A 53179-nucleotide genomic window follows, 5' to 3' on the forward strand; every position below is an offset into this window, starting at 1 on the left:
GGTCTGGATCCCCGACGAAAGCTATTACCAGACACTGGCACGGCTCTATTCCCGCGAGTTGGAGAGCCGGTCGCTGACCCTGTCGAAGTTCGATTTCCAGGGCAAGCCGCACATCTTCTACGACGACCATCTGCAACTCTTGCGCCGCTCCGATTGTTTTGTCGCGCGCAAGATCTGGCCGCATGCGGAGCTGCTCTATCGCGCCTTCCTGACCGACCGCGCCGGCGCCATGAGCCGGACCGAACCCAACCCCGGCAAGATCGACCGCATCTTTGCCAAGGCGGTCGACAGGCGGACGCGCGGGCGGCCGGGGCTCTACATGCATTCGCGTTTTCCCAACGAAAACTGGGAAAACGGAGTCACCGCCGGGCCCTACTCGGTGTTTCAGGGCTTTGCCGAGCTGTTCGACGATTTCGAGCCCTGGCTGGCGCGGGCCACCGGCTCGCGGGTGCATGGCCACCTCTTTGCGCCGGAAAAGGCCGAGTTTGCCGAAGGGGAAGAGGTGATCCATGGCGGGTTGTCGGCCAGCGCCGAAATCCGCGATGCCAACCCCTGGGCCTTTTTGACCAACCTGATCTGGAACACCCGCGGCGAACGGCAATGCTTTCAATTCGGGCCGCATGACACTCAGGACGACGTGATCTGGAACATCGCCAAAGATCCGAATGCGCAGATTTCCGTCGTCTCCGGCACCTGGGCGGTGCCGCTGTTCAACTCCAACCTCGATTTCGCCACCATCCGCCGTGCCGCCGCCAAGCTGCAAAAGATCGAGTCGGATTCGCTCGATGCCTATCGCTCGCCCTATGCCAAGGCACATATCCGCATCTGGACCATGGCCGAATTCATCGAGGCGCCGATGGAGCCACTGCAAAGCATCATCGACGAAATCGGCGCGCGCAATCCCCGCCGGCTGGCAGAGGTGCCCAAGATGCGGGATCTGACCGGCTTTGGCCAGTTCCTGCAAAACCTCAAGAACCAGGGGATGCACCCCTATCTGATGGGTGATTTTCCGGTCGAAGGCCGGCAGCTGGGCCAGCGCCCGCGCACCCGCAAACCCTATCTGGTGAGATAACAGCGCATGGCCCAGAACTTTGACGCCTTCGTGGTCTTTGCCGAGATGCGCACCGGCTCCAACCTACTTGAAGCCAATTTGAATCTGTTTGACGGCATTTCCTGCCTCGGCGAGGCCTTCAACCCGCATTTCATCGGCTATCCCAACAAGACCGAGCTGCTCGACATCAGCCGCGAAGCGCGCGACAGCGATCCGGCGGCGCTGCTCGACCGGGTGCGCGGCGCGGAGGGGCTGGCCGGCTTCCGCTATTTCCACGACCATGACCCGCGCATTCTTGCGCCGCTGCTCGACGATCCACGCATCGCCAAGATCGTGCTGACGCGCAATCCGATCGACAGCTACGTCAGCTGGAAGATCGCGCAGAAAACCGACCAGTGGAAGCTGACCAATGTCAGCCGCCGCAAGGACGCCAAGGCCACCTTTGACAAGGCCGATTTCGAGGCCCATCTCGAGGCCTTGCAGAGCTTTCAGATCCGGCTGCTGAACGGGTTGCAGACACGCGGACAGACCGCCTTCTATGTGGCTTACGAGGATGTGCAGGATCTGGGCGTGATGAACGGGCTGGCGCGCTGGCTGGGCTGCGACACCCCGCTCGAGAGCTTCGACCACAACCTCAAACGCCAGAACCCGGCGCCGATTTCCGACAAGGTCGAGAACTTTGCCGAAATGGAGCAGGCGCTGGCGCGGCTGGACCGCTTCGATCTTTCGCGGACCCCGAATTTCGAGCCGCGCCGGGGGGCTGCGGTGCCGGGATATGTGGCGGCCGGGACGGCACCGCTGCTCTACATGCCGATCAAGGGCGGGCCCGAGGAAGCGGTCTGCGACTGGCTGGCGGGGCTCGGCGGCGATCTCAGGCGCGATTTCAACCAGAAGAGTCTGCGGCAATGGCTGCGCCGCAATTCCGGCCACCGCCGTTTTACCGTGCTGCGCCATCCGCTGGCGCGGGCGCACCACGTCTTTTGCCAGCGCATCCTTTCCAAGGGGCCGCAGAGCTTTGGCCGCATCCGCCGGGTGCTGACCAACCGCCACGATCTGCCGATCCCCGAGGATTGGCCCGATCCCGCCTATGACGCCGCCACCCACCGCGCCGCCTTTGGCGGTTTTCTCGAGTTCATCCGCGCCAACCTGGCCGGGCAGACCAACCTGCGGATCGATCCGCATTGGGCCAGCCAGAGCGGCATTCTGCAAGGCATGGGCGATCTGTGCCTGCCCGACATGGTGCTGCGCGAAGGCGAGATCGCCGAGGGGCTTGCGCGGCTGGCCGCGCAAGTCGGTCTCGAGGCGCCTGCGCCCCGGGCGGCCGCACCGGACGGACCGATCGCGCTTGACGAGATCTATGACGCGGATCTCGAGGCGCTGGCGCGGGCAGCTTATCCGCGCGACTATCTGATGCTGGGTTTCGGGAACTGGCGGTAGACGGCGGGCGCGGCGCCCGGCGTGCCGGATGCTCTTGTCGCGGCCCTGGCCAAATGCCCCGGCCGCAGGGCGAGGCGGCCGCTCAGGCGGCCTTCATCGCCTCTTCCTCGGTGAGGATGGTATAAAGCGTCACCACGCTCTGATTGGCGCGCAGCTTGGTGCAGACCGCCGGATCGCGCAGCAGCCGCGAGACCCGTGCCAGCGCCTTGAGATGCTCGACGCCGGCATCCTCGGGGGCAAACAGGCCAAAGACGATATCCACCGGCTGACGGTCGACCGAGGAGAAATCGATCGGCTTTTCCAGCAGCAGGAAGACCCCCACGCAGGTATCGAGCCCGGCAATCCGCGCATGCGGCAGAGCCACCCCGTGGCCGACACCCGTCGGCCCCAGGGATTCCCGTTCGAGCAGCGACTCGAAAGCGGTGCCGGAGTTGATACCATAAGCGGCATGGGCCAGGTCGGCGACATCATGCATCAAACGCTTCTTGCTCGTGCATCCGGTATTGACCCGGATTGCCTCGGGTTTCAGCAAATCTGAAAGTTCCATAATCTCGCCTGTAATCCCATTCCTGACCAGACCGCAGGCTCAAGCCTGTTCTTGCGGTTCAATCCAGCCGATATTGCCATCATCTCGCCGATACACGACGTTCAGACCCTTCTTCTCGCTCCGAAACACCAGAACAGGTGCGCCTGCAAGTTCCATCTGCATCACGGCTTCGCCAACCGTAAGTGCGGGAATGTCCGCTTTCATTTCGGCGACGATCATCGGCTGGAGGCTGTCCGGCTCCGAATCTTCGTCCACCCCGTCGCTGGCGAGGATATACGATGACGCGCCGAATGTTTCAACGGGCTCGGACCGGTCCTTGTGGTGGTCCTTCAGACGGCGCTTGTAGCGGCGCAGCTGCTTCTCCATCTTGTCGCAGCAGCTTTCAAAAGCGGCATAGATTTCAGTGGCATGCGCCTTGGCCTGGGCGGTGAGGCCGGTGGAAAGATGCACCGTGGCCTCGCAGACGTATTCATGCGCGGCCTTGGAAAACACGACGTTCGCATCGGTCGGCCGTTCGGCATATTTCTGCACGACACCGCCCAACCCATCCTGCACATGGGTTTGCAGCGCGGCGCCGATATCGATCTGTTTGCCGGTGATTTGATAGCGCATCTTGCGTCCTTCTTATTGTTCCGGTGACGCGTCACGCCACGGCTGCCGGGGGCAGCCGAACGCTTCCACTCACCATCTCGGGGGTCTGACGAGCCGAGGTGCTTGTACAGGTAGACCCATCCCGAAAACAGGAACGCGACTCTTTTCCAAGGCAAGCCACTCAAGCGTCATGACCCCATTTGAGGACAGAGCACAGCCGTCTGTCAATGACTTGTCACGACAATAGCGCCGGAATCGGTAAACATGAGGTTAACCGCCACCCGGCCGCGCGGGGGCGTCGTTCAGGAGATCCGGAACTGATCGCCAAGGTAGACGCGGCGGACGTTTTCGTTCTCGACCACCTCCTCGGGGGTGCCCGACATCAGCACCGTTCCGTCATGCAGGATATAGGCGCGGTCGACGATCTCCAGCGTTTCGCGCACGTTGTGATCGGTAATCAGCACGCCGATGCCGCGGTTCGACAGGTCCGAAACCAGCCCCCGGATATCCCCGACCGAAATCGGATCGACCCCGGCAAAGGGTTCGTCGAGCAGGAGATATTTCGGCTCGGCCGCCAGACAGCGGGCAATCTCGACCCGCCGCCGTTCGCCGCCCGACAGCGCCAGCGCCGGGGCGCGGCGCAGGTGTTCGATGTGAAACTCCGACAGCAGCTCCTCGAGCCTTTCGCGCCGCCGCCGGCCATCGCGCACCGCGATGTCGAGAATCGCGCGGATGTTGTCCTCGACGCTCATGCCGCGAAAGATCGACATTTCCTGCGGAAGATAGCCGATACCCAGCTTGGCCCGACGGTACATCGGCATGGTGGTCACCATCTGCCCGTCGATCGTGACCGTGCCGCCTTCGGGAAACACCAGCCCCGCCACCGAATAGAAGGTCGTCGTCTTGCCGGAGCCGTTCGGCCCGAGCAGCGCCACCACTTCGCCGCGGTGCAGCTCCATGCTGACATCGCGGATCACCACCTTCTTGCGGTAGCTTTTGCGCAGGTGGTCGATGCGCAGCCCGGCAGAGCCTTGGGTCAAGGACAATTCTGGCGGCGTCATCTTATTCGCTGTCGTCCGACGTCTGGAGCACGGTCTTGACCCGGCCGGTCATCTGCGCCGTGCCTTCGTTGAGGTCGGCGACCATCTTGTCGGCGGTCAGGGCAGACCCGCCCTGGGTCAGCAGCACGTCGCCGGTCATCACGATGATGCCTGCCTCGACATCGTAGTCGGCGCTGTCGCCCTCGGCCGCCTCTGCGCCGGACACCAGCGTCACGCCGCCCCGCGCCTCGAGCCGGGCAATCTCGGACCGATCCTTGGCATAGACGACCAAGACCCGGGGCGCCGATAGCCGCATCTCGCCCTGGCCGACGATGACATCTCCGGTGAACAGCGCGGTGCCGTCGTTCTGGTTGACGCTCAGGTTCTCGGCGGTCACCTCGACGGGCGCATCCGGGTCGGGCTGAAGCGTACCAAAGCCCACTTGGGCCCCCTGCGCCAGAACGGAAACCGGCAGCAGCGAGAGCAGAACAACCGCAATCAAACGAATGGGAGTCATGGGGTGTTACCTTCCTCGGGGGCCTGACTTGCGGGCTGATATACCAGCTTCACACCATTTGTGAAAAACAATTGCACCTCGCCCTCGCCGCCGGTCTCGCGAATGCGCAGGGCGCCGGCGCTCAGATCGCCGATCGGGCTGGTCCCGGTCAGCCCCTGCGGCGCATCGGCGGTGATCGAGCGCAGCGCCGATTGCAATTCGGCGGTCCGCATCACGTAGCCGGTCGAGCTGTCGATCACCACGTCGCCGCGCAGCGCCATGAAATCGGCAGGCTCGTTCACCGCGGCACTGTCGGCGACGATATTGATCCGCGACCCATCGGTCAGCCGGAACGCAGCGCTCAGCCGGTCGGCGAGCACCCCGGCAGGGTCGTCGGGCATCGGCTTGGCGCTTTCGGCGGTGATCGACACCGCGTGTCCTTCGCGGGTGCTGCCGGTGTAATAGGGGGCTGTCACGGTGTCGCGTTCGGGGATTTCCGAGGCATCGTCAAAAAACGTCAGATCGGGTTCGTCATTGGCGCTGCGCGACAACAGGAAGACCGTGGACAGCAGGCCAAGCGCGGTCAGCGGCAAGAGCACCTTGAGGCCCGCCACCACTCTGGAATGGAATGTCTCAGTCACGGCCATGGTTCGGCCTTTCGTTCACACCTGACGTCTATCTAGGCGCGATGCTCTGCGGTGCAACGCGTCTCAATGGGCAAAGATATCCTGATCGGGCCAGCCGGCGAGATCCAGCCGGGCGCGGGCGGGCAGGAAATCGAAGCAGGCCTGTGCCATTTCACTGCGGCCCTCACGGGCGAGCCTCTGGTCGAGCACCTCGCGCAGCCGGTGCAGGTACAGCACATCCGACGCGGCATAGTCGATCTGCGCCTTGGTCAGCTCGGCCGCGCCCCAATCGCTCGATTGCTGCTGTTTCGAGATATCGACGCCCAGCAGCTCTTGCAGCAGATGCTTCAGACCGTGCCGCTCGGTGTAGGTGCGGATCAGCTTGCTGGCGATCTTGGTGCAATAGACCGGTGCGGCGAGCGTGCCGAAGGCATTGTCGAGCGCGGCGATGTCGAAGCGGCCGAAATGAAAGAGCTTGAGAACCGCCGGATCAGCCAGCAAGCGGCAGAGATTGGGGGCCTCGGTCTGGCCCCTTGTGATCTGAACCAGATGCGCCGTGCCGTCGCCAGATGACAACTGAACGACGCAAAGCCGGTCGCGGTGCGGATGCAGGCCCATGGTTTCGCAATCCACGGCGACGACAGGGCCCAGATCGAGATCCTCGGGCAGGTCGCGCTGGTAAAGGTGATGTGCCATGCCATCGGCTCCACACTTGGAATTTCCCCATGGCAATAGTGGTTTGACCTGCCCGTTGCAACGCCGGCAAACGACCGGCATCGAATCACCCCGTGGGATAGGTACGGATACCCGCATCAATCCGGCCAAATCCGGGAGATTGGCCACTCCCTTAAGAAGAGTGACGCAGGGTCCAGTCAAAAAATCTTTCGGGTAATTTGCGGCAATTTTGATGCGATGCAGCGTCAAATTGTGTGAGATGCTTCACCTTTGATGGGCGGGCCTGACCTGCGCCCGTCCGCCGCGGCCGGGCCAGAAGGACCGCAAAGCCCGAAAAACGCACCGGGCATCGAGTAAAAACAAGGGTTTCCTGCACTTTCCACTGTTCCCAGACCGGAATGAACCGAAAGGCAGGCCGGAGATTGTCAACGGCGCTACTACAATCGTACCCCAAATACCCGCCAGGGGTGTATTTTTACCGCGAAGACACCACAACCCTGGCACCATGTTGGCACAGATCCGGCGGCACCGAACCGGTCGCCAACCGAAGTTTATCCTGGGATACCAGGTAGACAAACACACACTCCCCCATAAGTTGAACGGTATTTGAGGCAACTTGACGACAGAAACCTGACCGGCCATTTTCGATGAAGTCGAGCGAAAATCAGCCGAGAAAATCGGTGAGTTTTTTTTCAAACGGCACTTGGGGGTTGGTGCTTTCACCTGGGAGTGAAGTGTACGGTTAATGGGTCTGCGCGTGGCAGGTGAAATCATCTCGGTTTCCCGGCTGCATTGAATTTCGACATGGGACCGCGTGTGTTCGCTCTGCTTTGGCAGTGCGGATGATCTGTGTCCGCAGAAACCCGCTACAGTGCAAATCGCTTTCGTCATTGACCGCCTCAGGAGGGCATGACGTTGACAATGCACGTGCGTCCGGTGGAATCCGCTCAGGGATCCTCCTCCGACAGCCTATTTGTTAGTAAGTTCAATCCGCACGGCCGTGGCATCTATCGCCAATGGACCAAACGCATTCTGGATATCGCGGTGGTGCTGCTCGCCCTGCCCTCGGTGCTTTTGCTGCTCGCACCTTTGTGCCTGCTGATCGCGACGGACGGGCATTCGCCGTTCTATCGTCAGAAGCGGATCGGCCGGAATGGCAAAATCTTCTACATGTGGAAGCTGCGGTCGATGGTGCATGATGCCGAAGGTCGGCTTCAGGCCCATCTCAAAGCCAACCCGGCGGCCCGGCGGGAATGGGATCACAGCCAGAAGCTGCGCCAGGATCCCCGGATCACCTGGATCGGCGCCTTCATCCGCAAAAGCTCGATCGACGAACTGCCGCAGCTCTTCAATGTGCTCCGGGGCGACATGTCGCTGGTCGGGCCGCGCCCGATGATGGTGGATCAGCGCGCGCTTTATCCCGGCACCGCCTATTACGCCATGCGTCCCGGCATCACCGGTATCTGGCAAACCTCGGTCCGCAACGAGAGCAGCTTTTCCGAGCGCGCGATCTTTGACGCCCGCTATTTCCGCGAACTGTCTTTCGTCACCGATCTGGCGCTGATCGCCCGCACCTTTCGCGTGGTGCTGCGCGGCACCGGCTACTGACCGCTCCGAAACCGCAACAAGGCCCGTGTCCCGGCGGCGCGGGCCTTGTTGCGTGGCTCGACCTCCCGGCATGGCAATGCTAGGCCTTGGGGCAATCCCAACCGTGAGAGCAAGGAGCCCCCATGACCCTGAATGTCTATCTCAGCGGTGAAATCCACACCGACTGGCGCGAACAGATCACCCGTGGCGCCCAGGGCCTCGACATCGTGTTTTCCAGCCCGGTCACCGATCACGACGCCAGCGACGATTGCGGGGTGGCGATCCTCGGCGCCGAAGACAACAAGTACTGGCACGATCACAAGGGTGCCATGGTCAACGCCATCCGCACCCGCAAGGGCATCGAAGAGGCCGACGTGGTGGTGGTGCGCTTTGGCGAAAAGTACCGCCAGTGGAACGCCGCCTTTGACGCCGGCTTTGCCGCCGCGCTGGGCAAGTCGCTGATCGTGCTGCAACAGCCCGATCATGACCACGCGCTCAAGGAGGTGGATGCCGCCGCCCTGGCCGTGGCGCGCGAGCCGTCGCAGGTGGTCGATATCCTGCGCTATGTGCTGACCGGCAAGCTGCCCGGCTGACACACTGGGGAACAGGCGCTTTCATTTCCCATGAAAGCGCTTGCGCCGCCGGCGTATCCCGGCACCATCCTGCGACAGGGCTGACAGGCCCGTGATGACAAGAGCCAAGGGACACGCAAACATGCTTCAGGAATTCAAGGCGTTCATAGCCAAGGGCAATGTGATGGACATGGCCGTCGGCATCATCGTCGGCGCCGCGTTCACCGCCATCGTCAGTTCGCTGGTGGGCGATCTGATCAATCCGATCATCGGACTGTTCACCGGCGGCATCGATTTCACCGATCACTACGTCGTTCTGGCCGGCGAGGTTCCTGCCGACGCCAGCCTCGAAGCCGCGCGCGAGGCCGGCGCCTCGATCTTTGCTTATGGCAGCTTTGTCATGGCGGTGGTCAATTTCCTGATCATTGCCTTTGTGGTCTTCATGCTGGTCAAGATGGTCAACCGCATCAAGGAAAGCGCCGCCCGCGAGGAAACCGCCACCCCGGTCGAGGCCGAACCCGCCGGCCCTAGCGAGCTTGACGTGCTGCTGGAGATCCGCGACGCGCTCAAACGCTGAACCGGCGACAAGCTTGCGCAGGAAACCGCGCGCCCCCGGGGCGGCGCGGTTTTTTGTTGTCCTGACGGCCGGCTGCGGCAGGATGCGGATCAGTGCAAGGAGGAGACAATGGGCACCCCCGACCGCCGCTGCGGCATCTGGTTCGACAAGCTCACCACCTGGCAGCCGGAACTTCGGGCGCTGCGGGCGATCCTGCTGGAATGCCCGCTGGACGAGGCTTTCAAATGGCGCGGCCCGGTCTATTGCGCCCATGGCGGCAATGTCGCCATCCTCTGGGGCTTCAAGGCGCATTGCGCGCTGGGCTTTTTCAAGGGCGTCCTGCTGGAGGATCCGCAGGGGCTTCTGGTGGCGCCGGGGCCAAACTCCCGCGCGGCGCGGATGATCCCGTTTGCCGATCCGGCCGAGGTGCAGGCCCGGGCGGCGGACATCCGCGACTATGTCGGGCGGGCGATCGCCATCGAAAAAACGGGGCGCAAGGTGGCCTTTGCCAAGGACGATCTGGAGATGCCCGAGGAGTTGGCCGCCGCGCTCGAGGCAGATGCCGATCTGCGCGCCGCTTTCGAGGCGCTAACGCCGGGGCGCAAGCGCGGCTATGTGCTGCACATCTCCGGTGCGAAACAGGCCCGCACGCGGGCCAGCCGCGTCGAGAAATGGACACCGCGCATTCTGCAAGGCAAGGGCTTGCACGACCATTGAAAGGCGATGGCTCGGCCTGCCCGGCTCACCACCGGTTCAGAGCATCCTCATCCTCGTCCTTGGCGGCCACCCATTCGGCCCCGTCGGCCGCGATTTCCTTTTTCCAGAACGGCGCCCGGCTCTTGAGGTAATCCATCAGGAACTCCGCCGCCTCGAAGGCCGCCTTGCGGTGGCGCGCGGCGGTCGCGACCATCATGATCATCTCGTCCCGATCCAGCCGCCCGTGCCGGTGAATCACCAGCGCATCGCCCAGATCCCAGCGTGCCATGGCCTGCGCGGCGATCTTCTCGAGCGCGCTCTGGGTCATGCCCGGGTAATGTTCGATCTCCATTGCCACCATGCCGCCCCGCGCCGCGTCGCGCACGATGCCGGTAAAGGTGACGACAGCGCCCATGTCCTTCTGGGCGCCGGCAAAGCGCGCGGCTTCGGTGCCAAGATCAAAGGGCTCCTGCTGCACGCGCACCTGCATCGCCTCAGCCCCCGGTCATCGGCGGAAAGAAGGCCACCTCGCGCACGCCGGCGAGCCCGGCATCGAAATCCGCAAGCTCCTGATCCACGGCCACCCGCAGCGCCGACAGATCGGCAAAGGCCGCCTCGTAGCGCGGCTCCCGCGCCTTCAGTTCGTCCACCAGTTCGGCCACCGTCGTGGCCCCGGTCTCGATCCGCTCTTTCGGAACGCCGATCCGCTCGCGGACCCAGGCGAAATAAAGCACATCCATCAGCCGTCCTCCTTCAGATGCGGCAGCGCCTTGCGAAAGTAATCCCAGCCGGTGATCAGCGTCAGCGTCGCCGCCACCCAGAGCAGCACAAGCCCCACATACCCCGACCAGAACATGCCGCGATACATTTGCGTCAGTCCCAGCTCGTCGCTTTCGCGGCCTTCGAGGATATCACCGACCATCTCAGGATCCATGCCATAAGACCACATGCCGAAATAATGCTCGAAAATGCCCTGCGAAAACAGCACCGCAATGGCCACCATTTGCAGCGTCGTCTTCCATTTGGCCAGCTTGGTCACCTTCAGCGTGCCCGCCACATCACCGAGAAACTCGCGCAGCCCCGAGACGAATACCTCGCGGAACAGGATCACCGTCGCCGGCAGCACCAGCCAGGGCGAATAAGACGAATAGGCGGCAATCACCATCAGCGCGATCACCACCATCGCTTTGTCGGCGATCGGATCGAGCATGGTGCCGATCTTGGTTTCCTGCTTCCAGGCGCGGGCCAGATAGCCGTCGAACCAGTCGGTCACTGCCGCCAGCAGAAAGATCATCAGCGCCGCGATATCGGCATAGGGCCGCGCCCAATAGAGAAACATCAGCGGCACGGCAGGGGCCGCGGCAAGCCGCAGCACTGTGAGGATATTTGGCAAGGTCCAACGCATGTCTCGCTTCTAGCCCCCATGGCCGGGACAGGGAAGAGAGCATGCGATATTTCAATCCCGCCACGCCCCCCTATATTGGTCGCATGAAACTTGCCCTGCCCCTGATCGCCGCCGCGCTGCTGTCGACCTGCGACAGTGGCGAAACCCTTGCCGCCTATGGCGCCGCCGATGTCACCTGGCAGCTGGAAAGCATCGATGGCGCGCCCTTCACGGCCGATGCCACGCTGAGCTTTCCCGCCGAGGGCCGCATTCAGGGCCGCGGCCCCTGCAACAGCTTTTCCGGCCGCCAGACCAAACCCTATCCCTGGTTTGGCACCGGCCCCTTGCGCACCACCCGCCGCGCCTGCCCGGAGCTGTCCGAGGAACAGGCCTTTCTCGCCGCATTGCGCGCCATGACTCTGGCCGAGGTGCAGGGCGATACGCTGATCCTGTCGGACGACGCCGGCCGCGAGATGATCTTTTCCGCCGCGCCGGAATGACAAAGCCCGTCACCGGCTTTTCCGCCGCCTCAGAGCGCCTAGGTTAGCGCCATGACACAGACATTGATCGCGGCGGCCCTGTCCGCCTTTGCCAGCCTCTCAGCGACGCTGAGCGGTGCGCAAGACACCGAAACCCACTGGAAACTCCAGTCCATCGATGGCCAGGTCTTCGAGGCCCGCGCCACGCTCACCTTTCCAACCCCGGCGCAGATCGCCGGCAGCACCCCCTGCAACCGCTTCTTCGGCGTCCAGACCGAGCCCCTGCCCGGCTTTGGCGCCGCGCGCATGGGTGTCACCCAAAGGATGTGCCCGCAATTCCGCGAAGAGGCCGCCTTTCTCGCCGCGCTGCGTGAGATGACGATTTCAGAATTTGACGGCAATCGCCTGGTGCTGCGCAACGAAGACGGCCGCGAAATGGTCTTTGTCGCGGTCAACTGACCCCCTGGCCCGGCCATGCCGGAGAACTGCTGCCGGAGGCGTGCGCAGGCGCCTCCGGCGCCGCTGGCATCATCGCTAGCCGACTCGCTCGACAAACCGCCCACGCGCCTCCGGCAGCGGCCGGTGGCCCAGCGCCGGCGCCAGTTTCTCGGTCAGGAAATACCCGGTCACCCGCAGCGCGGCGGCGATTTCGGCGCTGTCTGCCGCGCCGCGCCCCAACATTACCTCCGGCAGCGGCAGGAGCCGGTCGGCCCAATCGCCCGCCCCGGCCTGCGACACCGCGCGTCCGGATTTCGGCGAGACATAAGCCAGCCCTTCACCGGCACCGGTCACCGCGCAGACCGAGAGATCGAGCCCGTAGCCCAGCTCTTCCAGCAGCGCCATCTCCCAGCGCAGATAGGCCAGCGGCCAGAGCTCGTCCTGCCCGAGCAGGTCGAGCAACTGCTCCGACCGCAGATAGAGCGCGGCATGCGGTTCGCGCTCCGGCAGGCAGAAGGCCAGCAGCGCACAGACCGCGTTCAGCCCGGACAGCGCCAGCCGGCTGCCCATGGCCTGCACCGCGCGCGAGCGTTGCAGCTCGACCGAATAGGCGCCCAGATGCTCCTCGAGCCGCGCCCGCCAGTGCAGATCGAGCTGCGCGCCGGGTTGCAGCACCGGGCCGAGCTTGCGGCTGGTGGCGCCGCGCACCACCCCGGCATGACGGCCGTGGCCCGGGGTAAAGACCTCGACGATGGCCGAGGTCTCGCCATGGTGCCTGATGCTCAGCAATATTCCGGTGTCGCGCCATTCCATGGCCGCCACGCTGGCCTCAAAGCCCACCGCTGTCCAGCAGGTGCCGCCCGGCGCGGTCTTCGACCTCGATCACCCAGAGATCGGGGTCCATCGCCCGCTGTTTCGCCAGCGCCGCATCCACCTCGGCCTCCGGGCCGGCCTGCATCTCCTGCCAGCGGGTCTCGTCAGCCATGAGATCATGCATCCGGTGAAACAGGCGGGCCTGGCCGTCCAGCGTATTGAGTTTCACCATCACCATGCCCGAGGTGTCGTCGCCATGCGCCACCACGAAGGCCGGGATATCCGCCTGCCGCAGCCGCGCGATATAGGCCGCGACCCAGAAATCCGCCGTCAGCCGCATGCCCCACCGTTCCTGAATGTTGTTGTCATTTGAAAATCTCGATCCCGGCGCTATCTCATGACTACAGTCAAAGTTTCTCTGCCACGAGAGACTGGACAGCTCTGTCGCGGCCGGTCGCAGGCCCGGCGGCAGGGTTGCGGGCCCGGTGACATCCCCTTACCTCGCCCGATCTCGTGGCAGGCCGGCGCGCTGCTTCCCCCGGCACGCCGGCGCTGTCGGGGCCCCGGGTCGACCCGCCGGGGCTCCGATACCGTCTCAGCTGTTGCCGTCGCGGAAATCCAGCCCCATCTCGGAATAGCGCGCCGCCTCTTCCAGCCATTTTTCGCGCACCTTCACTTGCAGGAAGAGATGCACGCGCCGGCCGAGAAACTCTTCGAGCTCTTCGCGCGCCGCCTTGGAGATTGCCTTGATCGACTCGCCCTTGTTGCCCAGAACGATGCCCTTGTGGCCGTCGCGCGCGACATAGACCACCTGGTCGATCCGCGCGGTGCCGTCCTTGCGCTCTTCCCAGTTCTCGGTTTCGACGGTGAGTTGGTAGGGCAGTTCCTGATGCAGCCGCAGGGTCAGCTTTTCGCGCGTCATTTCGGCGGCGATCATCCGCAGCGGCAGATCGGCGATCTGGTCTTCGGGATAAAGCCAGGGGCCTTCCGGCAATTGCGTGGCCAGCCATTTTTTCAGATCGTCGCAGCCATAACCCTTTTCGGCCGAGATCATGAAGGTTTCTTCAAAGCCGTAGCGGGCGTTCAGATCCTCGGTCAGCGCCAGCAGCACGTCCGATTTGACCCGGTCGATCTTGTTGATCGCCAGTGCCACGCGACGGCCCTGCCCGATCTCTTCAAGCCCCTCGAGAATGCGCTCCACCCCCTCGGTCACCCCCCGGTGCGCCTCGACCAGAAGCACCACGATATCGGCATCCGCCGCCCCGCCCCAGGCCGCCGCCACCATCGCCCGGTCGAGCCGGCGGCGCGGTTTGAACAGGCCCGGCGTATCGACAAAGACGATCTGGCTGTCGCCCTCCAGCGCCACGCCGCGAATGCGGGCGCGGGTGGTCTGGACCTTGTGGGTCACGATCGACACTTTCGCGCCCACCATGCGGTTGGTGAGGGTCGATTTGCCCGCGTTGGGCTCTCCGATCAGGGCGACAAATCCGGCGCGTGTGGTCATGGGGTCAGGTTTCCTGTCAACAATCCACAGCGAGTAACGCAGATCCGGCGCTAAAACCAGAGGCGAAACCGCCCCGGAGCGCGCCACGAATTGTTTCCCGTGCGACGCCAATAGAGCGGGCGTTTTTGTCGAAATTCTCAACAATCTGGCATTTTCGCCAAAATTGGTCCGAATTTGCGCCCGAATCGCTGCCTAAATTCACGATATGATCACTCACACCGAAACAATCCCGAAACAGTCGCAGGCGCAGGTCACACTCACCGCCCGCCTGCGCTTGCCTGCCGGGGCCGACAAACGCTCCGACATTACCGAAACCCGTTTGCGCCAGGATATCGAAAGGCTCCACAGCCGCCGCCCGCCCGACATCGGGCCGAGCGCCGGCGCGCCCGTCACTGTCGTCACCCTCGAAAGCAGCGGCAAGGGCAAGGCGCGGCACTATGTTCTTTCGGTCTCGGCCGATACCGCACGGATCGCCGAAGTGGAACTGGCGCGCCTGACGCAAGCCCTCGTGGCGCGCCACCCGGTGACCGAGATTGCCTGGCTGGACGCCAAGGCCGTGCTCGACCGGCAGACCTTTCTCGATGCCCTCGCCCGGCCGCCCGCGCGTCCGCGCCCGACGCTTCGGACCGTCACCGACCGCCAGTCGCGCACGACAGGCGTCCCGCGTCTGCGGGCCTCCGACGCGCAGCGCCAGCAGGAGACGCTGGTCCGTCGCGTGCTGTGCGAGCCGATCCCGCAGGAAGAATCCCGCCTGCTGCGCCGTGAGCTTGGCCTGCTGGAACCGAAACGCAGGGTGGCAACGGCCGCGCTGGCCTTCAGCGTCACGCTGGCGGTGAATACCACCGGCGCCGTCGCCGACGTCATGGCGCTGTTCTGATTTGCAAGGCCTGCGTTCGCGCCGCAGGCCTCCGGTCATCCGCCGTTCAACCTGTCCAGCAGCACCTTGGCCGCCGCATGTTCGGCCTGCCGCTTCGATCCGGCTTTGGCCTGGGCGGTCTGGCCGCTCTCCAACCTGACCTCGATGATGAACACTGGCGAATGGTCCGGTCCGCTGCGGCTGATCTGCTCATAGACCGGCGGGTTCTGGCCGCGGGCCTGGGCCCATTCCTGAAGGCTGGTCTTGGCGTCGCGGGCATCGTCCTCGACCGTATCGATCCGCTTGCCCCAGAGCCGCAGCACCATGGCCTTGGCCGCCTCGAAACCGGCATCCAGATAGACCGCGGCAATCACCGCCTCCATCGCATCGCCCAACAGCGCCATCTTGCGCCGACCGCCCGAGAGCATCTCGGACCGGCCCAGCTTCATCGCCGCGCCGAGATCGATCTGCCGTGCGACATCGGCGCAGGTCTCCTTGCGCACCAGCGCGTTGAAACGGGGCGCCAGCTGCCCTTCGGTGGCGCGGCTGTCGGCGGCCAGAAGCGCCTCGGCCATCACCAGCCCGAGCACCCGGTCGCCGAGAAACTCCAGCCGCTGGTTGTCGCTGCGCGTCGGCGTCGACATCGACGAATGCGTCACCGCATGCACCAGATGCCGCGGCTCGGCAAACTCATGCCCAAGCCGCGCCTGAAGCGCCTTCAACTCTGCCGAGAGCTTCACTCGATCGCCTTGAAGAAACGATCACCCCGCCAGGTCCAGAAGAACAGCATCGAACTGCCGGCAGAGGAGAACATCACCCGGTCGGCGCGGCCGACAAGGTTTTCGAAGGGCACGAAGCCGACGCCGCCGACCTGCTGCGGAAACCGCGAATCGGTGGAATTGTCGCGATTGTCGCCCATCATGAAGTAATGCCCTTCGGGCACGGTGAACACCGGCGTGTTGTCGGAAGACTGCCGGCCGATATCGAGGATCGAATGGGCGGTGCCTTCGGGCAGGGTCTCGACGAATTTCGCCTTTTCGCACATCGCCCCGTCGCCCACCGGCGCGTTCGAGCAGCGCGGGCTCAGCCGTTGCGGTCCCTGCGGGCCGGCGACCTCTTCGAAAACGCCATCCGCTTCCAGCTCGACCGGCGTGCCGTCGATATGCAGCCGCCCGGCCCGGACCTGGATCTTCTCGCCCGGCAGGCCCACCACCCGCTTGATGAAGTCGCGCCCGGTCACCGGATGCCGGAAGACAACGACATCGCCGCGCTCTGGCTCGGAGCCGAACAGCCGGCTGTTGTCGCCATCGGCCCAGCCGCAGAAATCGGTGGCATCGAGATCGATGCCGAAGCGGGGCACGATGATCGACGGGCAGGAGGCATAGGAATAGCCATAGGCCATCTTGTTGACGAAGAGGAAATCGCCGATCAGCAACGTGTCCTTCATCGACCCGGAGGGGATCCAGAACGGCTGAAAGAACACCGTGCGGAACACGCCCGCGATGAGCAATGCATAGACAACGGTCTTGATCGTCTCGACGATCGCATTGCCTTTCTTTTCCTCGGCCATGGACATGGGGCTCCCCGCGTTATCTGTCGCAGGCTACATGCGGCCCCATGTCGGAGGTGTCAAGCGATGGGGGCTTTACGGCGGGGCGTCCGGCCTGCCAAGCTGCCGCCAAATCGCAAGGAACCGACATGACGGACAAGCCCAACATCCTGATCTTCATGGTCGATCAACTTAACGGCACTTTGTTTCCCGACGGCCCGGCCGATTGGCTGCATACGCCGAACCTGCGCAAGCTGGCGTTGCGGTCGACCTGTTTTGCCAATGCCTATACCGCCTCGCCGCTCTGCGCGCCGGGGCGGGCGGGGTTCATGTCGGGCCAGCTGCCTTCGGGCACCGGGGTCTATGACAATGCCGCCGAGTTCGCGTCGTCGATCCCGACCTATGCCCATCACCTGCGCCGGGCCGGATATCACACCTGCCTGTCGGGCAAGATGCATTTCGTCGGCCCCGATCAGCTTCACGGCTTCGAAGAGCGGCTGACCACCGATATCTACCCGGCCGATTTCGGCTGGACCCCGGATTACCGCAAGCCCGGCGAACGCATCGACTGGTGGTATCACAACATGGGCAGCGTCACCGGCGCCGGCGTGGCCGAGATCTCGAACCAGATGGAATACGACGACGAGGTGGCCTATCACGCCACCCGCAAGGTGTATGACTTCGCGCGGGGCCATGACGACCGGCCCTGGTGCATGACGGTCAGCTTCACCCATCCGCATGACCCTTATGTGGCACGGCGCAAATACTGGGATCTCTACGAAGACTGCGCGCATCTGCTGCCGCAGGTGCCGGCGCTGGATTACGACGACCACGACCCGCATTCGCAGCGCATCTTCGACGCCAACGACTGGCGCAGCTTCGACATCGGCCAGGACGACATCCGCCGGGCGCGGCGCGCCTATTTTGCCAATATCTCCTATCTCGATGACAAGATCGGCGAGGTGATGGAGGCGCTGGAAGCGACGCGGCAGGAGGCGATCATCCTCTTTCTCTCGGATCACGGCGACATGCTGGGCGAGCGCGGATTGTGGTTCAAGATGTCCTTCCTCGAAGGCTCGGCCCGGGTGCCACTGATGATCGCCGCGCCGCAGATGGCGCCGGGGCTCGTCGAGGCGCCGGTCAGCACAATCGATCTCTGCCCGACACTCTGCGATCTGGCCGGGGTCAGCATGGAGGAGGTCCTGCCCTGGACCACCGGCGAAACCCTGGTGCCGCTGGGCAATGGCGCGACCCGGCTGAGCCCGGTGGCGATGGAATATGCCGCCGAAGCCTCCTATTCGCCGCTGGTCGCCCTGCGGGCGGGACCCTGGAAATACACCAATTGCGCGCTCGATCCCGAACAGCTCTTCAACCTCGAGGATGATCCGCAGGAGCTGACCAACCTGGCCGAACGCTCCGACCATGCCGAGGTGCTCGAACGGTTCCGCGTCGAGGCCGCCACCCGCTGGGATCTCGAGCAGTTCGACGCCCGGGTCCGCGAAAGCCAGGCCCGGCGTCATGTGGTCTATGAAGCGCTGCGCAACGGCGCCTATTACCCCTGGGACCACCAGCCGCTGCAAAGGGCCTCGGAGCGCTATATGCGCAACCACATGGATCTCAATGTCGTCGAGGAAAACCAGCGCTTCCCGCGCGGCGAATAGGCCCGACAGCCCGCCCCGGACCTGATCCGGGGCCTCCCCTGTCGCGGACCACGAGGTCCCGGATCAGGTCCGGGACGGGACCGGGCCCAGCGGCCGCGCCTCGATCAGCACCGTGGCCTGGGCCCAGGGGTGATCGTCGGTCAGGGTGACATGCAGGATCGCCTCATGCCCCGGCGGCGTCAGCACGTCGAGCCGGCGCTTTGCCCAGCCGGTGACATGCATCACCGGCTGGCCGGTCCGCAGGTTGGTCACCGACATGTCCTTCCAGGCGATGCCCATGCGCAGACCGGTGCCCAGCGCCTTGGAGCAAGCCTCCTTGGCGGCCCAGCGCTTGGCATAGGTCGCGGCCTCATGCGGACGGCGGGCGGCGCGGGCCTGTTCGCGCTCGGTATAGACCCGGTTGCGGAAGCGGTCGCCGAAGCGGGCGAGGATGGCCTCGATCCGCTCGATGTTGCACAGGTCGGTGCCGATGCCGAGGATCATGCGGTGCCGCGGGCGTCGTCCATCCGACGGCGCATTTCGGCAATCGCCGCCTCGAGCCCGGTAAAGATCGCCTCGCCGATCAGGAAATGGCCGATGTTGAGTTCGACCACCTGCGGCAGAGCGGCGACCGGGGCCACGGTGTCATAGGTCAGCCCGTGGCCGGCATGCACCTCGAGGCCGAGGCCCGCCGCGTGTTCGGCCATGTCGCGGATCGCCGTCATCTCGCGGTCGCGGTCCTCGAACCGGCCTTCGGCATGGGCATCGCAATAGGCGCCGGTGTGCAACTCTATCACCTGGGCGCCAATGCGGTGCGCCGCCTCGATCTGGCGACGGTCGGCGGCGATGAAGATCGACACCCGGCACCCCGCCTCCCGCAGCGGTGCGATGAAATGCGCCAGCCGGTTCTCCTCGCGCGCGACTTCCAGCCCGCCTTCGGTGGTACGCTCCTCGCGCTTTTCCGGCACGATGCAGACCGCATGCGGCCGGTGGCGCAGGGCGATCTTCTGCATCTCGTCGGTGGCCGCCATCTCGAAGTTCAGCGGCACCGTCAGCGCCGCCATCAGCCCGTCGATATCGGCGTCGGAGATGTGCCGGCGGTCTTCGCGCAGATGCGCGGTGATGCCGTCGGCACCGGCGGCCTCGGCCAGTGCCGCGGCGCGCAACGGATCGGGAACCGCGCCGCCCCGCGCATTGCGCACGGTGGCCACGTGGTCGATGTTCACGCCGAGCCTGAGTTTTTGCATGTGGTGCCCCCGGTTACCTTCGGGCACAGGCTAACGCCCCGCGCGGGCGGTGAAAACCGCTAATCAATCAGCCTTTTCACGGGCCTCCTCGGCGGCGGCCGCCTTCTTGGCGGCGGCCTTGGCGCGGATCGCCTCAAGGCGTTTCTTGAGCGCGCCCTTGCGGCGGGCCTGATAGGCGCGGATCAGCGGCTCGGCCACCAGATAGGCCGCGGTGGCGGCAACGATGCCGGGGATGATGCCGCCGATCATGTAGGGGTAAAAGACGTCGTCCCAGAACACTTCGAGCCCGTGCCAGTCGGGTGGCTGACCCTTGACCCAGGCCCAGAAATTGCGCGTCAGATCCTCGCCCGCGTCGACGAACTTGCCGGTGAGCGTGCGCTCTATATGCGGCGAGAATTCATGGCCGAGCAGGAAATATCCGGTCTGAAGCGAGATCACTGCAATCGGCACATAGGTCAGCGGATTGCCGAAAAAGGTGCCCAGCAGCGCCGCCAGGATATTGCCGCGCATGATGAAGGCAAGAAAGGCCGCCACCAGGAAATGCAGGGTGTAGAACGGCGTGAAGGTGGTGAAGACCCCGGCCCAGATGCCGCGGGCGATCTTTTCCGGCGGATCGGGCAGACGCCGCAACCGGTGTTTCACATAGCGGGCCGCCCGGCCCCAACCGCCACGCGGCCAGAAGAATTCCCACAACGCGCGCAGGGTCGGTTTTCTGTCGCGGCGCTTGAAAACCACGGGAGGAATATTCCTTTCAGTTCGCCTCGGCGCGGGCGGCGATCGGAGTGACTTCGCGCAGCCGCGCGACGGCGGCGACATCGCTTTCGGCCTCGAGCGCGGTGATCAGCGAGTGCAGATGCTCGGCGTCCCGCAGCTCGACGTTGACATGCAGTCTGTAAAAATCTGGTTTTCTGTCGATGAATTCAAGGTCCGAGATATTCGCCTTGTGGCCGCCGATCAAGGTGCAGACCCGGCCCAACACGCCGGCGTCGTTGCTCATCGTCACCTCGAGCGTCACCGCATAGGCGGCCGGATGCTTGCCCTCGGACCAGTGCAGATCGAGCCAGCGCTCGGGCTGATCCTCGTATTCGGCAAGCTTTTCGCAATCGATGGTGTGCACCACCACGCCCTGGCCGCGAAAGGTGATGCCGATGATGCGTTCGCCCGGCAGCGGCTGGCAACAGGGCGCCCGGCGGAAGCTCTGCCCCTTTTCCAGGCCGATCACCGCGCGCTTGCGGTCGATCTCTTCGCCGTCCTCGGTCACCAGGTCGGGATAGACCGCTTCGACCACCGCGCGGGTCGTCAGCTCGGCCGAGCCCAGCCGGGCCAGGAGCGTTTCTGCGCCGTCGAGCCGCAGGTTGCGGGCGGCGGTTTCCAGCACCTTGTCCTTGGCCTTGCGGCCGACGTGTTCAAAGGCGGCCCGGGCCAGTTCCCGCCCCAGCCGGACAAAACGTTCACGGTCCTGTTCGCGCAGGGCCCGGCGGATCGAGGTCTTGGCCTTGCCGGTGATCGCGATATCGAGCCAAGTGGCCTGAGGCGCCTGGCCGTCGGCGGTGATGATATCGACCGACTGGCCGTTCTTGAGCCGGGTCCAGAGCGGCACCCTGAGACCATCGACCTTGGCGCCGACGCAGGCATGACCGATGCGAGTGTGGATCGCATAGGCGAAATCCAAGGGTGTGCCGCCCCGCGGCAGCTTGATCACGTCGCCCTTGGGGGTGAAGCAGAACACCTGGTCGGAATACATCTCGAGCTTGACCGCCTCGAGAAAATCCTCGTGATCCTCGTCGTCCTGGAATTGTTCGGTGAGCGAGGAAATCCACTTGGCCGGATCGACGGCAAAGGGGTTCTCGCTGCGCACGCCATCGCGGTAGGACCAATGCGCCGCGACGCCGGTTTCGGCCACGTCATGCATCTGCCGGGTACGGATCTGCACCTCGACTCGCTTGCCGTCGCGGCCGGACACGGTGGTGTGGATCGAGCGATAGCCGTTCGACTTGGGCTGGCTGATGTAATCCTTGAACCGCCCTGGCACCGCCCGCCAGCGCTGGTGGATCACGCCCAGCACGCCATAGCAATCGGCCTCGGTGTCGGTGATGATGCGAAAGCCGTAGATGTCGGAGAGGCGGGAAAAACCCATCTCCTTTTCCTGCATCTTGCGCCAGATCGAATAGGGTTTCTTGGCGCGGCCAAAGACCTCGGCCTCGATCCCGGCCTTGTCGAGCTCGAACCGCATGTCGCCGGTGATCTTCTGGATCACGTCGCCGGTTTCGCGTTGCAGAGTGATGAAGCGGCGGATGATGCTGGCGCGCCCGTCAGGGTTGAGCACGCGGAAAGCCAGGTCCTCCAGCTCGTCGCGCATCCATTGCATCCCCATGCGCCCGGCCAGCGGCGCATAGATGTCCATCGTCTCTCGCGCCTTCTGCACCTGTTTTTCCGGCCGCATCGCCTTGATCGTGCGCATGTTGTGCAGACGGTCGGCCAGCTTGACGAGGATCACGCGCAGGTCGCGCGACATCGCCATGAAGAGCTTGCGGAAGTTCTCGGCCTGCTTGGTCTCGGTCGAGTTCAGTTGCAGGTTGGTCAGCTTGGTGACGCCATCGACCAGAACAGCGACTTCTTCGCCGAAACGGTCGGAAATCTGGCTGAAGGTGCTCTTGGTGTCCTCGATCGTATCGTGCAAGAGCGCGGTGACGATGGTGGCATCGTCAAGCCGTTGCTCGGTCAGGATGGCGGCAACGGCGACGGGGTGGGTGAAATAGGGCTCACCGGACCGGCGGAACTGACCCTCGTGCATCTCGCGGCCATAATCATAGGCCGCGTGGATCAGTGCCTCATTGGTCTTGGGATTATAATTGCGGACAAGCGCGATGAGGTCGTCGGCAGAAATCATCGCTAACCCTTGTCACCGCAGGCCGGGGTTACCCCTGGCCCTGAGCCTCCATCAGTGCGCGGAGCAGCTTTTCTTCGGACATGTCGTCGTCCTGCGGCTTGTCGGGCTCGGCGCCCATCAGAAGCGCCATGGCGTCCTCTTCCGGTTCGTCGACCTCGATCTGGGTCTGGTTGCTTTCGATCATCCGCTCGCGCAGTTCATCGGCGCTCTGGGTTTCCTCGGCGATCTCGCGCAGCGAGACAACCGGGTTCTTGTCATTGTCACGATCCACGGTAATCGCGGCCCCGGAGGAGATCTCGCGCGCCCGATGGGCGGCCAACATCACCAGCTCGAACCGGTTGGGGACTTTGTCAACGCAATCTTCGACCGTCACGCGGGCCATGGGGAATCTCCGTCTGGCGAGTTCTGTCAGAAAGGTCAGGTCATAAAGCGGATCAAAACGCTTGACAAGGAGGTTTTTTGGCGCATTCCCCGGCTCGGCGGCGATCACAAGGCCTTGACTTCTGCCCTGGCCTCCGGCGCCAACGCCGCGCACATCCGGGCCACGCTCACCCCGGTGACCGGATGCACCCAGTCCGGCGCGACGTCCATCAAGGGCATTAGTACAAACCCCCGATCCTCGAGCCGCGGATGCGGCAGAATAAGCTGATCCGGCGCCCTACGCATCTGATCCGCGAGCGGCAGACCGCGCCAGGCGGCCCAGGTTTCGCGGTCCGGCAGCACCGCATCCCCCAGCGCAATCAGGTCAAGATCGAGCGTGCGCATGCCCCAGCGTACCTCCCGGGTGCGGGAAAACGCGGCCTCGACCTCATGTAAAAGCGCCAGCAGCGCCTCGGGCGTCCCCGGCCAATCCGCGACCAGCGCGGCGTTGATATAATCGGGGCCGGCGCCGGGCGGAAAGCAGGGCGTTTCAAAAAAGCGTGAGGCCAAACGAATCGCAAGACCCCGCTCCTGCAAGCGAAAAATCGCGGCCTGAACAGTCTCTATTGGCGTTTTTTGGGGCAGCGGCAGGTTCGCACCCAACGCAATCAACGCAACTTTCCCGCTATGGTTGTGCTTGATAGCTGTTTTTCCTTGAAGTATGCCTTGCGGGGCGGGACTTTTCCACTACCCTATTATGAGGCTCACCCGCAAATTTTCACTCACGGAGCGGACCTGAGCCGTCTTATTGGAAGGGCAATTAATGTTTTACAAGGACGAACGGCTTGCGCTGTTCATCGATGGCTCCAATCTCTATGCGGCTGCCAAGGCGCTGGGCTTTGACATCGACTACAAGCTTCTCCGGCAGGAGTTCGTGCGACGCGGCAAGCTTTTGCGCGCGTTCTACTACACGGCGCTGCTCGAGAACGAAGAGTACTCACCGATCCGCCCACTTGTCGATTGGCTGCATTACAACGGCTTCACCATGGTGACCAAGCCAGCCAAGGAATACACCGACAGCCAGGGCCGCCGCAAGGTCAAGGGCAATATGGATATCGAACTCACGGTCGATGCCATGGAGCTTGCGCCGCGCGTGGATCATATCGTTCTGTTTTCCGGAGATGGGGATTTCCGGCCGCTGGTGGAGAGCCTCCAGCGTCAGGGCGTGCGGGTCTCTGTGGTGTCGACCATTCGCAGCCAGCCACCGATGATCGCCGATGAACTCAGACGTCAGGCCGACAATTTCATCGAGCTCGACGGGCTCCGCGAAGTCATTGGACGACCGCCTCGCGAACACCAGGAAGACCGGACGGCCTCGGCTGCCGCAGGCTGATCCGGGCGAACCGGCTTGAGCGAAATCGTGTCACTGTTCACGCTGTTCGCGGCAGCCTTTGGTGCCGCGACGCTCTTGCCGTTCCAGTCGGAAGTGGTGTTTGTCGGCATGCAGTTGCGCGGCTCGGCCCCTTTGGGCCTGCTGCTCTTCTGGGCGAGCTTGGGCAATACTCTTGGCTCTTGCGTGAACTATGCGATGGGCCGGTTCGCTGCGCAATATGAGGACCGCCGCTGGTTTCCGGTGTCCCGCCCCGCAATGGCGCGGGCGGAACGGTGGTATGCCAAATGGGGTTACTGGACGCTGTTGCTCAGCTGGGCGCCCTTCGGCGATGGCGTCACCGTCATCGCCGGTATGCTTCGCACGCGCTTCCTGCTGTTCCTGGCCCTGGTCACTGTGGCCAAGACCGGTCGCTATGCCGTTCTGGCCTGGGGCACCGCGCAACTCTGAACGCCAAGGGTTTCGAACCCCCCGGCGCGCAGCAAATGCGCGGGCCTGTCCGGATGGAAGGCGTTGCGGTTATTGCTGCTGCGCCTCGAACCGGCGGTTCAGCTCGTTGTGCCGGGCGATGACGCGCTCTGGCCATTGCGCCTTGATAAAGGCCAGCACGGCACGGATCTCATCGTCGGTCAGCACCTCGCCAAAGCCCTGCATGTCGGACACCACGGCGCCGCCGGTCACCTCTTCGGTGCCGAATTTGGTGATCGCGAAGAGCTGCGCATCGGCGTGATGCCAGGTGTGGCCGGTCTCGTCATGCGGTGGCGCGCGAAAGCTGCCATCCTCGTTGCGCCCGCGCCAATCCTCGGCCCCTTCCAGCGCCGCACCGTGACAGGCGGCGCAGGTCTCGGCATAAAGCGTCGCGCCGCGCGCCACCTCGGCTTCATCCCAATAGGGGAACTCACCCGCCGCATCCTCCGGTCTGTCACTTGCGGCGGCCAAAGGTCCGGCCAGCGCCATTGCCGCGAGAATGATGCCCTGTCTCAACATGCTTGTCTCTCCATTTGGGTGCCTTCCGGCTCGGGGCTTCCAGTGCCGGAAGGTCAAATCACTGGCGCGTGAACGCCCCGCCCACTGGACGCAAGCGCCCAGAAGCATTACCTCGGCGACAACAGCCCCGGAGACCGCCATGACCGACCAGCCCCAGCTTACGCTTTATCTCGCCGCGCCGCGCGGCTTTTGTGCAGGCGTCGACCGGGCGATCAAGATCGTCGAAATGGCGCTCGAGAAATGGGGCGCGCCGGTCTATGTCCGCCATGAGATCGTGCACAACAAATTCGTCGTCGACGATCTCAAGGCCAAGGGTGCGGTGTTTGTCGAAGAGCTTGAGGAATGTCCCGACGATCGGCCGGTGATCTTCTCGGCCCATGGTGTGCCGAAGTCGGTGCCACAAGCCGCCGAAGCCCGCGAGATGGTCTTTGTCGATGCCACCTGTCCGCTGGTGTCCAAGGTCCATATCGAGGCCCAGCGCCATGCCGAGAACGGCCTTCAGATGATCATGATCGGCCACGCCGGCCACCCCGAGACGGTGGGCACCATGGGCCAGCTGCCCGAAGGCGAGGTGCTTCTGGTGGAAACGGTGGAAGACGTGGCTCGGGTCGCGGTGCGCGACCCCGAGCGCATCGCCTTCGTCACCCAGACCACCCTGTCGGTGGATGACACTGCTGAAATCGTCGCCGCGCTTCAGGCGCGGTTTCCGGCGATTGTCGGCCCGCACAAGGAAGACATCTGCTACGCCACCACCAACCGGCAGGAATCGGTCAAGGCGATGGCCGCGCGCTGTGATGCGATGCTGGTGGTGGGCGCGCCCAATTCCTCGAATTCCCGCCGCCTGGTCGAGGTCGGCCGCCGCGCCGGCTGCGCCTATTCGCAACTGGTCCAGCGCGCCACCGACATCGACTGGCGGGCACTCGAGGGCATCCGCAGCCTTGGCGTCACCGCCGGGGCCTCGGCACCCGAGGTTCTGGTCAACGAGGTGATCGACGCCTTCCGTGCGCGCTATGACGTGACCGTGGAACAGATCGAAACCGCCCGCGAAAACGTCGAGTTCAAGGTGCCCCGGGTGCTGCGTCAGCCGGCCTGACAGGGGGCTTGGCGGCCGTCCTTCGGAGCTGTCGGGCAGGCCCGAGCGGCAGCCCAGCGTGGCGGCGGCCGCACCTTCCCCTGCATCCGCGCATCCGCACTTGCAACCTGCCGCCGGCTTTGCCATCTGGCAGCAGACCGCAGCCAAGGAGCCCCAGATGACCGAGCTTTTCGCCTACACAGACGGCGCCTGTTCCGGCAATCCCGGCCCCGGTGGCTGGGGTGCGCTGATGCAGGCCAAGGAAGGCGACCGGGTCGTCAAGGAGCGCGAACTCAAGGGCGGTGAAGCCAGGACCACCAACAACCGGATGGAGCTTCTGGCAGCGATCCACGCGCTCGAGGCGTTGGAGCGCGCGTCAAAGATCACCGTGGTCACTGACAGCGCCTATGTCAAAAACGGCGTCACCGGCTGGATCCACGGCTGGAAGCGCAACGGCTGGAAGACCTCCGCCAAGAAACCGGTCAAGAATGTCGAGCTCTGGCAGAGACTGGACGCGGCGCAATCGCGCCACGAAGTGACCTGGGAATGGGTCAAAGGCCACGCCGGCCATCCCGAAAACGAACGCGCCGACGAACTGGCCCGCGCCGGAATGGCGCCGTTCAAGGCCTGATCTGCTCAATGCTCTTCATCCGCAAACGGCCCGGGCATTCGAGATCATCGTTCTCGCTCGCCAACTGGCAGACCCGGGCCTGCCGGATCGAAACACGCGCGATCTCGAACACTCTTCATCGCGCCATGCCACGCCTGCGCCACCGCAAGACAGAAAGCTGAGACGCTACTGAAAACAGTCGGCCCGCCCGTCCCGCTCGATGGTCGCCGCGCCGTCGAGGATCGAGCCCGAGCGCCTGCGCAGGCTGGCCGAGGGCTGGCTGGCCGAGCGCTCCTTGGGATTGGGCAGCACCGCCGCCAGCCGCGCCGCCTGGGTCGGGGTCAGCTCGCCGGGGCCGACGCCGAAGTAATGCCGCGCCGCGGCCTCGACACCAAAGACACCTTCGTCGAACTCCGCCACGTTGAGGTAGACCTCGAGAATGCGCCGTTTCGACCAGACGGCCTCGACCAGCGGCGTGATCGCCGCTTCGAGCAATTTCCGCGACCAGTCTCGCCCGTGCCAGAGATAGACATTCTTCACCACCTGCTGGCTGATCGTCGAGGCGCCGCGACTGCCGCCATCGGCCATCGCCGCCTTGATCGCTTCGACGTCGAACCCCCAATGCTGGCAGTAATTTGCATCCTCGGCCGCCACGGCGGATCGCGCCATCACCGGGGCGATGTGCTCCATCCGCACCCAGACATGATCGATCTCGCCCAGACGCGCGCGCTCCTGCCGCATGTAGAGCGTCTGCGGCGGATTGAAGACGGAAAACAGGATCACCGCAAAGACCGCCAGCAGAAACGCCACCGAAATCGTCCGCAGCACCCAGCGCCGAATCCAGCGATGCGGCCGGAACGGCGTGCGGTGTGCCGCTGCCTTTTTCTTCAGTTTTGCCTTGCCTGCCATGGCCGCACATTAGCCTCTGATCCTGACCAATCCTAGGCCAACAATCGCGGTCGCCATCCTGCCGTTTGCCTTTTGCGGTGGAGATTTGCGGCAACCTGCGCGCCTTCGGTTCCCGGACGCAACTGTGTCCCGCGCCGCTCTGATTTGATAGCATCCAGACTTTAGCAGAAGGATTCTGACCATGCGTATTTTGCTCATCTATTCGGCCGCGCTTCTCTTTCTCCTGCCTGACCTGGGATCTGCTCAGGCCGCCTGCGCCGGCACGACCTCCGCGGATGCCACCGAATGCGAACACGCGCGATGGCAACACGCCGACGCCGAACTGAACAAGCTGTGGAAGCGACTGAAGCCCCAGGCCGATGCGCGCGGCACCGGGCCGGCGCTGCTGGCCCAGCAGCGCCAATGGCTCAAACGGCGCGATTCAACATGCGAGCAGGAGCTTGGGCATGGTGGCAGCCTCGACCAGGCGATCTATTACGCCTGCATGAAAGACATGACCCTCCGGAGGAACGCCGAGTTCCGCGCCATGTTGCGCTGACGGCGCGCAATCCGGGCGGCACCGGCCAACTGCCCGGCGCCGACGCCGCCCCAGCGCGGCCACGGCGACGGAAAAGGCGCGCCGCGGTTTCCCCCGGCGCGCTATGATCCTCGTTGTCGATGACAGAGCCTATTCGGCCGGCACCGCCGCCTCTTCCACGGTCAGCGGATGCGGCAGCTTGTCGAGCATCTCCAGCGGGCAGACCTGGAGGAAGTTGCCTTTCTCCGCCTCCCAGTGCTGGAGGATATCGGCCGCGGCGCGGCTGCCGGTTTCCTCCAGATGGCGTTCGATCAGCTCGCGCAGCTGGCTTTCCCAATGCTCCACGGCCACCGGATTGACGGTCAGCGTCTCCATGTTGATCAGCTTGGTCGCCGCGCCTGCGGGATCGTAGATATAGGCCATGCCGCCGGTCATCCCGGCGCCAAAGTTGGCGCCGATGCTGCCGAGGATCACCGCCACGCCGCCGGTCATGTATTCACAACCGTTCGAACCGCAGCCCTCGATCACCACCTTGGCGCCCGAGTTGCGCACCGCGAAACGCTCGCCCGCGCGGCCGGCGGCAAAGAGATAGCCGTCGGTCGCACCATAAAGCACGGTGTTGCCGATGATCGTGTTGTCGCGCGCGGTCAGAGGGCTGGCCATCGGCGGGCGCACCACGATGGTGCCGCCCGAAAGGCCCTTGCCGACATAATCGTTGGCGTCGCCCGACACCTCGAGCTTGAGCCCCGGCGCGGCGAAGGCGCCCAGCGACTGGCCGGCCGAGCCTTGCAGCTTGACCGTCAGGTGATCGGGCTGAAGCACGTTGCGCATGCCGAAGTTCTTGACGATGTGGCTCGAGGTGCGGGTGCCCACGGTGCGGTGGGTGTTCTGCACCGCATATTGCAGCTGCATCTTCTCGCCATCCTCGAGGAAGCGCTGAGCATCCCGCACAATCTCCGCATCCAGCGTGTCCGGCACCGCGTTGCGCGGCTTGTTGCGGTCGTAGGTGATGTCATGCGCGCCATCGACGGTGATCAACAGCGGGTTCAGGTCGAGATCGTCGAGGTGATCGGAGCCGCGGCTGACCTGGGTCAGCAGATCCGCCCGCCCCAGCACGTCATCGAGCGAACGCGCGCCGATCGAGGCCAGCACTTCGCGCACTTCCTGGGCGTAGAAGGTGATCAGGTTGACCACCTTGTCGGCGTTGCCGGTGAATTTGGCGCGCAGGCTCTCGTCCTGGGTGCAGACGCCCACCGGGCAGGTGTTCGACTGGCACTGACGCACCATGATGCAGCCCATGGCGATAAGCGCGGCGGTGCCGATGCCATATTCCTCGGCCCCCATCATCGCCGCCATGACGATATCGCGGCCGGTGCGCAGCCCGCCGTCGGTGCGGAGCGTGATGCGCGACCGCAGGTTGTTCATCGCGAGAACCTGATGCGCCTCGGTCAGGCCCATTTCCCAGGGCAGACCGGCGTATTTGATCGAGGTCGCGGGCGACGCCCCGGTGCCGCCATTGTGGCCCGAAATCAGGATCACGTCGGCCTTGGCCTTGGCCACACCGGCGGCGATGGTGCCGACACCGGAGGAGGCCACCAGCTTGACCGTCACCTTGCAGCGCGGGTTGATCTGCTTGAGATCGTAGATCAGCTGCGCCAGGTCCTCGATCGAATAGATGTCATGGTGCGGCGGCGGCGAGATCAGCGTCACGCCCTTGGTCGAATGCCGCAGGCGGGCGATCAGATCGGTGACCTTCATGCCGGGCAGCTGGCCACCCTCGCCGGGCTTGGCGCCCTGGGCCACCTTGATCTCCAGTTCTTCGCACTGGTTCAGGTATTCGGCGGTCACGCCGAAGCGGCCCGAGGCCACCTGCTTGATCTTGGCCGAGGGGTTGTCGCCATTGGGCTCGGGCACGAAATGCGCCGGATCCTCGCCGCCCTCGCCACTGTCAGAGCGCGCGCCGATGCGGTTCATCGCCACGTTCAGCGTCTTGTGCGCCTCGGGGCTGAGCGCACCGAGCGACATGCCGGGCGTGACGAAACGCTTGCGGATCGCGGTGACGCTTTCCACCTCTTCCACCGCGATTGCCTCGCCCAGCGGCTTGATCGCCAACAGGTCGCGCAGGTGAATCGGCGGGTTGGCCTGCATCGCATGGCTGTACTTCTTCCACAGCGCGTAAGAGGCGGTGTTACAGGCCATCTGCATCATGTGCATGGTCTGCGCACCCCAGGCGTGGCTCTCGCCGGTTTTCCGCGCCTTGTAGAAGCCGCCGATCGGCAGCACGTCACGGCCCTGCTTGTAGGCCAGCGCATGGACGTTCTCGAGCTTCTTTTGCACGCCCGACACACCGATGCCGGAGATGCGGCTGAGCATGCCGGGGAAATATTCGGCACACATCGCACGGCTCAGCCCGACGGCCTCGAAGTTGAGACCGCCCCGATAGGACGAGAGCACCGAAATGCCCATCTTGGACATGATCTTGAGCAGGCCCTGATCCACGGCATTGCGATAGCGCGCCACATTCTCGGTCAACGTGCCATCAAGCAGCCCGCGGTCGATGCGGTCGGCCAGGCTGTCTTCGGCCAGATAGGCGTTGACGATGGTCGCGCCGGACCCGATCAGCACGGCAAAGTAATGCGGGTCGATACATTCCGCCGATTGCACGTTGAGCGAGCAGAAGGTGCGCAGGCCCTTGCGCGTCAGGTGGCTGTGCACCGCGCTGGTGGCCAGGATCATCGGCATGCCGACCTTTTCGGCGCCAAGCCCTGCGTCGGTCAGCACCAGGTGACCGGCGCCGGAGCGCACCGCATCCTCGGCCTCGGCCCGGATACGTTCCAACCCGCGGCGCAGGGCGCCATCGCCGCCATCGACCGGGAAGGTACAATCGATGGTCACCATGTCGGCGTTGAAATGCCGCTTCAGCTCTTCGAACTGCGCATTGCCGACAAACGGGCTGTCGACGACGAGAATCTCGGTCTGGGCCGAGGATTCATCCAGCACGTTCTTGAGGTTGCCGAAGCGCGTCTTGAGGCTCATCACCCGGTATTCGCGCAGGCTGTCGATCGGCGGGTTGGTAACCTGGCTGAAGTTCTGGCGGAAATAATGGCTCAGCGGGCGATACTTGGTCGAAAGGACCGCCGACGGTGTATCGTCGCCCATCGAGGCGATCATTTCCTTGCCATCCTCGGCCATCGGCGCCAGCACCTGCTCGAGTTCCTCGATGCTGTAGCCAGCGGCGATCTGGCGTTTGCGCAGGTCGTCGCCCTGGTGCAGCGCCTTTTCGGTGACCTGCGACAGGGCGTCGTCCAGCTCGCTGATCTTGCCGACCCATTCACCGAAAGGCCGGGCATTGGCCAATTTATCCTTGATCTCGGTATCGTGGTAGAGCTTGCCATCCTTCATGTCGACGGCAAGAAGCTGGCCCGGACCGAGCGCGCCCTTTTCCACCACGGTCGCCTCGTCCACTGGCACCATGCCAGCCTCGGAGCCGGCAATCACCAGCCCCTCACCGGTGACCACGTAGCGCATCGGCCGCAGGCCGTTGCGGTCGAGGCCGGCACAGACCCAGCGGCCATCGGTCATCGCCAAGGCGGCGGGGCCGTCCCAGGGCTCCATCACGGAGTTGCAGTAGGAATACATGTCGCGCCAGGCCTGCGGCAGTTCCACCGCCTGTTTCGACCAGGATTCCGGCACCAGCATGGTCTTGGCCATCGGCGCCGAGCGGCCCGCGCGCACCAGCACCTCGAACACCGAATCCAGCGCCGCCGAATCCGACGACCCCTGCGCCACGATCGGCTTGATGTCGTCGGCAAAGTCGCCAAAGGTCGCCGAGGCCATGCGGATTTCGTGGCTGCGCATCCAGTTAAGGTTGCCTTTCAGCGTGTTGATCTCGCCGTTGTGGGCGAGCATGCGGAACGGCTGGGCCAGCCACCACTGCGGGAAGGTGTTGGTGGAATACCGCTGGTGATAAATCGCGAAGGCCGAGGCAAAACGCTCGTCCTTGAGATCGGGATAGAATTCCGCGACCTGCTCGGCCAGCATCATGCCCTTGTAGATGATCGACCGGCAGGACAGCGAGGCGAGGTAGAGCTGCTGCACGCCGGCTGCGGCGGCGGCCTTTTCGATGCGGCGGCGAATGACATAGAGTTCGCGTTCGAATTGTTCCTCATCCACGCCCTTGGAATTGGAAATCAGGATCTGCTCGATCTCGGGCCGGGTGGCATTGGCCTTTTCGCCCAGCACCGAGATGTCGACCGGCACATGCCGCCAGCCGTAGATGTAATAGCCCATGCGCAGGACTTCGGTCTCGACGATGGTCCGGCAGATTTCCTGGCCTCCGAAATCGGTGCGCGGCAGGAACACCTGACCGACCGCCAGAAGCTGATCCTCGCGCGGTTCGTGACCGGTGCGGCGAACCTGGTCGTAGAAGAACCTGACCGGGATCTGCACATGGATGCCGGCACCGTCGCCGGTCATGCCATCGGCGTCGACGGCACCTCGGTGCCAGATCGCCTTGAGCGCGTTGATGCCGTTTTCCACCACCTTGCGCGAGGGCTTGCCGTCCTGCGCCACCACGAGGCCCACGCCGCAGGAGGAATGCTCATGCTCCTCGCGGAACAGGCCGTTTTCTTCCATCCACTTGCGCTTGGCTTCCTCGGCGCGCACCCATTCGGCATCATATTTGGTCATTGGAGGGTCTCCCTCTGGCGACCGGGCGGCGCCGCGGCGCCCCGGTCTCATTGATATCTCTGAGCAGCCCCGCGCCGGGCGGGGGCCGCGAAAATTACTCGGCGGCGATGGCCGACGTCTGCTTGGCGTCGAACCGCTTGAGGATCGCCGTGGCACAATCGCGCCCGTCGCGGATCGCCCAGACCACCAGCGAGGCGCCGCGCACGATGTCGCCGACGGCATAAACGCCCTCCAGATCGGTGGCGCCGGTCTCGAACTCGGCCTTGACGGTGCCCCAGCGGGTAACCGACAGCTCGGGCGCGCCCCAGAGTGTGGGCAGGTCCTCGGGCTCGAAGCCCAGCGCCTTGATCACCAGATCGGCGTCCTCGACATAATCGGATCCCTCGATCACCTCGGGCGCCTGGCGGCCGGTGGCGTCGGGGTGGCCCAGGCGCATGCGCTGCACCATCACACCGGTCACGTCATCGCCGGCAAAGCCCTGCGGCGCGGTCAGCCATTCGAACTGCACGCCCTCTTCCTCGGCATTTGCCACCTCGCGCTGCGAGCCGGGCATGTTGGTGCGGTCGCGACGATACAGGCACTTCACACTCTCGGCGCCCTGGCGCACGGCGGTCCGGACACAGTCCATCGCGGTGTCGCCGCCGCCGATCACGACAACCTTCTTGCCCTTGGCGTTGAGCTCGCCGCTTTCGAACTCGGGCACGCTGTCGCCGAAATTGGCCGCACGGTTCGAGGCGGTGAGATAATCGATCGCCTTGACGATCCCGTTGGCGCCGCTGCCGGGGCCTTTCAGATCGCGCGACTTGTAGACGCCGGTGGCGATGATCACCGCGTCATGGTCGGCGCGGATCTCTTCGAAGGTGATGTCCTCGCCGACGTTGCAATTCAGCTTGAAGGTCACGCCGCCGGCTTCGAGCTGCTTGTTGCGGCGCTCGACCACGTCCTTTTCCAGCTTGAAGCCGGGAATGCCGTAGGTCAGCAGCCCGCCGGCGCGGTCGTAGCGGTCATAGACGGTCACCTGCACCCCGGCGCGGCGCAGCATGTCGGCGGCCGCGAGGCCACCGGGGCCGGCGCCGATGATGCCGACGCTTTCCGCGCGTTCCTGCGCAGGATTGGCGGGCAGCACCCAGCCGTTTTCCCAGGCGGTGTCGGTGATGTATTTCTCGACCGAACCGATGGTCACGGTGCCGTGACCCGACTGCTCGATCACGCAGTTGCCTTCGCAGAGCCGGTCCTGCGGGCAGATGCGGCCGCAGATCTCGGGGAAGGTATTGGTGGCCTGGCTGACCTCATAGGCCTCTTGCAGACGGCCGGTGGCGGTCAGATGAAGCCAGTCGGGGATGTTGTTGTGCAGCGGGCAATGGCTCTGGCAGTAGGGCACGCCGCATTGGCTGCACCGGCTGGACTGCTCTTCGGCCTTGGCACGGGCGAACTCGGCATAGATCTCGTCGAAATCGCTGTTGCGCACATTCGCATCGCGTTTGACCGGCATATCGCGCTCGATCTGCACGAATTTCAACATGGGCTGCTTGGCCATATCGCTGGAGCTCCGGGTTGTTTGGCTGTTGGCGTGCTTTTACAACAGGGCTTCGCCCATGAAAAGTCAGAAGTGCTGACCCATTATCCAGTAAAGCGAGCTTTGCGGCAGGATAATTCGCCGCATAGCAGAAATTTCAGGTCCGTATCGGACCTATATTCCGGTTTCCCTATGTTTTCCTATGGGTTTATAGAGACGTCATATTTTCCAGAGGGCCGTGCCGGATGTCGCTATTTCACCTTCTGCTTGTGGCCGTGATCCAGGGTATCACGGAATTCCTGCCTGTCTCCAGCTCTGGCCACCTGATCCTCTTGCCGAATCTCACCGGCATGGCCGACCAGGGGCAGGCGATCGACGTCGCCGTCCATGTCGGCACACTTGGCGCGGTGATCCTGTATTTCTGGTCCGACGTGCGGTGTGCTCTGGCCGGCCTGCCCCGGCTGGCCCGCGGCAAGACCGACACGCCGGGCGCACGGCTGGCCTTTTTGCTGCTGGTGGCCACGGTGCCGGTGATCCTGATCGGCCTTCTGCTCAAGCTCACCGGCCTCGACGACGCGATGCGCAGCGTCACGGTGATCGGCTGGACGATGCTGATCTTCGGCCTGGTGCTCTGGTGGGCCGACCAGAAAGGCACCTCGGACCTCGGGGCGGGCGACTGGTCCACCCGTCACGCCTGGGTTCTCGGGTTCTGGCAGGCGGTGGCGCTGATCCCCGGCACCTCGCGCTCGGGCATCGTGATCACCGGCGCGCGCGCGCTGGGCTATGCGCGGCCCGATGCGGCACGGCTGTCGATGCTGATGTCGATCCCGACGATCCTCGCCTCGGGCGCGCTGCTTGGCGCCGAAGTGGTGGGCGAGGCAGATTGGGAAATGCTGCGGCTAGCCGGCATCGGCGCGATTTTTGCCTTTGCCGCGGCACTGCTCGCGCTGGCGCTGATGATGCGACTGCTGCGCTCGGTCAGCTTCACGCCTTATGTGATCTACCGGGTCATCCTCGGCGTATTCCTGCTGTGGTGGGGTTATTCCGCCTGAAACCGGCGTGGCCGGGCTGGCCCTCGGCCGCCGCCACGCTACACTGCTTGGTCAGGCCCGGACTCACGGGCCATGAAATGTCTGCATAGGAGGTCTTTATGCCCCGCCGTTCCACCCCCTGCCTTGCCGCGCTTGCCGTTGTTGTCCTGCCTGCCGCCGCCCTGGCCCAGAGCAACCAGATCGCCTTTGAACTCGGCGGCGGCCTGGCCTATGCGCCGGAATACGAAGGCTCCGAGGAATACAGCTCTCGCCCCGCCTTTCAAGGCAGCCTGCATTCGCTGAGCCTCGGGTCGCTGTCCCTGGGTGGTGGCGACACCACCGGCTTCACCATCGCGCCGTCCTTCGGCTACATCGGCGAACGCGAGGCTTCGGACTATGCCAGGTTCCGGGGCATGGATGATGTCGACTGGACGCTGGAAGTTGGCCTGAAGGCGAAATACAGCTGGGACAACGCCGAGGTTTCGGCGGCGGTGCGCAAGGGGTTCAACGGCCATGAGGGCGTTGTCGCCGATCTGGCCGCCGACGCCATTTTGCGCCCCGATGCCCGCACCACGATCCGCGTCGGCCCGCGGATGAGCTTTGCCAATGAGGAATATGCCGACACCTATTTCTCGGTGCCCAATTCCGCCCCCAACCTCGCCACCTATTCCGCCGAGGGCGGGCTGAAATCCGTCGGTGCCGAAATCAGCGCCCGCCGTGAGCTGACCGATATCTGGTCGATCGAGGGGACGCTGGGCTATGACCGGCTGATGAACGATTTCCAGGACAGCCCGGTCACCGAATCCGAAGACCAGTACAAGGCCAGCGTGACCCTGATCCGCCAGTTCGACTGGCGGTTCTGAACTAGGCCGGCACGGCTCGCCCCGCGCACGGCGGGGCGGCCCGTATTACCCCTGCAACGCCTTCACCACCAATTCGCCTTCCGACCGGGCCTGCATCGCACGGGCTGCGGCATGGGCCGCGGCGGCGGTGGTGAAATAGGGGATCTTGTCATAAAGCGCGACCGAGCGGATTTCGCGGGAATCCTCCACCGCCGCCGCACCTTCCGTGGTGTTCATCACCAGGGAAATCTCGCCGTTCTTCAACATGTCGACGACGTTCGGCCGCCCCTCATAGACCTTCTTGACCAGCTCCGCCTTGATCCCCTGCTCGGCCAGGAATTTCGCCGTGCCCGCGGTGGCCACGATGGAAAAGCCCAGCCCGTCGAGGATCTGCGCGGCATCCACCAGCGCCGGCGTCTTGTCAGCGTCCTTGATCGAGAAGAAGACCTTGCCGCCCTCCGGCAGAACCATGCCGGCACCCATCTGCGCCTTGAGAAAGGCGCGGGCAAAGCTGCGATCCCAGCCCATGACTTCGCCGGTCGAGCGCATTTCCGGCCCGAGAATCGTGTCGACACCGGGGAAACGGGCAAAGGGCAGCACCGCTTCCTTGACCGAGAACCAGGGCATATTCGGGTCGGCCAGGGTCATCGGATCGGCCAGCGGCAGCACGGTGTCGTAATCGGCGTTCTCGGGATAGGCCGGGCGCATCGGGAAGGCCGACAATTTCTCGCCCGCCATCACCCGCGCGGCGATGGAGGCAATCGCGCTGTCGGTGGCCTTGGCGACGAAGGGCACGGTGCGCGAGGCACGCGGGTTGACCTCGATCAGGTAGATATCATCCCCCTTGACCGCGAACTGGATGTTCATCAACCCGACCACGTTCAACGCTTTGGCCAGTGCCTCGGTCTGCGCCTTGATCTCGTCCAGCACGTCCTTGCCCAGCGAATAGGGCGGCAGCGAACAGGCACTGTCGCCCGAGTGCACGCCGGCCTCTTCGATGTGCTGCATGATGCCCGCCACATGGACCTGCGCGCCATCGCAGAGCGCGTCGACGTCCAGCTCCACCGCGCCCGACAGATACGAATCCAGCAGCACCGGGCTGTCGCCGGACACCACGACCGCCTCGTTAATGTAGCGTTCGAGGTGGCCCATGTCGCGGACGATCTCCATCGCGCGGCCGCCCAGCACGTAGGAGGGGCGGATCACCAACGGGAAGCCGATGTCCTCGGCAATCGCCATGGCCTGAGCGTCAGTCGAGGCAATACCGTTTTTCGGCTGCTTCAGCCCCAGCTCATTGACCAGCGCCTGGAACCGCTCCCGGTCTTCGGCCAGGTCGATGGCGTCGGGCGTGGTGCCAAGGATCGGGATGCCCTCGGCCTCGAGCGCATTGGCCAACTTCAGCGGGGTCTGGCCGCCGAACTGCACGATGACGCCGTGCAGCGTGCCGTTGTCCTGCTCCACACGCAGGATCTCCATCACATGCTCGAAGGTCAGCGGCTCGAAATACAGCCGGTCCGAGGTGTCATAGTCGGTCGAGACGGTCTCGGGGTTGCAGTTGACCATGATGGTCTCGTAGCCCGCGTCGGTCAGCGCGAAACAGGCGTGACAGCAGCAATAGTCGAACTCGATCCCCTGGCCGATCCGGTTCGGGCCGCCGCCGAGGATGACGACCTTCTTCTTGTCCGAGGGCCGCGCCTCGCATTCCACTTCGCCCATCATCGGGGCCTCGTAGGTGGAATACATATAGGGGGTCTGCGCCTCGAACTCGGCGGCGCAGGTGTCGATCCGCTTGAAGGCGGCGACCACGTTCTTGGCGATCCGCCGGTTGCGCACGTCCTTCTCGGAAAAGCCGGTGAGTTTCGCCAGCCGCGCATCGGTGAAGCCCATCATCTTGAGATGGCGCAGCCCGGCCTCGTCGCCCGGCAGCCCCTCGGCCTTCACCTGCTCCTCGGCCTCGACGATCTCGCGGATGCGGGCCAGGAACCAGGGGTCGAACATCGTGGTGGCGTGGATTTCCTCGTCCGACAGCCCGTGGCGCATCGCCTGGGCGATCGTGCGCATCCGATCCGGGGTCTGCTGGCTGATCGCCTTGATCACGGCGCTTTTCTCCGGCGCGCCCTCGATCTTGACCTCGTCGAAACCGGTGAGGCCCGATTCCATCGAGGCCAGCGCCTTTTGCAGCGACTCGTGGATGGTGCGGCCGATGGCCATCGCCTCGCCCACAGATTTCATCGCGGTGGTGAGATAGGGCTCGGAGCCGGGGAATTTCTCGAAGGCGAACTTCGGGATCTTGGTGACCACATAGTCGATGGTCGGCTCGAAGCTGGCGGGCGTGACCTTGGTGATGTCGTTGTCCAATTCATCGAGCGTATAGCCCACTGCCAGCTTCGCCGCGATCTTAGCGATCGGAAAGCCGGTGGCCTTGGAGGCCAGCGCGGAAGACCGACTGACGCGGGGGTTCATCTCGATCACCACCATGCGGCCGTCTTCGGGGTTCACCGCCCATTGCACGTTCGATCCGCCGGTCTCGACCCCGATTTCGCGCAGCACGGCGATCGAGCCGTTGCGCATGATCTGGTATTCCTTGTCGGTCAGGGTCAGCGCCGGGGCGACGGTGATCGAATCGCCGGTATGCACGCCCATCGGATCAACGTTCTCGATGGCGCAGACGATGATCGCATTGTCCGCCTTGTCGCGGACGACCTCCATCTCGAATTCCTTCCAGCCCAAGAGCGACTCATCCACCAGGATCTGGTTGACCGGCGAGGCATCCATGCCGGTACGGCAATAGTGGATGTAATCCTCGCGGTTATAGGCCACGCCGCCGCCCGTCCCACCGAGCGTAAAGGCAGGGCGGATGATCGCCGGCAGGCCGATCTCCTCCAGCTCGTCCAGCGCCATCTGCACGCCGGCGTCGAGGTCGGCGGACCCGTTGGCACGCTTGGGCGCCGTGATGATCGTCGCCTTGGGATTCTCCAGCCCGATCCGGTCCATTGCCTCGCGGAACAGCTTGCGGTCTTCGGCCATTTCGATGGCGTCGCGCTTGGCCCCGATCATCTCGACGCCGAATTTCTCGAGCACGCCCATCTCTTCCAGCGCCAGCGAGGTGTTGAGACCGGTCTGCCCGCCCATGGTGGGCAAGAGCGCGTCGGGGCGCTCCTTCTCGATGATCTTCGCCACGACCTCGGGGGTGATCGGCTCGATATAGGTGGCGTCGGCCAGGCCCGGATCGGTCATGATCGTCGCCGGGTTGGAGTTCACCAGGATCACCCGGTAGCCCTCTTCGCGCAGGGCCTTGCAGGCCTGGGCGCCGGAATAATCGAACTCGCAGGCCTGTCCGATGACAATCGGCCCCGCGCCAATGATCATGATCGACTGGATATCGGTTCTTTTGGGCATATCGGTCCTCGGGGTTCAGCGCGGGGGAATGGGCGCAAGGCGCAAATTGTCGTGGGTTATAGACATGCGAGTGCCGGGTTCAAGGCCGAATGCCGGTCGATCTGCCGGGAAATCGCCCCGATCCGCCCCTTATTTTAGGCTTTACTTAAATAAGGGGCCGCCTAATAATCCTTTGCAACGACTCACGGAACCGACACAGGATAATTATGGCCGCCCTGCCGCAGACCTTTTCCGCCCTCTCCGATCCGGTCCGCTTTGCCATGGTCGAGCGGCTGCTGGCCGAGGGCGAGCTGCCGGCGGGGCGGCTGGGCGAGGGCTTTGGCATTTCGGCGCCGGCGGTGTCGCAGCACCTGGGCGTGCTGCGCGAGGCCGGGCTGGTCAATCGCCGCGCGCAGGCGCAGCAGCGGCTCTATTCGATACGGCCCGAGGGGCTCCTGGCCGTGGCCAACTGGGCCGACGAGGCCCGGCGTTTCTGGCAGGCCAGCCTCGACCGGCTGGAACATGTGCTCAACAAGGAGACCGACAGGAAATGACGGATGTCGCAGAAAGAACGGACCTGACGCTGGAGCGCCGGTTCAACGCCCCGCAGGACCGGGTGTGGGATGTGGTCACCCGGCCAGAGAACATGGTGCTCTGGTTCGGTCACGACGGCTGGACGATGGAAAGCCACAGCCTCGACTTTACCCGCACCGGCCCCTGGCACGCCCATATGCGCAGCGCCGAGGGCAATCGCTTTGACGTCAGCGGCATGGTGACCGAGGTCGCGCCGCCGCGTCACGTGGCCTTTACATGGGCCTGGCAGGATGCCGAAGGAACCCGTGGCCACGAAAGCCATGTCACCTTCACCCTCGCCCCGGCCGGCGATGTCACGCTGTTCACCCTGCACCACAGCGGCCTGCCCGACAGCGAGACCGCCACGTCGCACGAAGGCGGCTGGACGGCAGTGCTGGCCCGGCTCGCGCGGCAGTTTCCCGACGGAATTCAACCCGACCAGTAAAAGGAGGTCATTATGCCGAAATACATCTTTGCCTATCACGGCGGCGGAATGCCGGAGACGGAAGAAGAAGGCAAAAGGGTCATGGCGGCCTGGGGCGCCTGGATGGAATCCATGGGCGACAAGCTGGTCGATGGCGGCAACCCGGTGGGCATGTCCTCGACCCTGACGGTCGACGGGCTGAGCGACGGCGGCGGCGCCAATCCGCTGTCCGGCTACACCATCGTCGAGGCCGAGAGCGTCGAAGCGGCGGCCGAGATGGGCAAGGGCTGCCCGATCCTCGAAGGCGGCAGCGGCACCATCGAGATCGCCCCGTTGATCGACATGTGAAAACGACCTTGGCCGGGGCGGCCGCATCTGCCGCCCCGGCCCCCCGCGCCGGAGCGTCCCGGCCTTGTTGGCACGCCGCGCGCGTCGGGGTGAAGACCCACCGGCCCCGCCACGGAGCAGTGAAAACCCGACACCGCCCGCGCGAAGCGCACCTTCCCCCCTACCCCACGGCCTCGCGGCTTGACTTTCAGCCACAGGCAAGGTGTATCGGCCCGAACCTCGAATGACCCCCGGAGCCGCCAGATGCACCCCTACCGCAGCCATACCTGCGCCGAACTGAACAAATCCAACGTCGGCGAGACCGTCCGCCTGTCGGGCTGGGTCCATCGCGTGCGCGATCATGGCGGGGTGCTCTTCATCGACCTGCGCGATACCTATGGCATCACCCAGGTGCTCTGCGACAGCGACAGCCCGGTCTTCGCCGAGGTCGAGAAACTGCGCTCGGAATGGTGCATCCGCATCGACGGCACGGTGAAGGCCCGCGACGAGAGCCTGGTGAACCCCAAGCTGCCCACCGGCGAGATCGAGGTCTATATCCGCGACATGGAGGTGCTGGGCGCCGCCGACGAGCTGCCGCTGATCGTCTTCGGCGATCAGGAATACCCCGAGGAAACCCGGCTGCGGTATCGCTACCTCGACCTGCGCCGCGAGGTCATGCAGCGCAACATGAAGCTGCGGTCCGACGTGGTGGCCGCCATGCGCCGCCGCATGTGGGACGCCGATTTCCGCGAATACCAGACCCCGATCATCACCGCCTCCTCGCCCGAGGGCGCGCGCGATTTCCTGGTGCCGTCGCGTCTGCATCCCGGCAAGTTCTATGCGCTGCCGCAGGCGCCGCAGCAGTTCAAACAGCTGATCATGGTGTCGGGCTTCGACAAGTATTTCCAGATCGCACCCTGTTTCCGCGACGAAGACCCGCGCGCCGACCGCTCGCCCACCGATTTCTATCAGCTCGACATGGAGATGTCGTTTGTCGAGCAGCAGGACGTCTTTGACACCATCCAGCCGGTGCTGACAGGCATTTTCGAAGACTTCGGCGGCAGCCGCAAAGTGGATCAGGAGTGGCCGCAGATCTCTTACAAGGACGCGGCGCTGTGGTATGGCACCGACAAGCCCGACCTGCGCAACCCGATCAAGATGCAGGTGGTTTCCGAGCATTTCAAAGGCTCGGGCTTTGCCATCTTTGCCAAGCTGCTGGAGCAGGACGGCACCGAGATCCGCGCCATCCCTGCGCCGGGGGGCGGCAGCCGCAAGTTCTGCGACCGGATGAACAAGTTCGCCCAGGAACAGGGGCTGCCCGGCATGGGCTATATCTTCTGGCGCGATCAGGGCGAGGGCATGGAAGCCGCAGGCCCGCTGGCCAAGAACATCGGGCCCGAGCGCACCGAGGCGATCCGCCAGCAACTGGGGCTTGAGGTCGGCGATGCCGCCTTCTTCCTCGGTGGCAAGCCCAAGGCCTTCGAGGCGGTTGCCGGCCGTGCCCGCACCGTCATCGGCGACGAGCTGGGCCTGACCGACAAGGACCGCTTCGCCTTTGCGTGGATCGTCGACTTCCCGATCTACGAACGCGACGAGGAAACCGGCAAGATCGACTTCGAGCACAACCCGTTTTCCATGCCGCAAGGCGGAATGGCGGCGCTCGAGGGCGATCCGCTCGAGGTCAAGGGCTATCAATACGACCTGGCCTGCAACGGCTATGAGCTGGTGTCGGGCGCGATCCGGAACCACAAGCCCGAGATCATGTTCAAGGCCTTCGAGATCGCCGGCTATGGTGCCGACGAGGTCAAGAAACGCTTTGGCGGGCTGGTCAACGCCTTTCAATACGGCGCGCCGCCGCACGGCGGCTGTGCCGCCGGCATCGACCGTATCGTCATGCTGCTGGCCGAGCAGGAAAACATCCGCGAGGTCATCATGTTCCCGATGAACCAGCGCGCCGAAGACCTGATGATGCAGGCGCCGTCAGAGCCGATGTCGGATCAGCTGATGGAGCTGGGCCTCCGGGTCATTCCGCAGGACTGAGCACAGGGTTCGAGAGGGGGCGCCGGGCTTTGGCCCGGCCCCGCCGTCAGCCAATTCCCTTCTTGCGCAATTCCTCTTGCGCCGCCTCGGTCTTGTCCAGATCGAGGCCCATGCCGCGCAGCACCTCTGGGGTCTTCGAGAACTGCAAATCGCGGTATTCGACCACCTGGATACGGTTGCCCCATGGGTCGCGGAAATCCATGAAATCGCTGTCCATGATCTGCGCGCCGGCCTTGGCGGCCAGCGCCATCACCCGGCTGCGGTCATCGACGACAAGGCCGAAATGGCGGTGGGCGTCGGCGGGCTGGCTCTTGCCCTCGACCAATCCGATGAACTGATCGCCGAGGTCGAGAAAGACAAAACCGTCGCCCGCCCCGCGCACGTCAAATTCGAAGATGTTGTGCCAGAAGGCCATGGCATGTTCGATATCGCCCACTTCCAGAACGATGTGATTGACCCCCACGAGGCGCGGCTTGTCGGACATGGCTCAATCCTCGAGCGAATCTTCGCGTTTCTTGCCAATGATCTCCAGCTCCTGCGCCTTGCGGTCGCGGAACCGTTTGCCATAGCCCTCGATCTCTTCTTCGGGGATCACCTCTCTGGCGCGGGAAAAGACCTCGTCTTCCTCTTCGTCGATGTGGTGTTCGTAGTCGTGGCGCAGCGTCTTGAATTTCTGCAACCAGGCCCCCTGGCTCATGTCCATCTCGCGCAGCTCTTCGAGCAGGTCGTCGATCTGCTGGTGTTCGTGCACCGAATGGCGGGCGCTGTCCTGGCCCCAGGTCTTGGCGATCAGCTTGGAGTAGAAGGTCTCCTCTTCGGCGGCGCCATGCGCCTTGACGTCGCGATAAAATTCCTGCCAGGCCGACTTGCGCGCCTCCGACGCGCCTTCGGTGTTCTCGATCGTGTCGAGCAGGCTGCGGTGGCGGTCATGATCGGATTTGAGGCTGGAATAGATGTCGCTCATGCTGGCTCTCCCGTCTGGTCGCTGGTCCAACGCAACAGGGGCGCCCGGGGTTCCCCGCGGCGCCATCTTCCGGCTTCCCTTTTCCGACCCAGTGCCTATCCTTGCCGAAATCCGTGCAAGGGCCTGAGATATGAACGATTTTCCCCCGCTGGGCGAGGCCGTGCCAGACTGGACCCCGCCCCCGCTCCCGCAGGGCGCGCCGCTCGAAGGCCGTTTCACGCGGCTTGAACCGCTGGCGGCCGAGCAACATGCCGCGCTGCTCTTTCGCGCCTTCGAAGGCCATGACGACCGCTGGGCCTATATGCCTTATGGCCCGTTCCATTCCTCGGCGCAGTTTCACCGCTGGGTGCGCGAGACGGTGGCCCGGCCGGATCACCTGTTCTACGCCGTCAAGGATCTGACAACCGGCACCTTCGGCGGCGTCGCCAGTTTCCTGCGGATCGCGCCCGAGGCCGGCTCGATCGAAGTGGGCAATATCCACTTTGCCGCCAGCCTCGCCGGCAGCCGCGCCGCCACCGAGGCGATGTATCTGATGATGAAATGGGCCTTCGAGGCCGGCTATCGCCGCTATGAATGGAAGTGCAACGCGCTCAACCGCCCGTCGCGGCGGGCGGCACAGCGGCTCGGCTTCAGCTACGAGGGCGTGTTCCGCCAGGCGATGGTGGTCAAGGGGCGCAACCGCGATACAGCCTGGTTTGCCTGTATCGACAAGGAATGGCCGGCCCTGCAAGAGGCCTTTGCCGCCTGGCTCTCGCCCAAGAACTTCGCCCGCGACGGCACCCAGATCGAACGCCTGAGCGATCTCACCCGGCTGGTTCGCACCGGCAGCGACCCGACGCTCTAGATCCGAGCGCCGGGCCGCCTCCCCGGCGTAAACTACATGGCGGCGCGCTGGGTCAGCCGGTCCTGCACCAGCCCGGCGATATGCGCCGCCTGCGAACCTGTGGGCTGGCCTTTTCGGCGCAGCGCGATCAGCCGGTCGGCGGCATCGCGCAGCGCCTGGTCATGGGCGATCCGCGCCACGCCGCTGAGGAATTGCCCGACGTAATCAATCGACCGTTCGTCGGTGGCGTCACAGAGGATTCCGGCGATATGCGCCATGTCGTCCTGATAGGCGATCCGGTCCGGGATCACCTCGACCTCGTTGAGCGGGCGCGGGCCGAGCGGCTGACGCTCCGGCGGCAGGAGCGACAGGATGTGCTCCTGGAACCGGACCAGAGAGGTGATCGGCTTGCGCAGAAAACCGTCGGCGCCGGCGGCGACCGCCAGTTCCTCGGAAAAATCATCGCCGCTGGTGCCGAGGATAACGGGAATGCGCGGGCTGGCCGCAGCCAGTTCGCGGATCAGATCGGCGCCCGAACCGTCGGGCAGGCCGAGATCGACAACCACCACCGATGGCCGATAGACCCGCAGGTGCCGCCGCGCCGACCGCAGGCAATCGGCGCGGCGAATACGGGCGCCGGAGCGCAAGCACAACAGGCGCATCGCCTCGCAGGCAAATCGGCTGTCCTCGACCACAAGAATGGTCAGCCCGAGCAGCGGCCGATCCGCCGATGGCGCCGGTGCCGGTGTCGGTTCAAGGTCTTCCAGATCGTCCATCGCAAGCCCTCCACGCTTTCACTGCCACTGTCGCCAAGTTAAGTTACCAACTGCTTAATGCGCGCTCCTGTCCAATTGCGCCGCCTGCCCTGCCGCGCGATAAAGCCGGCGAAACCGGACACCAGGAGCCCCACATGATCGGACGTCTCAACCACGTTGCCATTGCCGTTCCCGACCTCGAAGCCGCAGCAGCGCAATATCGCGACGCCCTTGGCGCCACAGTCGGCGCGCCGCAGGACGAGCCCGATCACGGCGTCACGGTGATCTTTATCGAGCTGCCCAACACCAAGATCGAATTGCTCTATCCGCTGGGCGCGGATTCGCCCATCCAGGGCTTTCTCGACAAGAACCCGGCTGGCGGCATCCACCATGTCTGTTACGAGGTCGACGATATTCTGGCCGCCCGCGATCACCTGAAATCCACCGGCGCCCGGGTGCTGGGCTCGGGCGAGCCCAAGATCGGCGCCCATGGCAAACCGGTGCTGTTCCTGCACCCCAAGGATTTCAACGGCTGCCTGGTCGAGCTGGAACAGGTCTAGGCGCGCCGCGCCGCAAACGTAGCTAGGACAAGAACATGGGCATAACCTCTGCCATCGTGCTTTTCGCGGTCATCTGGTTCCTCACCTTTCTGGTGGTGATTCCCTTCCGCATCCAGACCCAGGGCGACCTTGGCGACGTGGTCGAAGGCACCCACGCCGGCGCGCCGCAGGTGCACAACCTGGCGCGCAAGGCCAAGCTCACCACGGCGATCTCGGCGGCGATCTGGCTGCTTCTTTTCGTGATCATCCAGTTCGAAGTGATCACCGTGCGCGACATCGACGGCTGGATGTATCAGCGGATGACGCCCTCCGAGGCGGGCTGAGGCGCCGGCAGGCAACCGGTTCCGGCACAGACGTCAGGAGCCGGCAGATTGGCGAAACCGGGGTAGGAGCGGAAGTGGCGCCCGTTCCCCTCGAACGGCCGCCACGCCCCCGGGGCACGCACGGTGTGGCGCTCCCGGAGCAACCCTATGGCGGCGCGGCGCGATCCTGTCACGCGGCGCACAGCCTGTCCGTCGACCACGTGCAAGCGATCACGGCCGACATCGGGTCGCCAGACTGGCCACCGGTCTGGCGCCAGCATTCCTGTGCTTTCTCAATGGCTCGGCTCTCTTCATAGCATGTAGAGCGTGCCCTGTCAGCGGATTCCGCGCAGGCCTTCGGCCGTCGCGCCGGGCACCGGGCCCGACAGCGCCGGTCAACCCTTTGACAAATCGTCGAACATCCGGGCGTTGCGACAATAGCCGGGGCTCGCGGCCACCGGGGCTGCCTGCCGGTCGAGCCATCTGGCGCAGTCGTCCGGCCGGGGGCAATTGGTACAGCTCAGCACCGCATCGGCCACCGCTTCGCTGCTGATCCGTCCGCGCAAGACCTGCTCTTCCATATCGAGCCCCCGCGCTTCGGCCATCCGATCCATCAAGATCGCATGGCGCTTGATCTTCTGTGGTGACTGCATGGCGTTCCCCTTTGCTGTGCAACGACGGCCCCAGCCTAGCAGGACGGGTCGCCTCGGCCTTTGATCTGGGTCAAAACCCGGCGTCACGCGAATTTGTGCCGATCGATCTCGCCGGCTGGAACAGTCGGGCCGCTGCGGCGTTGGGCCAGCGAGTTGAGAAGAGGTATCAAGATGACCAGATCGACATTGATGAAAAGCACGGCCATTGTGCTGTCTCTCGCGCTGGCCGTTCCCACGGTCGCCCCGGCACAAAGCGGCGACGTGTCAGCCTTTGCAGCCGGCGAAATGCCCTCGGCCGAGCAGATCGACGAGATGGGCCGCGACATTCTCGAACAGCTTGGCGTGCTGATCGGCCTTGACCGCGATGCCGCGCGGGCGATGGAGCTCGAAGAGCTTCGCGTCGCGATCAAGACGGAGCTTGGGCTGCCGGTCGACGAGGCCGCAGAGAGCGAAGAACCGCCGGCCGAGACGGCGGAAGTCACGGCCGAGGGCGCCGCCGAAGTAACCGCCGAGGCCGCCGAGGAGGCCGCCGCAGAGGTCGAGGGCGCGGCCGAAGCAGCTGTCGAAGAAGCCCAGGACGTCGTCGAGGAGGCGGCGGACGCGGCAGAAACGGCCAGCGAAGAGGCCGGCGAGCAGACCGAAGAACTCCGCGAGGCGCTTGAAGACGCGCAGGCAGAGGACGCGCCGGAGGGCGAACAACAGATCGAAACCGAAGCGGAGGCCGAGGCCGAAGCGCAGGTCGAAACCGAAACCCAGGTCGAAAGTGAGGCCGAAGCCGAAGCGGAAGCGGAGACCGAGGCGCAAGCTGAGACCGAGACGCAGGCAGAGACCTCCCTCGGTGGCCTGGCCGGTATCAACGACATCGACGCCATGAGCCGCGATCAGCTTCTCGCGCTGGCCTCCGACCTGTCGCTCGACCTCGGAGCCACGGAAAATATGTCCGAGGCCGAACTGCGCACCGCGGTGAAGGCCGCTCTGGGCATGGAGGTGGAGGTGGTCGAGCCCGCCCCGGAAGAAACCGAGCCGGACACGACCGTTGCCGACAGCACACCGATGGCGGCCGAGGATGATGCCGCCACCGCCGAAGGCGAGGTCGTGGTGGAGACCGTGACCGAGGCCGACGTCCGCTCGAGCAGCGAGGAATTCGGCAGCGACGTCATCGTCGAACAGCAAGCCGAGCAGCGCGGCACCCGTGAAGACGACGATGACGATGATGATCGCGGCTTCAGCAATGCCGAAACCGCCGCCGCCCTGGGGCTTGGCGTGCTGGCGCTGAGCCAGATTCTCGGCGACGCCGACGAGGTTGTGTCCAACTCGGGCGACCGGGTGGTGGTGCGGCGCGGCAACGATCTTCAGGTCATCCGCGATGATGACGTGCTGCTGCGCCAGCCCGGCTCGGAGGTCGAGACCCGCAACTTTGCCGACGGCTCGTCGCGTGTGGTCGTCACCCGCCCCGACGGCAGCCAGGTGATCACCGTTCGGGCCGCCGATGGCACCGTGGTGCGCCGGGTGCAGGTGCGTGCCGACGGCCGCCGCATCGTGCTTTTCGACGACACCGAGGAAGCGGCAGAACCGGTCGATGTGACCACCCTGCCAGAGCCGCGCCGACAACAGCCCGTTACCGTCACCTCTGGCGATCGGGCCGCATTGGAAGCCGCGCTGAACGCGCAGCTGGCCGCCGATGTCGACCGCCGCTTTTCGCTCAATCAGGTCCGCTCGATCCGTGAAGTCCGCCACCTGATGCCCGAGGTCACGCTTGATGCGGTCAACTTCCAAACCGGCTCTGCGGTGATCCAGCCGGGCGAAGCCGAGGAACTGGCCGATCTGGGCAGCCAGCTTGCCGATTTCCTTGCCGCCAATCCCGACGAGCTGTTTATCGTCGAAGGCCACACCGACACCGTGGGCGACGCCGCCTATAACCTCGCCCTGTCGGACCGCCGGGCGGAATCCGTGGCGCTGGCGCTGGTGGAATATTTCGACGTGCCGCCGGAGAACCTGATCATCCAAGGCTATGGCGAAAGCGATCTACTGGTGCCGCGTGAAGGCCCCGAGCGCGCCAACCGCCGCGCCACCGTGCGCCGGATCACGCCGCTGCTGCACCGCAACGCGCGGCTCGACTGAGCGCTGCGTCAGGACTGAAAAGTACCCCCGCGACCGGACGTTCGCGGGGGTTTTTCATTTCAGCCGGCGTGCCACCCGCCGCACCGTCTCGATCCGCGCGGAATTGGGCGGATGGGTGCCGAGAAACCGGTTTCCGGGATCGGGAATGCGGGCAAAGAATTCGGCGCCGCGCACCGGATCAAAGCCCGCGCGATGGGCGATGACCGTGCCGATGGCATCCGCCTCGAGCTCGAAATCCTTGGTAAAGCTGCGCCGTCCAAGCGCCGCACCCAGCTCCAGCCCGGCCTCTATGGCACCGCTGTCACCCCCCGAGATGGTCGCCGCCGCCCGCCCGAAAAGCTCCGAGCCCAGCGTCGCATTGCGCTGCGCCCGCTCGATATGGCCGCCGATGTGATGCGCCGCCTCATGGCCCATGACAAAGGCCAGCTCGTCGGCATTGTCGACATTCAGGATTAGCGCGAGGTTGAAGGCGATGATCGGCCGGCCCTGCCGGTCGAGCGTGTGAAAGGCGTTGGGGGCCTGGCCGGGCCGATCGTCGACGACGATCTGGAAATCGCAGGGCCCGCGCAACCGCACCTTGCGGCATTCGGCCTCGGCCACGGGTTCGACCTGTTCCACCACGGCCACGAACTGCCGCGCCGCCGCATCGGCACGGCGCTGAATCTGGGTTTCGGTCAGTGGCCCCGCCGTATCCTGAGGCAGCCGCGGCGCAGGCGCGACCGCGGCACAGGCCGAAAGGAAGAGCGTCAGGAACAGGAGAGAGATACGAGTCATGTCAGATCGAAAATAGGCCGCGCAACAGCCGGGTGCCAGATGTGAAAAGCCGCAAGGCGGGGAATTGCTTATCCTGGCCCCCGGCGCCGGTTGCAAATGCCCCGCCAGCCTCTAATCTGGTGGCATGTTTACGATCGAGCACGAATTCGACGCCACCGTCGTCACCCTTGTGGATGAAGGCGACGCCCCGCTTCAGGAGGACGTCGTTGTCAACGGTTTTGCCGAATGCATCACCGTCGAGCAATATGACCCGCGCGAGGACAGGATGCACAGGATCACCCTGTCGATCGCCCAGATGCGCGATCTGGCCACCGCCATCGACCTGCCCGAAGGCGTCTATCGCCGCGCCGCGCAACAGGGCTGAGGCATCAGCCCGGCCTCCGGTAAAGCATTTGCACACTGGGCCCGTCCAGACAGCTCGGAACATTCATCTGGGGCCATTCCCCGACCGGGACGCCGCCTGCCCTTGAAAACCCCGGCCCGACGGGTGACATAAGCGGCGACACGTCAGGAGAGCCGCATGCCCCAACCCAATCAAGCTGCACTGGATTTTCTGCTGAGCCGCCGCTCGCGCCCGGCCAAGACGCTTCAGGCCCCGGCGCCGGACCGCGCCGCGCTGGACCCGATCCTGACCGCCGGCCTGCGCAGCCCCGATCACGGCAAGCTCGAACCCTGGCGGCTGATCGTGCTCGACCGGGCCGCACTCGACCGTCTGGCGGGCCTTGCCGAAACCCGCGGCGCGGCGCTCGGGCTCGACCCCGACCAGGTGGAAAAGACCCGCGCCACCTATGCCGACAGCCCGCTGGCGGTGGTGGTGGTGGCCGCACCCGTGGCCTCTGAAAAGGTGCCCGAGATCGAACAGCTCTATTCCGCCGGGGCGGTCTGCCTATCGCTGCTCAATGCGGCGCTGGCGGCCGGTTGGGGTGCGAACTGGCTCTCCGGCTGGGCCAGCCATGACCGCGGCTTTGTCGAACAGGGCCTTGCGCTCGCACCGCAGGAAAGCGTTGCCGGCATCATCCACATCGGCACCGAACGCGCCGCACCGCCGGACCGCCCGCGCCCCGATCAGGGGGCCAAGGTCACCTGGATGGACCAATGATCCTGTCCGCCTTTCTCAAATCGCTCAGCCAGCTCAGCGATTCCCGGTTCCGCAAGGTGCTCTGGATGGGCATCGGGCTGACCGTGGCGCTGCTCTTCGGGGCCTATGCCGGGCTGCTCTGGCTGATCGAATGGCTCACCGGCGAAAGCATGACCCTGCCGCTTGTGGGCGAGGTCACCTGGGTCGGCGATCTGCTGAGCATCGGCTCGCTGGTCTTCATGATCGTGCTTTCGGCCTTCCTGATGATTCCGGTGGCCTCGGCAATCACCTCGATGTTCCTCGACGAGGTGGCGCAGGCGGTCGAAGACCGGCATTATCCCAGCCTGCCGCCGGCCACCCCGGTGCCCTTTGCCGATGCGGCGCGCGATACGGTCAGCTTTCTTGGCATCCTGATCGGTGCCAACCTTGTGGCCTTCGTGCTCTATGTGTTCTTTCCGCCGGCCACGCCCTTCATCTTCTGGGGAATGAACGGCTTTCTGCTCGGGCGGGAGTATTTCACCCTTGCCGCGATGCGCCGGATCGGCCGCGAGGGTGCCCGGGAGATGCGCCGCAAACATGGCACGACGATCTGGATCGCCGGCATCCTGATGGCCATGCCGCTCAGCGTGCCGCTGCTGAACCTGCTGGTGCCGATCCTCGGCGCCGCCACCTTCACCCATATCTATCACGCGCTGTCGCGCCGCTGAGCGCGGCGGCCGGCCGACGGGGCCGGCCTGCTGGGGTGCGGCGCCGGTCAGCCTTCGGCCAGTTCGCCGAAATGCGCCCCCGGCGCACCCGGCGCCATGCGGATCAGCCGCGAGGTCTCGACCGCCGCCTGCCGGTGGCGCACCGCACGCCGGTAGTCCGGGTCGCGGATCATCGCGACAAAGGCATCGACCGAGGGGTATTCGGCGATGAAGGCAATGTCCCAGCGCTCTTCCGAGGGGCCGATCAGCATCAGCTCGGGCTGTCCGACCCAGACCTGCCGCCCGCCCAACCGCTGAAAGATCGGGCCGCTTTCGCGGGCGTAGGCGCGATAGGCTTCGGCACCGCTGGCCTCGGTGCCGTCGTCATAGCGGGCGCGGGCGTGCAGGCGCACGAGGTTGAGCATATGCACCGGCCCCTCGCGCTGCATCTCGCGGAACGCTGCAAAGCTCTCGCGCGTCGGATCGACGTGATCTGTCATCGGGTCTCCTGCCGGCTGTTTCAGGCAGAGTGGTCAATCGCCGTCCCGGCGGCAAGCCCCTGGCGTCGCACCTCTTCGCGCAGCGCCGCCATCAGCGCGGTCAGCGTCTTCTCATAGCGGTCATTGATCAGCCGGCCCTCGGCATCGAACTGTTCGCGCCCCTGTGCCACCAGAACCTCCGGCCCCTGAAGCAACCTGGGCCGAAAGGCCACCAGGCTGGCGCGCAGCATCATCTGGGTGCGCTCGCCCCCGGCGCGGCCCGATGCGGCGGACATGATCGCCACCGGCTTGCCCTGCCAGGGAAAGACATCGGTGCGGCTGATCCAGTCGAGCGCATTTTTCAGCACACCGGAGACCCCCTTGTTGTATTCCGGCCCCGAGATCACCAGCGCATCGGCCGCGGCGATCTGATCGGCCAGGCGTCGCGCCGGTGCCGGAATGCCCTCTTCCGCCTCGAGATCGCCGTCATACAGCGGCAGGCGCAGGTCGGCCTCGGCGGTCTCGGCCGCGCCGAAGAGCCGCAGCGCCTCGCGCATCAGCTTGGTGTTGGACGATTCCGCGCGCAGGGAGCCGGAGATGCCCAGAAGGGTTACTGCCATGTGCTGCCTCTCTTTCTGTCTGCCC

At 64.7% G+C, this 53179-nt stretch carries 60 protein-coding genes (1 of these 60 cut by a window edge); 28 read left to right on the forward strand and 32 right to left on the reverse strand.

What is annotated here, in order from left to right:
- Together AC0J5K_RS15290 and AC0J5K_RS15295 are read left to right on the forward strand one after the other, a co-directional pair.
- Positions 1–1072, forward strand: the 3' portion of a protein-coding gene (locus AC0J5K_RS15290; RefSeq protein WP_274565336.1) for a DUF5927 domain-containing protein. Its footprint begins 629 nt before the window's first position; only the last 1072 of its 1701 coding nucleotides appear in the window; its start codon lies off the left edge, out of view; it ends in the stop codon at positions 1070–1072.
- A gap of 6 nt (positions 1073–1078) precedes the next feature.
- Complete coding sequence (locus AC0J5K_RS15295) at positions 1079–2488, forward strand: nodulation protein NodH (protein ID WP_074835929.1); 1410 nt, start codon at positions 1079–1081, stop codon at positions 2486–2488.
- An 82-nt stretch (positions 2489–2570) separates the two neighbouring features.
- Here the strand turns inward: AC0J5K_RS15295 and AC0J5K_RS15300 are convergent, their stop codons facing one another.
- From AC0J5K_RS15300 to AC0J5K_RS15325, 6 genes are all read right to left on the reverse strand, one after another.
- Complete coding sequence (locus tag AC0J5K_RS15300) at positions 2571–3035, reverse strand: PTS sugar transporter subunit IIA (RefSeq protein ID WP_048533201.1); 465 nt, start codon at positions 3033–3035, stop codon at positions 2571–2573.
- A gap of 39 nt (positions 3036–3074) precedes the next feature.
- Positions 3075–3647 carry a ribosome hibernation-promoting factor, HPF/YfiA family gene (gene hpf / locus AC0J5K_RS15305; RefSeq protein ID WP_048533202.1) on the reverse strand — a complete coding sequence of 191 codons (573 nt, stop codon included), beginning with the start codon at positions 3645–3647 and terminating at the stop codon, positions 3075–3077.
- Between the two features lie 281 nt (positions 3648–3928).
- Positions 3929–4687 (reverse strand): LPS export ABC transporter ATP-binding protein, encoded by a 759-nt coding sequence (lptB, locus tag AC0J5K_RS15310; RefSeq protein WP_048533203.1) that lies wholly within the window; start codon positions 4685–4687, stop codon positions 3929–3931.
- A 1-nt stretch (position 4688) separates the two neighbouring features.
- Positions 4689–5183, reverse strand: a complete 495-nt coding sequence (locus AC0J5K_RS15315) for an LptA/OstA family protein (protein ID WP_274565335.1) — start codon at positions 5181–5183, stop codon at positions 4689–4691.
- Positions 5180–5803, reverse strand: a complete 624-nt coding sequence (locus tag AC0J5K_RS15320; RefSeq protein ID WP_139211257.1) for a hypothetical protein — start codon at positions 5801–5803, stop codon at positions 5180–5182. Before AC0J5K_RS15320 ends, AC0J5K_RS15315 begins: the two co-directional genes overlap by 4 nt.
- A 69-nt stretch (positions 5804–5872) precedes the next feature.
- Complete coding sequence (locus tag AC0J5K_RS15325; RefSeq protein ID WP_274565334.1) at positions 5873–6484, reverse strand: ribonuclease D; 612 nt, start codon at positions 6482–6484, stop codon at positions 5873–5875.
- An 888-nt stretch (positions 6485–7372) separates the two neighbouring features.
- On the opposite strand from AC0J5K_RS15325, the gene AC0J5K_RS15330 reads away from it, so the two are divergent.
- The 4 genes from AC0J5K_RS15330 to AC0J5K_RS15345 all read left to right on the forward strand — a co-directional run bounded on the left by AC0J5K_RS15330 (position 7373) and on the right by AC0J5K_RS15345 (position 9895).
- Complete coding sequence (locus AC0J5K_RS15330; RefSeq protein WP_274565333.1) at positions 7373–8071, forward strand: sugar transferase; 699 nt, start codon at positions 7373–7375, stop codon at positions 8069–8071.
- A gap of 122 nt (positions 8072–8193) precedes the next feature.
- Positions 8194–8643 carry a YtoQ family protein gene (locus AC0J5K_RS15335; protein ID WP_074835935.1) on the forward strand — a complete coding sequence of 150 codons (450 nt, stop codon included), beginning with the start codon at positions 8194–8196 and terminating at the stop codon, positions 8641–8643.
- Between the two features lie 121 nt (positions 8644–8764).
- Entirely contained in the window at positions 8765–9199 is a 435-nt protein-coding gene (gene mscL / locus AC0J5K_RS15340; protein WP_048533209.1) for a large conductance mechanosensitive channel protein MscL, read from the forward strand.
- 108 nt (positions 9200–9307) lie between these two features.
- Entirely contained in the window at positions 9308–9895 is a 588-nt protein-coding gene (locus AC0J5K_RS15345; RefSeq protein ID WP_274565332.1) for a YdeI/OmpD-associated family protein, read from the forward strand.
- A gap of 25 nt (positions 9896–9920) precedes the next feature.
- Here the strand turns inward: AC0J5K_RS15345 and AC0J5K_RS15350 are convergent, their stop codons facing one another.
- Genes AC0J5K_RS15350 through pgsA form a run of 3 tightly spaced genes read right to left on the reverse strand, consistent with a single transcriptional unit; the run spans position 9921 to position 11279 of the window.
- A complete protein-coding gene (locus AC0J5K_RS15350) occupies positions 9921–10364 on the reverse strand; it encodes a molybdenum cofactor biosynthesis protein MoaE (RefSeq protein ID WP_074835938.1) in 444 nt (147 codons plus the stop codon).
- A gap of 4 nt (positions 10365–10368) precedes the next feature.
- Positions 10369–10614 carry a molybdopterin converting factor subunit 1 gene (gene moaD, locus AC0J5K_RS15355; protein WP_048533213.1) on the reverse strand — a complete coding sequence of 82 codons (246 nt, stop codon included), beginning with the start codon at positions 10612–10614 and terminating at the stop codon, positions 10369–10371.
- Positions 10614–11279 carry a CDP-diacylglycerol--glycerol-3-phosphate 3-phosphatidyltransferase gene (gene pgsA / locus AC0J5K_RS15360; protein ID WP_274565331.1) on the reverse strand — a complete coding sequence of 222 codons (666 nt, stop codon included), beginning with the start codon at positions 11277–11279 and terminating at the stop codon, positions 10614–10616. Before pgsA ends, moaD begins: the two co-directional genes overlap by 1 nt.
- A gap of 41 nt (positions 11280–11320) precedes the next feature.
- Between pgsA and AC0J5K_RS15365 the strand changes: the two genes are divergently transcribed.
- Positions 11321–11758: an META domain-containing protein gene (locus AC0J5K_RS15365; RefSeq protein WP_244526457.1), complete on the forward strand. Its 438-nt coding sequence runs from the start codon at positions 11321–11323 to the stop codon at positions 11756–11758.
- Between the two features lie 51 nt (positions 11759–11809).
- Complete coding sequence (locus AC0J5K_RS15370) at positions 11810–12196, forward strand: META domain-containing protein (protein ID WP_074835940.1); 387 nt, start codon at positions 11810–11812, stop codon at positions 12194–12196.
- A 75-nt stretch (positions 12197–12271) separates the two neighbouring features.
- Here the strand turns inward: AC0J5K_RS15370 and recO are convergent, their stop codons facing one another.
- The 3 genes from recO to era form a co-directional block, all read right to left on the reverse strand.
- Positions 12272–12988, reverse strand: a complete 717-nt coding sequence (gene recO, locus AC0J5K_RS15375) for a DNA repair protein RecO (protein WP_048533215.1) — start codon at positions 12986–12988, stop codon at positions 12272–12274.
- Between the two features lie 16 nt (positions 12989–13004).
- Complete coding sequence (locus tag AC0J5K_RS15380) at positions 13005–13328, reverse strand: DUF1491 family protein (RefSeq protein ID WP_074835941.1); 324 nt, start codon at positions 13326–13328, stop codon at positions 13005–13007.
- A gap of 255 nt (positions 13329–13583) precedes the next feature.
- Positions 13584–14492 carry a GTPase Era gene (gene era, locus AC0J5K_RS15385; RefSeq protein ID WP_048533219.1) on the reverse strand — a complete coding sequence of 303 codons (909 nt, stop codon included), beginning with the start codon at positions 14490–14492 and terminating at the stop codon, positions 13584–13586.
- Between the two features lie 205 nt (positions 14493–14697).
- Here era and AC0J5K_RS15390 point away from each other — a divergent pair, with 205 nt between their 5' ends.
- On the forward strand, positions 14698–15369 hold the full coding sequence (locus tag AC0J5K_RS15390; protein ID WP_274565330.1) for a hypothetical protein: 672 nt from the start codon (positions 14698–14700) through the stop codon (positions 15367–15369).
- Positions 15370–15404: 35 nt separating this feature from the next.
- Here AC0J5K_RS15390 and rnc read toward each other — a convergent pair whose 3' ends face one another.
- Both rnc and lepB read right to left on the reverse strand, forming a co-directional pair.
- Positions 15405–16088, reverse strand: a complete 684-nt coding sequence (rnc, locus tag AC0J5K_RS15395) for a ribonuclease III (RefSeq protein WP_074835944.1) — start codon at positions 16086–16088, stop codon at positions 15405–15407.
- Positions 16085–16918 (reverse strand): signal peptidase I, encoded by an 834-nt coding sequence (gene lepB, locus AC0J5K_RS15400; protein ID WP_074836105.1) that lies wholly within the window; start codon positions 16916–16918, stop codon positions 16085–16087. The genes rnc and lepB overlap by 4 nt, the downstream gene beginning before the upstream one ends.
- A 128-nt stretch (positions 16919–17046) precedes the next feature.
- Between lepB and betC the strand changes: the two genes are divergently transcribed.
- Positions 17047–18558 (forward strand): choline-sulfatase, encoded by a 1512-nt coding sequence (gene betC / locus AC0J5K_RS15405; RefSeq protein ID WP_074835946.1) that lies wholly within the window; start codon positions 17047–17049, stop codon positions 18556–18558.
- 63 nt (positions 18559–18621) lie between these two features.
- Here the strand turns inward: betC and acpS are convergent, their stop codons facing one another.
- The 6 genes from acpS to folK all read right to left on the reverse strand — a co-directional run bounded on the left by acpS (position 18622) and on the right by folK (position 23706).
- Positions 18622–19041 carry a holo-ACP synthase gene (gene acpS / locus AC0J5K_RS15410; protein WP_048533227.1) on the reverse strand — a complete coding sequence of 140 codons (420 nt, stop codon included), beginning with the start codon at positions 19039–19041 and terminating at the stop codon, positions 18622–18624.
- Positions 19038–19784: a pyridoxine 5'-phosphate synthase gene (locus tag AC0J5K_RS15415; RefSeq protein ID WP_274565329.1), complete on the reverse strand. Its 747-nt coding sequence runs from the start codon at positions 19782–19784 to the stop codon at positions 19038–19040. Before AC0J5K_RS15415 ends, acpS begins: the two co-directional genes overlap by 4 nt.
- Before the next feature lie 63 nt (positions 19785–19847).
- Entirely contained in the window at positions 19848–20519 is a 672-nt protein-coding gene (locus AC0J5K_RS15420) for a DUF2062 domain-containing protein (protein WP_048533229.1), read from the reverse strand.
- Between the two features lie 16 nt (positions 20520–20535).
- Entirely contained in the window at positions 20536–22674 is a 2139-nt protein-coding gene (locus AC0J5K_RS15425; protein WP_048533230.1) for a RelA/SpoT family protein, read from the reverse strand.
- A gap of 28 nt (positions 22675–22702) precedes the next feature.
- The gene (rpoZ, locus tag AC0J5K_RS15430) at positions 22703–23056 is read right to left on the reverse strand and encodes a DNA-directed RNA polymerase subunit omega (protein WP_048533231.1); all 354 of its coding nucleotides are present in this window, start codon (positions 23054–23056) and stop codon (positions 22703–22705) included.
- A gap of 104 nt (positions 23057–23160) precedes the next feature.
- On the reverse strand, positions 23161–23706 hold the full coding sequence (gene folK / locus AC0J5K_RS15435) for a 2-amino-4-hydroxy-6-hydroxymethyldihydropteridine diphosphokinase (protein ID WP_346818695.1): 546 nt from the start codon (positions 23704–23706) through the stop codon (positions 23161–23163).
- A 151-nt stretch (positions 23707–23857) separates the two neighbouring features.
- Here folK and AC0J5K_RS15440 point away from each other — a divergent pair, with 151 nt between their 5' ends.
- Positions 23858–24427 (forward strand): LabA-like NYN domain-containing protein, encoded by a 570-nt coding sequence (locus tag AC0J5K_RS15440; RefSeq protein WP_048533233.1) that lies wholly within the window; start codon positions 23858–23860, stop codon positions 24425–24427.
- A gap of 15 nt (positions 24428–24442) precedes the next feature.
- Positions 24443–24874, forward strand: a complete 432-nt coding sequence (locus tag AC0J5K_RS15445; RefSeq protein WP_274565328.1) for a YqaA family protein — start codon at positions 24443–24445, stop codon at positions 24872–24874.
- A 69-nt stretch (positions 24875–24943) separates the two neighbouring features.
- Here the strand turns inward: AC0J5K_RS15445 and AC0J5K_RS15450 are convergent, their stop codons facing one another.
- A complete protein-coding gene (locus AC0J5K_RS15450; protein WP_053083378.1) occupies positions 24944–25411 on the reverse strand; it encodes a c-type cytochrome in 468 nt (155 codons plus the stop codon).
- Between the two features lie 139 nt (positions 25412–25550).
- Here AC0J5K_RS15450 and ispH point away from each other — a divergent pair, with 139 nt between their 5' ends.
- Positions 25551–26504: a 4-hydroxy-3-methylbut-2-enyl diphosphate reductase gene (ispH, locus tag AC0J5K_RS15455; protein WP_274565327.1), complete on the forward strand. Its 954-nt coding sequence runs from the start codon at positions 25551–25553 to the stop codon at positions 26502–26504.
- 157 nt (positions 26505–26661) lie between these two features.
- The gene (gene rnhA / locus AC0J5K_RS15460) at positions 26662–27114 is read left to right on the forward strand and encodes a ribonuclease HI (RefSeq protein ID WP_274565326.1); all 453 of its coding nucleotides are present in this window, start codon (positions 26662–26664) and stop codon (positions 27112–27114) included.
- 165 nt (positions 27115–27279) lie between these two features.
- Here rnhA and mtgA read toward each other — a convergent pair whose 3' ends face one another.
- The gene (gene mtgA / locus AC0J5K_RS15465) at positions 27280–28002 is read right to left on the reverse strand and encodes a monofunctional biosynthetic peptidoglycan transglycosylase (protein WP_274565325.1); all 723 of its coding nucleotides are present in this window, start codon (positions 28000–28002) and stop codon (positions 27280–27282) included.
- 181 nt (positions 28003–28183) lie between these two features.
- On the opposite strand from mtgA, the gene AC0J5K_RS15470 reads away from it, so the two are divergent.
- Complete coding sequence (locus tag AC0J5K_RS15470; RefSeq protein WP_074835956.1) at positions 28184–28540, forward strand: lysozyme inhibitor LprI family protein; 357 nt, start codon at positions 28184–28186, stop codon at positions 28538–28540.
- Positions 28541–28669: 129 nt separating this feature from the next.
- Here the strand turns inward: AC0J5K_RS15470 and gltB are convergent, their stop codons facing one another.
- A complete protein-coding gene (gltB, locus tag AC0J5K_RS15475) occupies positions 28670–33208 on the reverse strand; it encodes a glutamate synthase large subunit (RefSeq protein WP_074835958.1) in 4539 nt (1512 codons plus the stop codon).
- Positions 33209–33302: 94 nt separating this feature from the next.
- The gene (locus AC0J5K_RS15480) at positions 33303–34745 is read right to left on the reverse strand and encodes an NAD(P)-dependent oxidoreductase (RefSeq protein ID WP_074835960.1); all 1443 of its coding nucleotides are present in this window, start codon (positions 34743–34745) and stop codon (positions 33303–33305) included.
- A 224-nt stretch (positions 34746–34969) separates the two neighbouring features.
- On the opposite strand from AC0J5K_RS15480, the gene AC0J5K_RS15485 reads away from it, so the two are divergent.
- Together AC0J5K_RS15485 and AC0J5K_RS15490 are read left to right on the forward strand one after the other, a co-directional pair.
- Positions 34970–35776, forward strand: a complete 807-nt coding sequence (locus tag AC0J5K_RS15485) for an undecaprenyl-diphosphate phosphatase (RefSeq protein ID WP_074835961.1) — start codon at positions 34970–34972, stop codon at positions 35774–35776.
- Positions 35777–35874: 98 nt separating this feature from the next.
- Positions 35875–36618 (forward strand): MipA/OmpV family protein, encoded by a 744-nt coding sequence (locus AC0J5K_RS15490; RefSeq protein WP_074835963.1) that lies wholly within the window; start codon positions 35875–35877, stop codon positions 36616–36618.
- A gap of 45 nt (positions 36619–36663) precedes the next feature.
- Here the strand turns inward: AC0J5K_RS15490 and carB are convergent, their stop codons facing one another.
- Positions 36664–39996, reverse strand: coding sequence for a carbamoyl-phosphate synthase large subunit (gene carB, locus AC0J5K_RS15495; protein ID WP_274565324.1), 3333 nt, complete (start codon positions 39994–39996; stop codon positions 36664–36666).
- A 206-nt stretch (positions 39997–40202) separates the two neighbouring features.
- On the opposite strand from carB, the gene AC0J5K_RS15500 reads away from it, so the two are divergent.
- From AC0J5K_RS15500 to aspS, 4 genes are all read left to right on the forward strand, one after another.
- Positions 40203–40529 carry an ArsR/SmtB family transcription factor gene (locus AC0J5K_RS15500; protein WP_074835966.1) on the forward strand — a complete coding sequence of 109 codons (327 nt, stop codon included), beginning with the start codon at positions 40203–40205 and terminating at the stop codon, positions 40527–40529.
- Positions 40526–40993, forward strand: coding sequence for an SRPBCC family protein (locus AC0J5K_RS15505; RefSeq protein ID WP_074835968.1), 468 nt, complete (start codon positions 40526–40528; stop codon positions 40991–40993). Before AC0J5K_RS15500 ends, AC0J5K_RS15505 begins: the two co-directional genes overlap by 4 nt.
- A 12-nt stretch (positions 40994–41005) precedes the next feature.
- Positions 41006–41320, forward strand: coding sequence for a hypothetical protein (locus AC0J5K_RS15510; protein WP_274565323.1), 315 nt, complete (start codon positions 41006–41008; stop codon positions 41318–41320).
- Between the two features lie 243 nt (positions 41321–41563).
- Positions 41564–43339, forward strand: coding sequence for an aspartate--tRNA ligase (gene aspS / locus AC0J5K_RS15515; RefSeq protein WP_274565322.1), 1776 nt, complete (start codon positions 41564–41566; stop codon positions 43337–43339).
- 46 nt (positions 43340–43385) lie between these two features.
- Here the strand turns inward: aspS and AC0J5K_RS15520 are convergent, their stop codons facing one another.
- Positions 43386–43823 carry a VOC family protein gene (locus AC0J5K_RS15520; protein ID WP_074835971.1) on the reverse strand — a complete coding sequence of 146 codons (438 nt, stop codon included), beginning with the start codon at positions 43821–43823 and terminating at the stop codon, positions 43386–43388.
- A gap of 3 nt (positions 43824–43826) precedes the next feature.
- Positions 43827–44303, reverse strand: coding sequence for a hemerythrin domain-containing protein (locus AC0J5K_RS15525; RefSeq protein ID WP_074835972.1), 477 nt, complete (start codon positions 44301–44303; stop codon positions 43827–43829).
- A 130-nt stretch (positions 44304–44433) separates the two neighbouring features.
- Here AC0J5K_RS15525 and AC0J5K_RS15530 point away from each other — a divergent pair, with 130 nt between their 5' ends.
- Complete coding sequence (locus AC0J5K_RS15530; RefSeq protein ID WP_274565321.1) at positions 44434–45147, forward strand: GNAT family N-acetyltransferase; 714 nt, start codon at positions 44434–44436, stop codon at positions 45145–45147.
- Positions 45148–45179: 32 nt separating this feature from the next.
- Here the strand turns inward: AC0J5K_RS15530 and AC0J5K_RS15535 are convergent, their stop codons facing one another.
- Positions 45180–45902 carry a response regulator gene (locus AC0J5K_RS15535; RefSeq protein WP_074835975.1) on the reverse strand — a complete coding sequence of 241 codons (723 nt, stop codon included), beginning with the start codon at positions 45900–45902 and terminating at the stop codon, positions 45180–45182.
- Between the two features lie 134 nt (positions 45903–46036).
- Between AC0J5K_RS15535 and mce the strand changes: the two genes are divergently transcribed.
- Together mce and AC0J5K_RS15545 are read left to right on the forward strand one after the other, a co-directional pair.
- Entirely contained in the window at positions 46037–46441 is a 405-nt protein-coding gene (mce, locus tag AC0J5K_RS15540; protein WP_074835977.1) for a methylmalonyl-CoA epimerase, read from the forward strand.
- 35 nt (positions 46442–46476) lie between these two features.
- A complete protein-coding gene (locus AC0J5K_RS15545; RefSeq protein ID WP_048533256.1) occupies positions 46477–46764 on the forward strand; it encodes a DUF1467 family protein in 288 nt (95 codons plus the stop codon).
- 374 nt (positions 46765–47138) lie between these two features.
- On the opposite strand, the gene AC0J5K_RS15550 is transcribed toward AC0J5K_RS15545, so the two are convergent.
- Positions 47139–47396, reverse strand: coding sequence for a DUF6455 family protein (locus AC0J5K_RS15550; RefSeq protein WP_074835978.1), 258 nt, complete (start codon positions 47394–47396; stop codon positions 47139–47141).
- Between the two features lie 171 nt (positions 47397–47567).
- Here AC0J5K_RS15550 and AC0J5K_RS15555 point away from each other — a divergent pair, with 171 nt between their 5' ends.
- Complete coding sequence (locus tag AC0J5K_RS15555; RefSeq protein WP_274565320.1) at positions 47568–49517, forward strand: OmpA family protein; 1950 nt, start codon at positions 47568–47570, stop codon at positions 49515–49517.
- Positions 49518–49571: 54 nt separating this feature from the next.
- On the opposite strand, the gene AC0J5K_RS15560 is transcribed toward AC0J5K_RS15555, so the two are convergent.
- Positions 49572–50291, reverse strand: coding sequence for a M48 family metallopeptidase (locus AC0J5K_RS15560; RefSeq protein WP_074835980.1), 720 nt, complete (start codon positions 50289–50291; stop codon positions 49572–49574).
- Between the two features lie 124 nt (positions 50292–50415).
- Between AC0J5K_RS15560 and AC0J5K_RS15565 the strand changes: the two genes are divergently transcribed.
- From AC0J5K_RS15565 to AC0J5K_RS15575, 3 genes are all read left to right on the forward strand, one after another.
- The gene (locus AC0J5K_RS15565) at positions 50416–50655 is read left to right on the forward strand and encodes a hypothetical protein (protein WP_048533260.1); all 240 of its coding nucleotides are present in this window, start codon (positions 50416–50418) and stop codon (positions 50653–50655) included.
- Positions 50656–50811: 156 nt separating this feature from the next.
- The gene (locus tag AC0J5K_RS15570) at positions 50812–51390 is read left to right on the forward strand and encodes a nitroreductase family protein (RefSeq protein WP_074835982.1); all 579 of its coding nucleotides are present in this window, start codon (positions 50812–50814) and stop codon (positions 51388–51390) included.
- Positions 51387–52076 carry an EI24 domain-containing protein gene (locus tag AC0J5K_RS15575; RefSeq protein WP_048533262.1) on the forward strand — a complete coding sequence of 230 codons (690 nt, stop codon included), beginning with the start codon at positions 51387–51389 and terminating at the stop codon, positions 52074–52076. The genes AC0J5K_RS15570 and AC0J5K_RS15575 overlap by 4 nt, the downstream gene beginning before the upstream one ends.
- A gap of 47 nt (positions 52077–52123) precedes the next feature.
- Here the strand turns inward: AC0J5K_RS15575 and AC0J5K_RS15580 are convergent, their stop codons facing one another.
- On the reverse strand, positions 52124–52555 hold the full coding sequence (locus tag AC0J5K_RS15580) for a DUF1330 domain-containing protein (protein ID WP_048533263.1): 432 nt from the start codon (positions 52553–52555) through the stop codon (positions 52124–52126).
- 20 nt (positions 52556–52575) lie between these two features.
- Complete coding sequence (locus AC0J5K_RS15585; protein WP_074835983.1) at positions 52576–53154, reverse strand: NADPH-dependent FMN reductase; 579 nt, start codon at positions 53152–53154, stop codon at positions 52576–52578.
- Between the last annotated feature and the right edge of the window lie 25 nt (positions 53155–53179).

The sequence above is a fragment of the Marinovum sp. E3 genome, from assembly GCF_055755275.1.

Excerpts from the sequence above, each read along its gene's own strand:
- AC0J5K_RS15295 (WP_074835929.1), top strand. The coding sequence starts at position 1,079 with ATGGCCCAGAACTTTGACGCCTTCGTGGTCTTTGCCGAGATGCGCACC.
- AC0J5K_RS15300 (WP_048533201.1), bottom strand. The coding sequence starts at position 3,035 with ATGGAACTTTCAGATTTGCTGAAACCCGAGGCAATCCGGGTCAATACC.
- hpf (WP_048533202.1), bottom strand. The coding sequence starts at position 3,647 with ATGCGCTATCAAATCACCGGCAAACAGATCGATATCGGCGCCGCGCTG.
- lptB (WP_048533203.1), bottom strand. The coding sequence starts at position 4,687 with ATGACGCCGCCAGAATTGTCCTTGACCCAAGGCTCTGCCGGGCTGCGC.
- AC0J5K_RS15315 (WP_274565335.1), bottom strand. The coding sequence starts at position 5,183 with ATGACTCCCATTCGTTTGATTGCGGTTGTTCTGCTCTCGCTGCTGCCG.
- AC0J5K_RS15325 (WP_274565334.1), bottom strand. The coding sequence starts at position 6,484 with ATGGCACATCACCTTTACCAGCGCGACCTGCCCGAGGATCTCGATCTG.
- AC0J5K_RS15330 (WP_274565333.1), top strand. The coding sequence starts at position 7,373 with ATGACGTTGACAATGCACGTGCGTCCGGTGGAATCCGCTCAGGGATCC.
- AC0J5K_RS15335 (WP_074835935.1), top strand. The coding sequence starts at position 8,194 with ATGACCCTGAATGTCTATCTCAGCGGTGAAATCCACACCGACTGGCGC.
- mscL (WP_048533209.1), top strand. The coding sequence starts at position 8,765 with ATGCTTCAGGAATTCAAGGCGTTCATAGCCAAGGGCAATGTGATGGAC.
- AC0J5K_RS15345 (WP_274565332.1), top strand. The coding sequence starts at position 9,308 with ATGGGCACCCCCGACCGCCGCTGCGGCATCTGGTTCGACAAGCTCACC.
- AC0J5K_RS15350 (WP_074835938.1), bottom strand. The coding sequence starts at position 10,364 with ATGCAGGTGCGCGTGCAGCAGGAGCCCTTTGATCTTGGCACCGAAGCC.
- moaD (WP_048533213.1), bottom strand. The coding sequence starts at position 10,614 with ATGGATGTGCTTTATTTCGCCTGGGTCCGCGAGCGGATCGGCGTTCCG.
- pgsA (WP_274565331.1), bottom strand. The coding sequence starts at position 11,279 with ATGCGTTGGACCTTGCCAAATATCCTCACAGTGCTGCGGCTTGCCGCG.
- AC0J5K_RS15365 (WP_244526457.1), top strand. The coding sequence starts at position 11,321 with ATGCGATATTTCAATCCCGCCACGCCCCCCTATATTGGTCGCATGAAA.
- AC0J5K_RS15370 (WP_074835940.1), top strand. The coding sequence starts at position 11,810 with ATGACACAGACATTGATCGCGGCGGCCCTGTCCGCCTTTGCCAGCCTC.
- recO (WP_048533215.1), bottom strand. The coding sequence starts at position 12,988 with ATGGAATGGCGCGACACCGGAATATTGCTGAGCATCAGGCACCATGGC.
- AC0J5K_RS15380 (WP_074835941.1), bottom strand. The coding sequence starts at position 13,328 with ATGCGGCTGACGGCGGATTTCTGGGTCGCGGCCTATATCGCGCGGCTG.
- era (WP_048533219.1), bottom strand. The coding sequence starts at position 14,492 with ATGACCACACGCGCCGGATTTGTCGCCCTGATCGGAGAGCCCAACGCG.
- AC0J5K_RS15390 (WP_274565330.1), top strand. The coding sequence starts at position 14,698 with ATGATCACTCACACCGAAACAATCCCGAAACAGTCGCAGGCGCAGGTC.
- lepB (WP_074836105.1), bottom strand. The coding sequence starts at position 16,918 with ATGGCCGAGGAAAAGAAAGGCAATGCGATCGTCGAGACGATCAAGACC.
- betC (WP_074835946.1), top strand. The coding sequence starts at position 17,047 with ATGACGGACAAGCCCAACATCCTGATCTTCATGGTCGATCAACTTAAC.
- acpS (WP_048533227.1), bottom strand. The coding sequence starts at position 19,041 with ATGATCCTCGGCATCGGCACCGACCTGTGCAACATCGAGCGGATCGAG.
- AC0J5K_RS15415 (WP_274565329.1), bottom strand. The coding sequence starts at position 19,784 with ATGCAAAAACTCAGGCTCGGCGTGAACATCGACCACGTGGCCACCGTG.
- AC0J5K_RS15425 (WP_048533230.1), bottom strand. The coding sequence starts at position 22,674 with ATGATTTCTGCCGACGACCTCATCGCGCTTGTCCGCAATTATAATCCC.
- rpoZ (WP_048533231.1), bottom strand. The coding sequence starts at position 23,056 with ATGGCCCGCGTGACGGTCGAAGATTGCGTTGACAAAGTCCCCAACCGG.
- AC0J5K_RS15440 (WP_048533233.1), top strand. The coding sequence starts at position 23,858 with ATGTTTTACAAGGACGAACGGCTTGCGCTGTTCATCGATGGCTCCAAT.
- AC0J5K_RS15450 (WP_053083378.1), bottom strand. The coding sequence starts at position 25,411 with ATGTTGAGACAGGGCATCATTCTCGCGGCAATGGCGCTGGCCGGACCT.
- ispH (WP_274565327.1), top strand. The coding sequence starts at position 25,551 with ATGACCGACCAGCCCCAGCTTACGCTTTATCTCGCCGCGCCGCGCGGC.
- rnhA (WP_274565326.1), top strand. The coding sequence starts at position 26,662 with ATGACCGAGCTTTTCGCCTACACAGACGGCGCCTGTTCCGGCAATCCC.
- mtgA (WP_274565325.1), bottom strand. The coding sequence starts at position 28,002 with ATGGCAGGCAAGGCAAAACTGAAGAAAAAGGCAGCGGCACACCGCACG.
- AC0J5K_RS15470 (WP_074835956.1), top strand. The coding sequence starts at position 28,184 with ATGCGTATTTTGCTCATCTATTCGGCCGCGCTTCTCTTTCTCCTGCCT.
- gltB (WP_074835958.1), bottom strand. The coding sequence starts at position 33,208 with ATGACCAAATATGATGCCGAATGGGTGCGCGCCGAGGAAGCCAAGCGC.
- AC0J5K_RS15480 (WP_074835960.1), bottom strand. The coding sequence starts at position 34,745 with ATGGCCAAGCAGCCCATGTTGAAATTCGTGCAGATCGAGCGCGATATG.
- AC0J5K_RS15485 (WP_074835961.1), top strand. The coding sequence starts at position 34,970 with ATGTCGCTATTTCACCTTCTGCTTGTGGCCGTGATCCAGGGTATCACG.
- AC0J5K_RS15490 (WP_074835963.1), top strand. The coding sequence starts at position 35,875 with ATGCCCCGCCGTTCCACCCCCTGCCTTGCCGCGCTTGCCGTTGTTGTC.
- carB (WP_274565324.1), bottom strand. The coding sequence starts at position 39,996 with ATGCCCAAAAGAACCGATATCCAGTCGATCATGATCATTGGCGCGGGG.
- AC0J5K_RS15500 (WP_074835966.1), top strand. The coding sequence starts at position 40,203 with ATGGCCGCCCTGCCGCAGACCTTTTCCGCCCTCTCCGATCCGGTCCGC.
- AC0J5K_RS15505 (WP_074835968.1), top strand. The coding sequence starts at position 40,526 with ATGACGGATGTCGCAGAAAGAACGGACCTGACGCTGGAGCGCCGGTTC.
- AC0J5K_RS15510 (WP_274565323.1), top strand. The coding sequence starts at position 41,006 with ATGCCGAAATACATCTTTGCCTATCACGGCGGCGGAATGCCGGAGACG.
- aspS (WP_274565322.1), top strand. The coding sequence starts at position 41,564 with ATGCACCCCTACCGCAGCCATACCTGCGCCGAACTGAACAAATCCAAC.
- AC0J5K_RS15520 (WP_074835971.1), bottom strand. The coding sequence starts at position 43,823 with ATGTCCGACAAGCCGCGCCTCGTGGGGGTCAATCACATCGTTCTGGAA.
- AC0J5K_RS15525 (WP_074835972.1), bottom strand. The coding sequence starts at position 44,303 with ATGAGCGACATCTATTCCAGCCTCAAATCCGATCATGACCGCCACCGC.
- AC0J5K_RS15530 (WP_274565321.1), top strand. The coding sequence starts at position 44,434 with ATGAACGATTTTCCCCCGCTGGGCGAGGCCGTGCCAGACTGGACCCCG.
- AC0J5K_RS15535 (WP_074835975.1), bottom strand. The coding sequence starts at position 45,902 with ATGGACGATCTGGAAGACCTTGAACCGACACCGGCACCGGCGCCATCG.
- mce (WP_074835977.1), top strand. The coding sequence starts at position 46,037 with ATGATCGGACGTCTCAACCACGTTGCCATTGCCGTTCCCGACCTCGAA.
- AC0J5K_RS15545 (WP_048533256.1), top strand. The coding sequence starts at position 46,477 with ATGGGCATAACCTCTGCCATCGTGCTTTTCGCGGTCATCTGGTTCCTC.
- AC0J5K_RS15550 (WP_074835978.1), bottom strand. The coding sequence starts at position 47,396 with ATGCAGTCACCACAGAAGATCAAGCGCCATGCGATCTTGATGGATCGG.
- AC0J5K_RS15555 (WP_274565320.1), top strand. The coding sequence starts at position 47,568 with ATGACCAGATCGACATTGATGAAAAGCACGGCCATTGTGCTGTCTCTC.
- AC0J5K_RS15560 (WP_074835980.1), bottom strand. The coding sequence starts at position 50,291 with ATGACTCGTATCTCTCTCCTGTTCCTGACGCTCTTCCTTTCGGCCTGT.
- AC0J5K_RS15565 (WP_048533260.1), top strand. The coding sequence starts at position 50,416 with ATGTTTACGATCGAGCACGAATTCGACGCCACCGTCGTCACCCTTGTG.
- AC0J5K_RS15570 (WP_074835982.1), top strand. The coding sequence starts at position 50,812 with ATGCCCCAACCCAATCAAGCTGCACTGGATTTTCTGCTGAGCCGCCGC.
- AC0J5K_RS15575 (WP_048533262.1), top strand. The coding sequence starts at position 51,387 with ATGATCCTGTCCGCCTTTCTCAAATCGCTCAGCCAGCTCAGCGATTCC.
- AC0J5K_RS15580 (WP_048533263.1), bottom strand. The coding sequence starts at position 52,555 with ATGACAGATCACGTCGATCCGACGCGCGAGAGCTTTGCAGCGTTCCGC.
- AC0J5K_RS15585 (WP_074835983.1), bottom strand. The coding sequence starts at position 53,154 with ATGGCAGTAACCCTTCTGGGCATCTCCGGCTCCCTGCGCGCGGAATCG.